The following is a 46,943-nucleotide window of genomic DNA, read 5'->3' as shown; positions in this document are numbered from 1 at the left end:
GTTTTTTCTTTAAATGAATTTTTCACAAGTCTTATTTTTAACTACTCTGACGATAACAACTGTCTCTAAGCAGGCATTGTTCAAGGAGAAAGGTTTAGCTAGTCCTCATGCTTTGGCTGGTGAGGTTCTATGTTGCTGATATGATGATAGAGGAGATGCCAGGTGTCAGAGCGTTGCCAGAGGCTCATGTGTTTATACTGACCTAAACGGTAGGTCAATACTTGCGTCTCCTGATTGATGGGTTGGGTTTGAAAGTCCATCAAAGGAGCTGGCTGGCTTGTTTTTGATGTGCTGATTTGCTCCTTAGTGACGATCTCATCATCTGCCTCAATCATGACAAAAGCATCTGATAGGTATTGTTTGAAGTGAGGTTTTTGACTGAGAATAGCCATTTCATTTTGGTAGAGGGTTGTGATTAGATTTTCACAATCACCTTTGGAAATAGCAGCAGGCTCGACATGAATATCAATATCGTAAATGGCAAAACGCTTACTCAAGAGCTGTTCAACCTGCTCTGTAATCGCATGGCTATCGTATACTGAGAGGTTAGGATTCATCTCAAGGATAATATCAAGGTAAATATTACTGCCATAAGTACGTCCTCTTTGAGATTTGACGGCAATAATCTGAGGGATTTCTAAGATAGCGGCTTCGTATGCTTTGAGCTGGGCTTGGTCGAAACCATCAGAAAGACTAAAGGTTGTCTCCATAAAAATATCATAGGCTGTTTTCAAGATAAAAAGAGCAATGACAAGAGCAACCAGATGATCAATCATAGGAAAATTAAGGGAGCTAGTCACAATGGCAATCGAAGCTCCCAAGGAGGTTAGGGCATCTGAAAGATTGTCCTTGGCTGCGGCGACCAGAGCGCTAGATTTGACCTTTTTTGAGAGGGATTTATTGTAGGCATAAACCCCAAGCATGACTAAAGCGGAAATCACCCCAACCACAGCTCCTGTAGGATCAATACTGGTTTCTTTTCCAGAGAATATTTTTTGAATGGTCTGAATCATGACTTGAAAACCGACCAAGAACATGATAAAAGATGTTATCAAGCTAGAGAGGTCTTCAATTTTCCAGTGTCCAAAGCGATGGTCTTCATCAGCAGGTTGACTAGCCAAATGAAGCCCAACTAGCAAGGCGATGTTACCTACAATATCAGATAAATTATTAAAACCATCAGCAATCAAGGCAGAAGAATTTAACCAATAACCATAAGTTAGCTTGCCGACGGTGAGGATGATGTAGGCTACAATGCTTAAGAGAGGCCCACGCTTTGCTAAGCGTAAGGTTTCAGATGGGTGTGACATGCCAGCTCCTTATATCGTTTTAGTGTAACGGCTTTATTATACCATAAGATAAGAGGTCTTCTATGACTTAGCGATTGAATTAATCGGATGCAAAAAGCTAGGTTGAGTCCTAAAACCAAAATTTCTAACTGATTTTATGACTTAAAAGTGGTAAAATAATAACGAATGTTACAAAAAGAAAGAGGCCCTTATGAATCCTTTACTAAAAGGTATGAATGACCGTCAGGCTCAGGCCGTACAGACAACCGAAGGACCGCTGTTAATCATGGCAGGGGCGGGTTCGGGAAAAACCCGTGTCTTGACTCATCGTATCGCCTACTTGATCGATGAAAAAGGCATTAACCCTTGGAATATTTTAGCCATCACCTTCACCAATAAGGCAGCACGTGAGATGCGCGAGCGTGCCATAGCCCTAAATCCTGCGACCAAAGATACCCTTATTGCGACTTTCCATGCCATGTGTGTGCGGATTTTACGCAGAGAAGCCGATCATATTGGCTACAATCGTAACTTTACCATTGTTGATCCAGGTGAACAAGGGACACTCATGAAGCGTATCTTGAAACAGATTAATCTTGATCCCAAGAAATGGCATTACCGGGCTATTTTGGGGACTATTTCTAATGCTAAGAATGATTTATTAGATGAGAAAGCCTATGAGCGTCGAGCCAATGATACTTATACTCAGATAGTAGCTCAATGCTACACCGCTTATCAAAAAGAGTTGCGGCGTTCTGAGGCTATGGACTTTGATGATTTGATCATGATGACCTTGCGATTATTGGATACCAAGCCAGATGTATTGGCATATTATCAACAGCGTTATCAGTATATCCATGTTGATGAGTATCAAGATACCAACCATGCTCAGTATCAGTTAGTGAGACTTTTGGCATCACGGTTTCAAAACATCTGTGTCGTTGGTGATGCTGATCAGTCCATCTACGGTTGGCGTGGCGCAGATATGCAAAATATCTTGGATTTTGAAAAGGATTATCCGCAGGCCAAGGTCGTTTTATTAGAAGAAAATTACCGCTCTACAAAAAAAATTCTTCAAGCTGCTAACGAGGTCATCACGAACAACCGTAATCGACGTCCTAAAAAACTATGGACCCAAAATGACGACGGAGAGTCACTGGTTTATTACCGTGCTAGTAATGAACAAGAAGAAGCGGTCTTTGTTGCCACGACAATCGCTAACATGGCAGGTGAGATGAACAAGCCTTTCAAGGATTTCGCCGTTCTTTACCGAACCAATGCTCAATCGCGTACCATTGAGGAGGCCTTGCTCAAATCAAACATCCCTTACACTATGGTTGGAGGAACGAAGTTCTACAGCCGTAAAGAAATTCGTGATATTATTGCCTATTTAAATGTTATTGCTAACACAGCCGACAACCTGTCGTATCAGCGGATTATCAATGAGCCTAAACGTGGTGTTGGTCCAGGAACGCTTGACAAACTAAGGATTTTTGCAGAGACACAAGAATTGAGTCTCCTTGATGCTTCAGAACAAATCATGCTCTCAGGCATTAAAGGCAAGGCAGCTAAAGCCATATGGGACTTGGCGAACTTGCTACTAACTCTTCGTGCAGACTTGGACCATTATAGTCTAACAGCATTAGTTGACGCTATTTTGGAAAAATCCGGCTACCTAGAGGCACTCAAAATACAGAATACGCTAGAAAGCCAGTCACGGATTGAAAATATTGAAGAGTTTTTGTCGGTGACTAAAAACTTTGATGATAAGAATGCCAATGCTTTGGATGATGAATCAGGTCTTGATAAACTCAGCCGCTTTTTAAATGACTTAGCCTTGATTGCCGATACAGATGATGGCTCAGTAGAAACTGCTGAAGTGACCTTGATGACTCTACACGCAGCTAAAGGGCTAGAATTTCCAATTGTTTTTTTAATCGGTATGGAAGAGGGAGTCTTTCCCTTGGCACGAGCAGCAGAAAATCCAGAAGAATTGGAAGAAGAAAGGCGCTTAGCATACGTTGGTATCACACGTGCAGAAGAAATGCTATTTCTAACCAATGCTAATAGTCGCACCCTTTTCGGAAAAACATCCTATAATCGTCCAACGCGCTTTTTAAACGAAATATCAGATGAACTGTTACAGCATCAAGGTTTAGCAAGACCAGTCAATGCCTCCTTTGGTCTTAGTTATAGTAAAACCCAACCCACTCAATTTGGACAAGGGATGAGTCTCTCTCAAGCCCTGAAAGCTCGAAAAATCCAAGCCCAGTCACGCTCTAGCAATTCGACTAAAAGCAACTCCCTACCGTTTAGCAAAACAGGAGAGACACCAGCCAATAAGATTTCTTGGCAAATCGGAGATCAACTTCAGCACAAAAAGTGGGGTAAAGGAACTGTTTTGGACGTTTCTGGAGTAGGTAATGCCCAAGAACTAAAAATCATTTTTTCAGATCGTAGCCTTAAAAAACTCCTGGCAGAAGCAGCCCCCATCACCAAAATAGAAACATCAGATGATGAGGTATAAGAATTTGCAAAAATTTCTCAAAAAACAAGCATAAACGTTGCAATTTTTGGAAAATAAGGTATAATAACATTATAAGTCAAATTTTATGTGGTCACTTTGTTAGCTATTTTTAACGAATGATAGTTTAGGTTTGATTTAGAATAGTTTCTTGAGGATAAGACCTTAAAGAAATGAATACTATTATTATCGTCAATACTTACTTTACAAGATAAGTATGATGGTTATATTATAAAAACACTTAAGATTTTAGAAGATTGAGTGTTAGGAAAAGGAAGGTTTCACATGTCGTTTATTTGGTCACTGATTGTTGGATCACTCATTGGTCTTGCCGCTGGAGCAATCACTAAAAAAGGTGGTTCTATGGGGTGGGCTGCTAATATCATTGCAGGTATTGTAGGTTCTTGGGTTGGTCACGCCTTGTTTGGTGCTTGGGGTCCAGCACTTGCAGGTATGGCTCTTATTCCATCTATCTTAGGTGCAGTTATCGTTGTGGTGATTGTATCATTTGTACTCACAAAAACAAAATAATTTTTTTAAGAAGGAGACATTATGGCAAAAGGATTAAAAATAACCTATAGCCTTATCGGAGTGATTCTCCTCACAATCTTTGGAAATGTTATCATCAGAAACCAACGTATTGTGAACTTGAATGCCCTATCTTGGCTACCTGTAAAAGAAGCACATAAGCATGGCTTGCTTGATAGCTTGTTTAAGGGATTTATTAGAGAATCGTTAGCCCAATATTTTCTATGGACATCAATCGTTTTCTTTGTTATCGTTTTAGTCGGTATTTTAGTTATTATCTTTTCCCCTAGACGTTATAGTGAAATTGAATTGGCTGAAAATCAAGGAACTCTAAAATTAAGCAAGTCAGCAATTGAAGGTTATGTAAAGAGTCTAGTTGAGTCTGAAGGTGTTATGAAAAATGCTTCAGTTAAGGCAAACCTTTACAAGGATAAATTTAAAGTTGACGTTAAAGGTCAAGTTGTTCCAAGATCAAACGTCATCGCTAATACAGTTCAATTGAAAAACAGCATCGAAACAGGTCTTAAAGCTTTCTTTGGTGTCGAACATGACGTTGATTTTACAATTAAAGTAAAAGATGTCGTAGAAGGTCGAGAAACACTAAAAGGACGTGTAGAGTAGGAGTAGGTATGGAATTATTTGAAAAGTATAGATACCCCATCATTGGTGGAGGGTTAGCTTTCTTCTTAGCACTTCTACTAGTGACATTTGGTCTTTTGAAAACAATCTTAATTTTTGTATTAGTAGCAGCAGGCATGTATGCAGGTTTTTACCTGAAAGCTACTGGTATTATAGATGGTTTTTTTGACAATTTTAAATAGTAATATTAAAATTAATATTAAAAAATATATTTTAGCTATAAAGCTATAAGAAAGAGGAAAAATTATGGTACAAAATTTCAAATCAAGAAACTCAGTTGATGTTAAAGATATGCGTGGCGAACTTACTTACGAAGATAAAGTTATCGAAAAAATCGTAGGTCTTGCAGTTGCTAATGTTCATGGTTTACTTGAAGTAAGCGGTGGTTTCTTCTCTAACATCAAAGACAAATTGATCAACACTGATAACGTTACTGACGGTGTTAGCGTTGAAGTGGGTACAAAACAAGTAGCAGTTGATTTAGATGCTGTTGTTGAATACCAACAACACGTTCCAACTATCTTCAAAAACATTAAAGAAGTTGTTAAAGTTGAAATCTCTAAAATGACTGACCTTGACGTTGTTGAAGTTAACGTTAATGTTGTAGACATTAAAACACGTGCACAACACCAAGCTGATTCAGTTAGTCTTCAAGATCGTATCGCAAGTGGTGCACAAGCAACGACAGAATTCGTTTCAAACCAATACGAAAATGCTAAAGATGCAGTAAGTGATGGTGTTGACCGCGTTCAAGATAACGCTAAACCTCGCGTAAAATAATCTCTATTAACTTTTAAACTAAGAGACTTAAATAAGTCCAAAAAACAACTAAGAAGTTAGAAATAAGGTATTATTATGTCTGAAATTAAAAGCACAGTTACTTATGATGACACGGTTATCCAAAAAATAATTGGTCATGCGATTGAAAACATTGACGGTTTGTTGTCAGTAGATGGTGGTTTTTTCTCTAATATCAAAGAAAAAATCGTTAATTCTGATGATGTCACAACTGGTGTCAATGTTGAAGTTGGCACTGAAGAAGTCGCTACAGATCTTGATATTGTTGTTGAATACGGCAAGGATATTCCTAGCATTGCAGATAGCATTAAATCAATCATCGTAAAAGATGTTGAAGCAAGCACACATCTTAAAGTTGTTGAAATCAATGTTAATGTTGTTGATGTGATGACTCGTGAAGAGTTTGAAAAAGCTTCAGTAACGCTTCAAGATCGCATAGAATCTGGTTACGAAAGTGTCAAAGAATCAGCTAAAGAAGCTGGACAGTATATCTCTGAAAAAACATCAGTAGCCGTTGAAGCAACGTCAGAGAAAGCATCTGAATTTGCTAAAGCAACATCAGAAAAAGCGTCAGAAGTAGCAGAAAAGACGTCAGAGAAAGCATCTGAGTTTGCTGAAGCAACATCAGAAAAAGCGTCAGAGGTAGCAGAGAAAGCGTCAGAAAAAGCATCTGATTTAAAGGAAGCGGCTTCTGAGAAAGCTTCGGAAGTAGCAGAAAAGACTTCAGAAAAAGTTGAAGATTTGAAAGAATCAGCATCAGAAAAAGGCTCTGAAGTTAGCAGTTCTAGTCACAATGATAGTCTTGTTTACAAAGCATCATCAGAGAGCGATGTCGTTGTTGCGGACTAATCAAAATGATTACATAACTGATTTTCTATAAAAAGAAAATCGGTGGAGGAAGGTTGGGTTTAATTCCTAACCTTTTTTGCTTAATCGCTCTTATTTTAATATTTGAGATGGTTAGCAAGCATTAATGATGAATGGAGGGATCTTATGCGTAGTGCCAAATCAGAAGTAAGGAGTTCAAGATACCAACAAGTAGCAATGGCTGTTGCCAAGCGAATTGTTGATGGTAATTATGCTGTTGGTGAAAAACTCAAGTCACGTTCGACTTTGGCAAGTACCTTTAATGTCTCGCCAGAAACAGCAAGAAAAGGGTTGAATATTTTAGCCGATCTGAATATTGTTACTTTAAAGCATGGTAGTGGTGCTGTAGTGGTATCAAAGGAAAAGGCTGAAGAATTTTTAAAAACTTATGAAACGACTCATTCTTTAAATCTGATTAAACAAACAATTAGAGATACTATTAAAAAGCAGAAAGCTGAACTAGATTTTTTAGCTGATTTGGTGGCTGATTTTGCTGTTCAAAGTCAGCTAGTCAGTAGAAAGTATCCATTCACACCTTATGAATTTAAGTTAACGAAGTCATCAAATCACTTGGGTCAATCCATTCGTGATTTGAATATTTGGCATCAAACAGGGGCTACGATTATAGGTATTGAGCATGACGGTGTTTTACTCTTATCACCGAGTCCTTATGCTACTTTTGAAGAGGGAGACCATATTTTCTTTGTTGGAGATGACTTATCCTATTTTCGCATGAAGAATCTTTTCAATGTGGATCTTCCTAAAGAGTAAGAAGATGGTTAATGCTAATGAAAGTTATAAATTTAACTAGGCTTCGTTACGGCAGTCCCTGTCGTTTTGATAATCAAGAGGTATCACTTATTCAAATACAGTGTCAGATAATCAATGAAGCAAGCTAATTATGAGCTTAGCTTCTTTTTTAAGGATTTCAAAAAAGTCAGAAACCTCTTTTATCTTGATAAAAATTATTTTTTGTATTATAATACTAACCACTGATAGATGGAGGTGTTCTGATGAATGAAGCGGCTGTTTCTAGTTTTTCTACTTTAAAAGAGATGTCGACTATTTTTAAAGGGAGAGCGATTCCTTCTCAAGTTCAAGGTGATAGTATCGGTATTATCAACATTATCAATATCAATAAAGGCATTATCGACTACGAACGCTTAAAAACCTATGATGACAAGGATAGAATAGTAGCAAAATACTATCTAAAAGAAGGCGATGTCTTGATTGCTTCTAAAGGCACACAGTTGAAGATTGCTGTTTTTGAAGAGCAAGATAGACCCGTTGTCGCTTCCTCAAATTTTACGATTGTTAGACCATCCTCAAAGGTGATGGGGCATTACATCAAGTTATTTCTTGAAACCCAGCAAGGTCAGGACTTATTGAAGGCTACAGACCGTGGTAAGGCTGTTATGAATTTATCAACCAGAGAGATAGGTCACATCCCGATACCTCATTTACCTCTGGTTAAGCAAGAATATGCCATTGGTAGATACTTGAGAGGACAAGCGGATTATCAACGAAAAATGGAACGCGCTCATTCGGAATGGCAACGTATCCAAGATGAGGTTAAACGCAGTTTATTCTGATAGGCCATGTCAAAGATCATAGTTTTACTTAGAAGGAAATGAATATGAATGATATCAAATGCCCTCATTGTCAAACCAGTTTTAAGATCAATGAGACTGAGTACAATCAACTGTTAGATCAGATTAGGACAAAAGCGTTTGAACAGGACTTGCTTGAGAGAGTGGCTTCTGAAAAGCGACTGATTAAAGAGCAGGCTAAAAATGAGTTGCAATCCGCTTTAGAAGAAAAAGAAAAAGAAGTGCTAAAGTTAAAGTATGACTTAGATGCTTCTGAGCAAAAACAAGCGCTGTCACATCAAGAATTGCTATCGCAAAAAAATAATGAAATCCATGACTTAAGGCAACAGATTGACAAAATAGCCGCTGATAATGCCTTGTCCTTGGCTCAGGCTCTTTCTGAAAAAGATCATGAAAACCAAGCCTTGCAAGCCCAGATAAATCTCATTGCTCTTGAAAAAGATAAGGAGAGACAAGAAGCTCTGCATCACCTGCAACAAGAAAGAGATAAGATCGCCAATCAGTTGGCACTCCAAGAGCAACAAAGAGAGTTAGATAAACAGTCTTTAGTACAACAATATCAGCTGGAATTAGCTCAAAAGGATGAATTATTAGCCTATTATAAGGATTTCAAGGCCAAGCAGTCGACAAAGATGATTGGGGAGAGTTTGGAGCAACATTGTGACTACGAGTTTAATCGTTTACGGATGACCGCTTTTCCTAATGCACAATTTGGCAAGGATAATGATGCTAAAACAGGATCAAAGGGAGACTATATTTATCGGGAATACGATGAAAATGGTATTGAAATAATCTCGATTATGTTTGAAATGAAAAATGAGGCTGATGAAACGGCTACGAAAAAGAAAAATGATCATTTCTTCAAAGAATTGGATAAGGATAGGCGTGAGAAGAATTGTGAATACGCTGTTTTAGTTTCTTTACTAGAAATGGATAATGAACTCTACAATAATGGCATTGTGGATGTTTCTTATCACTATCCTAAAATGTACGTGATTCGCCCGCAGTTTTTCATTCCGATCATTACCTTACTAAGAAATGCCTCCTTAAATGTCTTGCAGTATAAGCAGGAATTGGCTTTAATGAAAGAACAACACGCTGATATTACTCATTTTGAAGAGGATTTGAATCTCTTTAAAACGGCATTTGCCAAGAATTATCAATCTGCTAGTAAGAATTTTCAAAAAGCTGTTGATGAGATTGACAAGGCGATTAAACGGATGGAAGCTGTTAAGGCTGCCTTGACCACAAGTGAGCATCAACTGAGATTGGCCAATCATAAATTAGAGGATGTTACGGTGAAGAAATTAACACGAAAAAACCCAACCATGAAAAGCAAATTTGATGCTTTAAAGAGGGGCTCTAAATAGACTGTTACAAGCATTTAGCTTGCCTTAGATTATACTGATAAGAATCTCGTACAGTTGGTTTTAAAAAAGAGGTCAGATTATTTCAGCTGACCTCCTTTTTGTTCTTGCTTTGTGGTATAATAAGGTTATGATTAACGGGATTATCAATTTACAAAAAGAGGCTGGTATGACTAGCCATGATGCTGTTTTTAAACTACGAAAGATACTTCACGAAAAAAAAATCGGTCATGGAGGAACGCTTGATCCAGATGTGACAGGAGTTTTGCCGATCGCTGTAGGAAAAGCAACGAGAGTGATTGAGTTCATGACGGAAGCTGGCAAGGTTTATGACGGTCAGGTGACGCTAGGTTATGCGACAACTACTGAGGATGCTAGTGGGGAAATCATTGATAAAACCCCTGTAAGACCTGGATTAACGGCAGAAGATATTGATGTTGCAATGGCAAGTTTTGTAGGAGAAATCACTCAAATCCCACCGATGTTTTCTGCGGTCAAGGTCAAGGGTAAAAAATTGTACGAGTATGCTAGAGCAGGTGAGTTTGTTGAACGCCCCAAAAGACAAGTGGTCATTAAATCATTTGTGAGAACCTCCTGCCTTGAGCGTGACGGAGAGCTGGTACGCTTTTCGTTTAGGGTGATTTGTAGCAAAGGCACTTATGTCAGAACTCTAGCGGTAGATCTTGGTCAGAGACTTGGTCTTGCCAGTCACATGTCCCAACTACAGCGTACGGCCTCCGCTGGTTTGGAGCTTTCTAAAGCCCTGACCCTTAAAGAGATTGAAGAAATGGTAAGAAGAGATGATTGGTCTTTTCTCTTGCCGATTGAAGTGGGCTTAGCTGACCTTCCTAGGGTTTCCTTGAGCGAGGAGGAAGTGGCTCATATTCGTCATGGTCGTTTTATTTCTTTACCTAATCAAGAGACCGTTCTAGCAGCCTTTTATCAGGATAAAGCGGCGGCTATTTTAGAAAAACGTGATGGTTTGTATAAACCCAGAAAAGTGTTATTATCATGAACATAAAACCGATTATATCTTACCAAGAAATCAGTGAACCTCAACAAACCGTTCTTGTTTTGGGGTATTTTGATGCCTTACATCTTGGTCATAAAGCCTTATTTGACAAGGCAAAAGAAATCGCAGCTGCAAAGGGGCTTTCGATTGTGTTGTTGACCTTTTTTGAGTCACCGAAACTGACCTTTAGTCGCTTTACCCCCGATTTACTATGGCATATTACTTACCCTGAAAAGCGCTATCAAAAATTGGCGGAATATGGTGTCGATACCCTCTATTTGACTGATTTTACGAGCGATTTTGCGACGATTTCATCAGACCAGTTTATAGCGACCTATATTAAGCAACTGAATCCTGATACCATTGTGGTTGGTTTTGACTATCATTTTGGACATAATCGAACGAACTCAGATTATTTGTCTCGTAACGTTGCAGCAGATGTTATTGTCATCCCTGAAGTCACTGATGGCTATCAAAAAATTAGCTCCACTTTAATACGTGATTTGATTCAAGAAGGCCGTATCAGTAAGGTCAATCAATTATTGGGCTATCATTACTCTACTAGAGGAATTGTTGTCCATGGTGATGCTAGAGGTCGTACTATCGGCTTTCCAACAGCAAATCTGGCACCAACGGATCGAACACTTCTGCCAGCAGATGGTGTTTATGTGACGGATGTCCTTGTCAAAGGTAGCCGCTATCGCGCCATGACTAGTATTGGAAAGAATATCACATTTGGTGGAGATGAGTTACGCCTTGAAAGTAATTTATTTGATTTCTCCGGTGACATTTACGGTGAGACGATTGAAATTTTTTGGTTAGCTAAAATTCGTCGCATGAAAAAGTTTAATGGCATTGATGATTTGGTGAAACAGTTAAAAAGTGATCAAGAAATTGCGCTAAATTGGCAGAAACCATAGCCAAGTGTTCTAAATTTTTGTATAATATTAATCAATGAGATTGATTTGAGGCCAAATATGATTACTTTATTTTTATCACCGAGTTGCACCAGTTGTCGTAAGGCACGCGCTTGGTTAGAAAGACATGACGTTGACTATGTCGAGCATAATATCGTTACCAATCCCCTGACTCAAGATGAGTTGATGTCTATCTTGTCATTTACTGAAAATGGAACAGAGGACATCATTTCAACCCGCTCCAAGGTATTTCAAAGGCTAGAGGTAGACGTTGATGAGCTGTCCATATCTCAACTCATTGAGCTGATTGCTTCAAATCCAAGTTTACTACGCCGTCCGATTATTATTGATTCCAAACGCATGCAGATTGGCTTTAACGAAGATGAAATCAGAGCTTTTTTACCGAGAGATTATCGCAAACAAGAGCTTCGTCAGGCGACTATCCGTGCTGAAATTGAGGGAAAACATGTCTAAGACAAACTATTCATATCCTCTTGATATGTCCTGGAGTACCGAGGAGATGACTTTGGTGCTTCGTTTTTTTAATCATGTTGAAAAAGCTTATGAGAGTAAGGTTGATGTGCTTCATTTAAACCAAGCCTATAAGGCTTTTAAAGAGGTTGTTCCATCAAAAGGTGAGGAGAAAAGACTAGATAAAGCCTTTGAAGAGGCAAGTGGTTATTCGACTTATCGTGTTGTTCAAGCGGCTAAAGCACAAACTGAAGGGTGGTTAAGGATTGAATCGTAAATTTTTATTTGCCAAAACAGTGATTCAAAAAGCTGGGATTTTTATCAAAGAACAGATGCAGCACGATTTTCTGATTGAAGAAAAAGCAGATGAGACTGATTTGGTCACTAGCCTGGATAAGCAGTGTCAAGCCATGATGATTGAGGCTATTAGGGACGCCTATCCCGATGATCATTTTTTAGCAGAAGAAGATGATATTAGACATCTCATTTCTAAAGGCAATGTCTGGGTGCTTGATCCGATTGATGGCACTGTTAATTTTATTGCCCAAGGAGATCATTTTGCCATTATGATGGCCTATTATGAGGAGGGTGTCGGACAATTTGGCTTGATTCTAGATGTTATGCGGGGCATTCTTTACGCTGGTGGTGGTCAGTTCGATGTTTATGCGAATGATACTAGGCTAGAACCTTATCAACAGCGTGACTTTAAGCGTTGTCTAGTCGGTGTGAATGCCCAGATGTACCTTGAAAACACTGCTGGGATACGTGATTTCACAGCTTTGGCCCTCGGTGTTCGTATTTATGGAGGGGCAGGTATCAGCATGACACAGGTCATGTCGGGAAAACTACTGGCTTATTTTTCCAATATCGCTCCATGGGATTATGCCGCAGCAGCTATTATGGGAGAGAAACTGGGTTATTCCTTACTAACTGTTAACGGTGAAAAGCCTGACTTTAAGACACGCCAACAGGTGATGTTTGTCCCTACAAAAGCATTAGGAGTGATTCAGTCCCTGGTTCACTAATCATTTTTAAAAGTTGGGTAATCCCTCTAGCTTTTAAACAGTCCTTTCTTTGCTTTTTGGGATTCTTTCTCGCTCCTTTTTGATAGGTCAATGGTTAGGAATTTGGTATAATAAAAACATGTCATTACCACAAGCATTTATTGAAAAATATAAAAAGCTTCTGAAAGAGGACTATCATGATTTTTTAGCCTCTTTTGATCAGCCACCTGTGGCAGGCTTTCGGTCTAATCCATTAAAAGAAGGGCAAATGTCATTTGAGCATCCCATTGCTGATACAAACTGGGGTTATTATGGCAAGGTTTCTGGCAAGTCGATAGAGCATGTCACCGGTCTTGTTTACTCGCAAGAACCAGCAGCACAAATGGTTGGTCAGGTGGCTCATCCCAAACCAGGGATGAAGGTGCTTGATTTGGCAGCCGCTCCTGGTGGGAAAACGACCCATCTTCTTAGCTATTTAAATAACACTGGCTTACTTGTTAGTAACGAGATCAATGCTAAGAGAAGTCATGTTTTAGCTGAAAATGTTGAACGTTTTGGCGCTAGAAATGTGATTGTGACCAATGAATCAACAGAGCGTTTAGCTAAGGTTTTCCCCTCTTTTTTTGACCTGATTGTTTTTGATGGTCCTTGTTCAGGAGAGGGAATGTTTCGAAAAGATCCCAAAGCCATTCCCTATTGGCATGAGGATTACCCTAAAGAATTAGCAAGCCTACAAAAAACCATCTTGTCAGATGCCTTAGCCATGCTAGCTCCAGGAGGTCAGCTTGTTTACTCTACTTGTACCTGGTCGCCGGAGGAAAATGAGGAGGTAGCTACTTGGCTTTTAGAACATAAAGAACTGGCTTTAGTCCCAATTCAAGCTAGCCATGGCATGACTAATAGCCATTTATTGCCTGGGACAGTTCGAATGTATCCTCATTTGTTTAAGGGGGAAGGGCAATTTATCGCTAAGTTTAAGGATTTAAGAGAGCCTGTCAAGACTTCTAAAATCAGCCTAAAAAAAGTTCCTAAAAAGACCTCCTTAACCAAGGAGCAAGATAATCTATGGCAGGCTTTTTGCCAGAAGCATCTAGCAGTTACTCTACAGGGTCAATATCAGACATTTGGAGACCATCTCTACCTCTTACCAGAAGGTCTCCCTAATTTGTCTGGTCTAAGAATTACACGAAATGGTCTTCATCTAGGAACCTTTAAGAAAAAGCGTTTTGAACCTTCTTTTGCCCTAGGAATGGCCTTAAAACCATCTGAGGTAATACAGTATATCGAAATGGATATAGAACAGTTTGAGAGATACGTTGCAGGTCATCAGATCCCTTTAAAGACGACTTACCCCAATGGGTGGTATCAAGTCGTCATAAAGGGAAATGGCTTAGGTTTTGCGAAAGTGGTAGGAGACCAGTTGAAAAACGCTTATCCCAAAGGCTTGAGATTTTACTCTTAATTGTTATAGGAGATCATTTCGTTCAAAAAAGAAGTCAGCTGATAGACTTCTTGGTATCAAAAGTTTGTGATGACAGAGTGGTCATCGAAAAAAATTGTCGCCACCATTCTAATTTGATTTCGTTTTTCGGAGGAAAAAAATGACAAAGAAAAAGTGCCTCGCCGTCATGGGCATGCTTGTAACAGTTTTACTATTGCTATCTGGTTGTGCCAAATGGATTGATAAAGGGGAAACATCAACGGCTGTTGGTTCAACGGCTTTGCAACCCTTAGTAGAAGCTGCTGCAGATGAATTTAGTAAACAACATATCGGTAAAACCATCAATGTTCAAGGTGGTGGTTCTGGTACAGGACTTTCACAAGTGCAGTCTGGTGCTGTTCAAATCGGAAATAGTGACCTATTTGCTGAGGAAAAAGATGGTATTGATGCTTCTGTATTAGTTGACCATCGTGTTGCTGTTGCTGGACTAGCTGTCATCGTGAATAAGGAAGTCTCTGTGAATAATCTCACAACAGAGCAATTGCGGGATATCTTTTCTGGTAAAGTTAGCAACTGGAAAGAAGTCGGCGGCAATGATTTAGCCATCTCTATCATCAACCGCGCCTCTAGTTCAGGCTCACGCGCGACTTTTGATAATATCATCATGGGAGATACCAATGCTAAGAAAAGTCAAGAACAAGACTCAAACGGTATGGTTAAGTCCATTGTTTCTCAAACGTCGGGTGCGATTTCCTATTTAGCATTTGCCTATTTAGATGATAGTATCAAAACGATGAAACTCAATGGCTTTGAGCCGTCTCCTAAGCATGTGGCAACCAATGACTGGCCAATTTGGTCATATGAACATATGTACACCAAAGGTGAGCCAAAAGCTTTAACCAAAGAATTTTTGGACTTTATGACGTCTGAAGAAGTTCAGTCCAATATTGTCACTGCCATGGGCTATATCCCAATAAGCGAGATGACCGTTGAAAAAACGGCTGATGGCAAAGTATCAGCAAAATAAAGGAGTCAAAATGAAGAATCAGGAATTGGCGAAGACCTTAGTCGCACCTTCAAAAAATTCTCGCCTTGAGAAGTTTGGGAAGTCGATCACATTCATGTGTCTTGCCTTAATTGTCTTTATTGTAGCGATGATTTTAATCTTTGTTGCTCAAAAAGGTCTCTCAACCTTTTTTATTGATAAGATTAATGTGTTTAGATTTTTATTTGGCACAGACTGGCAGCCCAGTGTCAAAGGACCAGATGGTCAGCCACTCATGGGCGCTCTTCCGATGATTTTAGGCTCTTTCATTGTAACGATTTTATCAGCCTTGATTGCCACACCATTTGCTATTGGAGCAGCAGTCTTTATGACGGAAGTCTCGCCAAAATATGGTAGAAAAATTCTGCAACCTGCTGTTGAACTGTTGGTTGGTATTCCATCTGTTGTTTATGGGTTTATTGGTTTACAAATCGTCGTCCCATTTGTACGTTCCATTTTTGGAGGTACAGGTTTTGGTATTTTATCAGGAGTGTTTGTGCTCTTTGTCATGATTCTCCCGACGGTTACCTTTATGACAACAGATAGTCTTCGTGCGGTGCCTCGTCACTATCGTGAAGCCAGTATGGCAATGGGAGCAACGCGTTGGCAAACCATCTGGCGTGTGGTTTTAAATGCCGCTCGTCCAGGAATTTTTACAGCCGTTATTTTCGGAATGGCACGTGCTTTTGGTGAAGCCTTAGCGATTCAGATGGTTGTCGGTAACTCAGCTGTTATTCCAAGCTCCTTAACCACCCCTGCAGCCACCCTAACTTCGATCCTAACCATGGGAATTGGTAATACAGTTATGGGAACGGTTCAAAATAACGTGCTGTGGTCACTGGCCTTGGTATTGCTGATGATGAGTCTGGCTTTCAATACCCTCGTTAAATTCATTACAAGAGAGAGAAAGAGAAACTATGAACGCTAAAAAAATGGATAAATTAGCAACTGGTGTTCTCTACACCATTGCAACGATTATTGTCGTCATCTTGGCATCCTTAATCCTCTATATCTTAGTCCGTGGCTTGCCTCACATCAGCTGGTCTTTCTTAACTGGAAAATCCTCCTCTTATGAAGCAGGAGGAGGTATTGGGATTCAACTCTATAACTCATTGTTTTTACTAATAACAACCCTAATCATTTCAGTCCCCTTATCAATGGGTGCTGGCATTTACTTAGCCGAATATGCTAAAAAAGGACGTTTAACAGACTTTATTCGCACCTGTATCGAAATTTTATCGTCCTTACCATCAGTAGTGGTTGGTTTGTTTGGTTATTTAATCTTCGTGGTGCAATTTGAGTATGGCTTTTCAATCATTTCAGGTGCTTTGGCTCTAACGGTCTTTAATTTACCGCAGATGACTCGAACGGTTGAAGATAGTCTTCGAACCGTACATCATACGCAACGCGAGGCTGGCTTGGCTCTTGGTTTGTCACGTTGGGAAACAGTGCTTCACGTGGTCGTGCCAGAAGCTCTTCCTGGGATTGTGACGGGAATTGTCTTAGCTTCGGGTCGTATTTTTGGTGAGGCAGCAGCCTTGATTTACACAGCAGGACAGTCAGCTCCAGCCCTTGATTGGTCTAACTGGAATCCTCTAAGTGTTACCAGTCCAATCTCACCATTTCGTCAATCAGAAACCCTAGCGGTTCATATTTGGAAAGTAAACAGTGAAGGGACTATTCCAGATGCGACACTTGTTTCAGCAGGGTCAGCGGCAGTCTTACTGGTATTTATCTTGATATTTAACCTCTCTGCTCGCTTTGTTGGTAAGAAATTACACGAAAAATTAACATCAGCAACCTAATAAGGAGTTCTTATGCCTGAGTATAATTGGGATGAAAGACATATCATCACATTCCCTGAGGATAGCCTCATTTTATCAACTTCTGACCTACATGTTTATTACGGTCAGAATGAAGCTATCAAGGGAATTGATATGCCCTTTGAAAAAAATAAAATCACGGCCTTGATTGGACCTTCAGGGTGTGGGAAATCAACCTTTTTGAGAAGTTTGAATCGCATGAATGATACCATCGATATCGCCAAAGTCACTGGTAAAATCATGTATCAAGGCATTGACGTCAATGCCCCTGAGATCAATGTCTATGAAATGCGTAAGCATATCGGCATGGTCTTCCAGCGTCCTAACCCCTTTGCCAAATCGATTTATCGCAATATTACCTTTGCCCATGAGCGTGCGGGAATAAAAAACAAGAAGGTTTTAGATGAGATTGTGGAGACCTCTTTGAGGCAAGTTGGTTTGTGGGACAAGCTCAAAGATGATTTACACAAATCAGCTTTTACCCTATCTGGTGGACAACAACAGCGTCTTTGCATTGCTCGTGCCATTTCTGTCAAGCCAGATATCTTATTGATGGATGAACCGGCGTCAAACTTAGATCCTATTGCAACCATGCAACTGGAAGAAACCATGTTTGAGCTCAAGAAAAATTATTCGATCATTATCGTTACCCATAATATGCAACAAGCTGCACGTGCTAGCGATTATACAGCTTTCTTTTATCTTGGTGATTTGATTGAATATGATAAGACCAAAAACATTTTCCAAAATGCCAAACTACAATCTACCAGTGATTATGTTTCTGGTCGTTTCGGATAGGGAGGAAAGCCAATGACAGAACCTATTTTACAAGTGCGTGATGTGTCGGTATATTATGCCAAGAAAAAAGCGCTCAATAGTGTGTCGCTTGATATTTTCCCAAACCAAATTACGACGCTAATCGGTCCATCTGGGTCAGGGAAATCCACCTTACTTAGAGCGATTAACCGTATGGGAGATTTGAACCCAGAGTGGTCTTTGACCGGTTCTATTAGCTATAACGGTCACAACATTTACAGTCCTAGAACAGATACGGTTGATCTTCGTAAGGAAATCGGCATGGTGTTCCAACAACCTAATCCTTTTCCGATGTCTATTTATGAGAATGTTGTCTATGGTCTTCGTATCAAAGGGATCAAAGATAAAGATACTCTTGATGAAGCAGTGGAAAGATCCCTCAGAGGCGCTTTCATTTGGGATGAGGTCAAGGATCGCTTACATGATTCAGCTCTGGGTTTGTCTGGTGGACAGCAGCAGCGTGTTTGTGTGGCACGTGTTTTAGCGACTAGCCCTCGTATCATTCTCTTGGATGAGCCAACGTCTGCTCTAGACCCTATTTCTGCTGGAAAAATTGAAGAGACTTTATACGGACTAAAAAAAGATTATACCATGGTTGTTGTGACGCGTTCCATGCAGCAAGCGTCGCGTATTTCGGATCGGACAGGCTTTTTCCTTGATGGAAACCTGATTGAATTTGAAGATACTAAGACCATGTTTATGAGACCAAAACATAAAGAAACAGAAGAGTATATCACTGGTAAATTTGGTTAAACCAAATCAAAGAAAGAGGTAGCTGATGTTACGAACACAATTTGAAGAAGAATTAGATAAATTACACAATCAATTTTACGCCATGGGAACGGAAGTGCTAGCGCAAATTAATAAGAGCGTTCGTGCCTTTGTCAGTCATGATCGTGACCTCGCTCAAGAGGTTATTGATGAGGATGAAGTGGTTAACAACTACGAAACAAAACTTGAGAAAAAATCGCTTGAGATTATTGCCTTACAGCAACCAGTATCGCAAGATTTAAGAACGGTTATCACGGTCTTGAAAGCCTCAAATGATATTGAGCGTATGGGAGATCATGCATCGTCAATTGCCAAGGCAACCATTCGTATGAAGGGTGAAGAGCGTGTTCCTCAGGTCGAGGCAGAAATCAATAAGATGGGTAAAGCAGTAAAACACATGCTTGAGGATGCCCTAAACGCTTATATCACCGGTGATGAAGCTGCTGCTCGAGAAGTTGCCCTCAAAGATGAAGAAATAGATGCTTACTTTAAAACCATTCAGCATCATGCTGTTGAGAGTATTCGTGAAAATCCAGAGGCTGCTTTTGCAGGAAAAGAGTATTTTCAAGTGTTAATGTATTTAGAGCGCATTGGAGACTATGCTCGTAATATCTGTGAATGGGTAGTCTATCTCAAAACGGGTAAAATCATCGAATTGTAAGCCATTTAGTGATAGACTAATGGTTACTTGATTGGCGACATTTGCTGTGGCATGATAGCAATGATTTTCCACAATGTCTCTCCAGTGAGTATTGAAAACGAACTACAAGAATAAGGAGCTTTATGACAGTCGTAAAACGTTTAATTGAACAGTTTATTCCAGAAAATTACAATCTGTTTCTTGATGTGAATCGTGAGGATAAACGATTTTCAGGAAATGTTGCCATTACAGGGGAAGCCCTTGATCATCAGATTGCTTTTCACCAAAAAGATTTGCGTATTGAATCTGTAAAATTAGATAACGAAAATCTCTCTTTTGAGATGGATGAGCAAAATGAATGTCTTTTCATTGATTCGCCAGATACAGGGATGATGACACTGGTTATTGAATTTTCAGGTGAAATTACAGACAATATGACTGGGATTTACCCGTCTTATTACACCGAAAATGGCATCAAAAAAGAAGTGATTGCGACTCAATTTGAGAGTCACTTTGCACGCGAAGCCTTCCCTTGTATTGATGAGCCTGAAGCTAAGGCAACCTTTGATTTAGCATTAAAATTTGATCAAGCAGAAGGAGAAGTAGCATTTTCTAACATGCCTGAGTCAAATCCAGAACTTCGCCAAGAGACAGGTGTTTGGAGTTTTGAAACCACCCCACGCATGTCCTCTTACTTGTTGGCATTTGCTTTTGGAGATTTGCAAGGAAAAACACAAACCTCTAAAAATGGAACTGAAGTCGGTGTTTTCTCAACTAAAGCTCATCCTCTAAAATCACTTGACTTTGCCTTGAATATCGCGACACGTGTTATTGATTTTTATGAAGATTATTTTGGTGTTGCTTACCCGATTCCTTTGTCTTACCACCTTGCTCTTCCGGATTTTTCAGCTGGAGCAATGGAGAACTGGGGTCTTGTGACCTATCGTGAAGTTTATCTTTTAGTTGATGACAATTCAACCGTATCCAGTCGTCAGCAAGTTGCCTTGGTGATTGCTCATGAAATAGCTCATCAGTGGTTTGGCAATCTTGTTACCATGAAGTGGTGGGATGATTTGTGGCTAAACGAAAGTTTCGCCAACATGATGGAATATGTTGCCATTGATGCTATTGAGCCATCGTGGAAGATCTTTGATGATTTTCAAACAGGTGGTGTTCCTCATGCTCTTGAGCGTGACGCCACAGATGGTGTCCAGTCTGTCCATGTGGAAGTCAAGCATCCAGATGAGATTAACACCTTGTTTGATGCAGCGATTGTTTATGCTAAAGGTAGCCGCCTGATGCACATGTTGCGTCGTTGGCTTGGTAATGAAGCCTTTGCTGCTGGTCTCAAGGCATACTTTAAAAAGCATCAATACCAAAACACAGTTGGACAGGATTTATGGCGTGCCTTGTCAGAGGCTTCTGGCAAAGATGTGGCAAGTTTCATGCACTCCTGGTTGGAACAACCTGGTTACCCAGTTGTGACCCTATCTGTGAAGGATGATGACCTTGTCATTAGGCAAGACCAGTTCTTCATCGGAGAAGGTGAAGATCGTGGACGCTTATGGCAAATTCCTTTAAACACAAACTGGTCAGGCTTACCAGAGACCTTGACGGATAGAGAAGTGATCATTCCAGGTTATCGTCAATTGGCTGCTCAAAATCAAGGAGCATTACGATTAAACACTGAAAACACAGCTCACTATATTTCAAATTATCAAGGTCAGCTGCTTGAAGCTTTGTTAGATGAGCTAGCGACACTTGATGCGACCAGTCAATTACAAATGATTGCTGAGCGCCGCTTGTTGGCAGAGAGTGGTATTATCTCTTACGCTGATTTAGTTCCTTTGATTCAACGATTAAAAACAGCAGATGCTTACATGGTCATTGCTGCTATTAGCTCAGTTTTACAAGGATTTGATAAGTTTATTGACGACAATAGTCCTGAAGAGGCTGCTAAACATGACTTAACCCGTCAGATTTTTACAGATACCTTTGAGCGTCTTGGTTTCTTGCCTAAGGCTGGCGAATCTGATGAGGATGAAATGGTGCGACAAATAGTCTTGGATCATTTGATTGAAGCGAAAGATCAAAAAGTAATGGCAGAAGCCAGTCAACTATTTGAACAGTATCGTGAGGATTTAGCAACCATACCAGCGTCTATCCGAACAGCCTTATTGCTGAATGCCTTTAAAACAGCCGAAACGCCAGAACTCTTGGAAGAATACCGAGATTACTATGTCGCAACGACAGATGGTACCTTCAAACGTCAACTAGGAAAGGCTATGACAGCTACCAAGTCACCAAAAAACCTATCGTCTATTTTGACTTATCTTAAAGACAAAGATATCGTTAAGCCACAAGATTTGGCTGGCTGGTATGGTAATCTTTTGAGGCATGATTTTGCTCAAGAAACGACGTGGAACTGGGCTAAAGAGCATTGGGATTGGATTAAAACAACGCTTGGTGGTGACATGAGTTTTGATGCCTTTGTCACAATCCCATCTAGCTTATTTAGGTCAGAAAAAGCCTTGAAAGCCTATAAAGCTTTCTTTGAACCTCAGTTAGATGACATGGCTATTAGCCGTAATATTGCTATGGGGATCAGAGAAATTTCGGCTCGAGTTGATTTGATTAACCAAGAAAAAGCCGCCGTTTCAAACGCTCTTCTAGCGGATAAATCTGATGACACAAACTAAGTAAAAAAAGCTCAAAAACGAGTTGGCATCATAGCCATTTAGGCTTTTGCAGGCTCGTTTTGTCATTTGGATATCTTGCTTTAGGTTTGGTTAAGGCTGCTTTGTTAGACTAGATGATAGAGCAAGAGTTTATCAAAGGCTTATTCTTTTGATTTTCAAAAGTAATAGTGAGTCTTAGTTTTCAATGGATAACCATTAGGTATAATAAGGAAAAGGAGCAACCATGATAAAATTACTCTTAGTTGAAGATGATTTAAGTTTATCCAATTCTATTTTTGATTTTTTAGATGATTTTGCTGATGTCATGCAGGTCTTTGATGGTGATGAGGGGTTGTACGAGGCGGAATCAGGTGTTTATGACTTGATTTTATTGGATTTGATGCTCCCTGAAAAGAATGGTTTTCAAGTCTTAAAAGAGCTTAGAGAAAAAAAGATCACAACACCGGTTTTAATTATGACAGCCAAGGAAGGAATTGATGATAAGGGACATGGTTTTGAGTTAGGGGCGGATGATTACCTGACCAAACCTTTCTATCTTGAAGAGTTAAAAATGCGTATTCAAGCGCTCTTAAAACGTTCTGGAAAATTAACCAATCACATGATCCACTATGGCGATATGACTGTCGATACAAGCCTTAATCGTGTGACGGTTAATGGCCTTGAAGTGACATTATTAGGTAAAGAATTTGACTTACTCTTGTATTTTTTACAGAATCAAAACGTTATTTTGCCTAAAACACAAATTTTTGATCGGCTTTGGGGATTTGATAGTGATACGACTATCTCAGTTGTTGAAGTCTATGTTTCCAAAATTCGAAAAAAACTCAAAGGCAGTACCTTTGAGAAGCATTTACAAACCTTAAGAAGTGTTGGGTATATTTTAAAAGATGCGTCATTACATTAATCGCAAACGTCATTCGGATAACTTTAGTCCTTTTCGGCATTTCACAGCCGTTTTTACAGCTATTTTTTTGGTCATGACCATCATTATCATCCAAATCATGAAGTTAGGCCTTTATTCATCAACAGATAATCAATTAGAAAGAGCACAAGAGTCAGTCTCTGATTATATTGCTTTAACCATGTCAAGAAATGTTTCTTGGATCTCTGATGATGGTGGCTATACGATTACGATAGATCCTAGTAAATTGAAAGGGACTAATGACTTAGCTGCCTTAGATATGATTGTCTTTGACCATTTAGGCAATGTGCTCAATACGATTGATGTTTATTCCAAGTTTTCAAGTGTTAACCTAAATACCAAAAACCTGAATCGTATTGTGAAAGAGAGCCACCTCAATGCCTATGGTTATCCTGAACATTACCGTAGCTTGACTCTGAAAGTGACTGACCTCTCCTACCCTCAAGTGAGATATGTTAGTTTTTTGGTCAGCACTCGACAATTAGATGAAGTGTCTGAGCGCTATGTTAGGGTTTTGATAACCATTATGATCATTTTTTGGTTGATTTCGATTTTGACCAGTGTCTATCTGGCTAAGTGGAGCCGAAAGCCTATTATTGTCAGTTATGAGAAACAAAAATGTTTCGTTGAAAATGCCAGTCATGAATTGAGAACCCCTCTGGCTGTTTTGCAAAATCGCTTAGAAACACTTTTTAGAAAGCCAAATGATACCATCTTTGATCATAGTGAGAATATCGCAGCTAGCCTTGATGAGGTGAGGAATATGCGATTATTAACAACCAATCTATTGCATTTAGCAAGACGAGATGATGGCATAACTCCTAATATCGAAGATCTAGGGAGCGCTTTTTTTGAAGATGTTTTTAAAAACTACCAGATAATCGCTCAAGAAAATGGCAAGCACTTAGTCGTTTCCAATCAGCTCAAGCGTCCTGTAAAATCAGACAAAACCTTGATAAAGCAGTTGATGACCATCTTGGTTGATAATGCCTTAAAATACACTCAAGAAGAAGGGATGATTAGCCTTTCTGTTGACAATAAGGGTCGTCGTTTATTACTCAAAGTCTCTGACAATGGTCTAGGAATTTCAGATGAGGACAAATCAAAAATCTTTGACCGTTTTTACCGTGTTGATAAGGCAAGGACAAGACAATCTGGTGGTTTTGGCTTAGGGCTTGCTCTCGCCAAGCAAATCGTTGATGCCCTTGGTGGAGAAATATCGGTCAAAGACCACAAACCACAAGGAACGATCTTTGAAGTCTTATTGTAATGTCCATAAAAGCAAGTCAAAAGCTACTAAAAAAGAATGGGATTTTTCCCATTCTTTTTTAGTATAGATTAAGCAAGCTTTGCAGCAAGGCGTGCTTTATCACGACCAGCTTTGTTTGCATGAATCAAACCTTTTGATTTTGCTTTATCAATGCTTGAAGAAGCAGCACGGAAAAGCTCTTGCGTTGGATTAGCTTCAAAAGCCTTGATTGCAGTACGCATAGCTGATTTTTGAGCTGAGTTTTTTTCGTTACGTTTAACGTTAAGTTCAGCGCGTTTGATAGCTGATTTAATATTTGCCAAAGTATTCACCTCCATATTTACTAACTTACTTATTATAGCTGAAATTGATTATTTTGACAAGTCTTTGTCACTTTTTAAGGTAAATTTTATCAATTTTATGATCATAGGATTTGTGAAGAATGAGATCAACACGATTTCGTGAGGGTTGAATATGGTTCTTTAGATTGACCAGGTTGATGGTTTCCCAAGTATGCTTAGCAATCCCCAAAGCCTCTTTTGGTGGTAAATCGGTAAAGCGATGATAGTAGCTGGCCGGGTCTTTTTTAGCTAGCAATAGGAGCTTTGAAAAACGCTCTAAATACCAATGCTCGATGTGCTTTGCTTCTGCGTCAATGTAGATGGAAAAATCAAAGTAATCTGCCATATAAGGGCAGTTATGTTGAGGGTATTGAAAGACATTAATCCCTTCAATGATGAGTATATCTGGTGAGTCTAAAGACACAACCTCATCAGCTACAATATCATAACTCTTATGAGAATAAATGGGAACATTAACTGCTTTGCCATTCTTGATCTTATCCAAAAAATCCAGTAATCTTGGCATGTCATAAGACTCTGGAAAACCTTTACGATTTAAAATACCTTTGTCAATGAGGGTTTGATTTGGGTACAAAAAACCGTCAGTTGTTACCAGGTCAATCTGATCATCAGGCTGGCTACGTCTCAACAATTGTTGTAAAAGCTGACTGGTGGTTGATTTACCAACGGCGACAGACCCAGAAATCCCTATTATAAATGGGCGTTTCTGGTAGTAGGACCTTAGAAAAAAGTTTTTTGAAAGGGCTAGGTCATTAACATTTTTTTGATAAATCTTAATCAGGTTGATCAAGGGTAGGTAAATACCCTTGATCTCTTTGAGATCAAGCTGATTGCTTAAATGACTGAGAGTATCTAGTTCTTCAGAGGTGAGTAAAGGTGTCGTATGACGATGCAGCTGTTGCCAATCTTGACGTGAAATGCTTGTAAAATTGCTTAAATCATAAACCATAAATGAAACTCCTGCTTAGCATTATAACAATTATATTGAGAATTGAAAACCATTTCAAAAAACTAGAAGAAAAAGACCACTTATGGTAAAATAGTAATGTAAGAAGAGATAGAAAAGAGATCCAATGGCCAATATGTATTATGAGGAAAATCCTAGTAGCAGTCACGATATTCAAGAGTTACGAGTGACGCTTTTAGGAGAAACCTTCTATTTTAAGACGGATGCGGGGGTGTTCTCTAAAAAAATGATTGATTTTGGTAGTCAAGTCTTGCTCAACACCTTGGACTTTAAAGCCAAGGAAACCTTACTTGATATGGGTTGTGGCTACGGTCCACTAGGCATTTGCCTGGCAAGGGTTCAGGAGTTGCAAGTGACCATGGTTGATATTAACCATCGTGCCATCGACTTGGCAAAGGAGAATGCCCTAAACAATCAGGTTTCAGCTGACATTTACCAATCCAATCTTTATGAAAAGGTTCAAAAGACCTTTGATCATATCATTTCAAATCCGCCTATTCGTGCCGGAAAAGAGGTTGTTCATACCATATTAGAAGAGGCTTATGAGCATCTCAATACCGGTGGTGACTTAACCATTGTGATTCAAAAAAAGCAAGGAGCACCCAGTGCTAAAGCCAAAATGGCAACCGTCTTTGGCAATGTAGTCATTCTCAAGAAGGACAAGGGCTATTATATTTTAAGGAGCATCAAAACATGAGAGCAGTTGATTTAATTCAAAAAAAACGTGATGGCTTAGAACTCACTACTGACGAGATCCAATGGTTAATAGAGAGCTATGCTTCTGGAAAGGTCCCTGACTATCAGATGGCAGCATGGGCTATGGCTGTTTATTTTCAAGGCATGTCTACTCGTGAAACCAAGGATTTAACTATGGCAATGGTTGCGACAGGGGATCAGATTGACTTATCTGCTATCCAAGGCATTAAGACAGATAAGCACTCAACAGGTGGCGTTGGTGATAAGGTAACCCTTATCCTTGCACCTTTGGTGGCTAGCTTTGGTGTGCCCGTCGCAAAAATGAGTGGACGAGGTCTTGGTCATACTGGAGGAACACTAGATAAACTTGAAGCGATTAAGGGTTATCAGATAGAGCAAGCCCAAGATGCCTTTATCAAGCAGGTGCAAGCTATTGGTTTGTCAGTTATTGGACAATCCAATCAACTAGTCCCAGCAGATAAACTGCTCTATGCTCTTAGAGATGTGACCGCGACAGTTGATATTATTCCCTTGATTGCCAGCTCTGTTATGAGTAAGAAGATTGCAGCAGGGGCTGACGCTATTTTGTTGGATGTTACTGTCGGTCAGGGTGCTTTTATGAAAACCATCGAAGAGGCTGAGGAACTAGCTCAAACAATGGTTGATTTAGGCAAGGCGGTCGGTCGTCAAACGGTTGCCGTTATTACAGATATGAGTCAGCCGGTTGGGCAAGCTATCGGTAATCGCCTAGAAGTTTTAGAAGCAATTGCCATCATGAAGGGTCAAGCACGTGAGGATGTGACTCAGTTTATCTGTGAACTCGCACAAATCATGCTAGGATTAGCTGGTAAAGAAGAGGACTTAAAGACCATTCATGAACACTTGATCAAAGGTAAAGCTCTCGCCAAATTTGAAGCGATGGTTGAAGCTCAAGGTGGAGACTTATCTGATTTACACAGACCATCATCAGCTGAGTTTGTCACTGAAATCACAGCAGAAGAAGCTGGTTTTATCGAGGAACTTCCTGCTCTAGCATTTGGACTTTTTGCCATGAAATTCGGAGCAGGGCGATCAGTAAAAACCGATTCTCTTGACTATGAAAGCGGTATAGTGTTCGTGAAAAAAGTTGGTGATAGAGTTAACAAGGGTGAAATAATTGCAAAAATCTATTCAAACCAAAAATTAAACGATAATTTGCTTACAAATTTTAAAAAAAATGTTAAAATAGGAACAACTAAAAATCAACCTAAAGACATTATCAAAATTATATCTTAGGAGAAGCTTACTCATGACTTTAAATCAATTGATTGATCACACCTTGCTAAAGCCAGATAGTCGCCAAGAACAGGTTGATCAACTCATCGCAGAGGCGAAAGAATTCGCATTTGCTAGTGTTTGTGTTAATCCAACCTGGGTTAAGCATGCTAGCCAACAGTTACAAGGAACTGCTGTTAAAGTATGTACTGTTATTGGATTTCCCTTAGGAGCTAGCACTAGTGAAACTAAGGCTTTTGAAACAGCTAATGCTATTTTAAATGGTGCTGATGAAATTGATATGGTGATCAATGTTGGTGCTGCTAAAGACGGGCGTTTTGATGCGGTTGAGTCTGATATTGCTGCTGTTGTTGAAGCTAGTGGCGATAAATTAGTTAAGGTTATTATCGAGACTTGTCTTTTAACAGATGATGAAAAAATAAAAGCTTGCCAAGCAGCTGTCTCAGCAGGAGCTGATTTTGTCAAAACCTCGACGGGGTTTTCAACAGGAGGAGCAACGGTTGAGGACGTTCGTTTGATGCGTGAAACAGTTGGTCCAGATATAGGCGTTAAAGCCTCCGGTGGGGCACGTTCTCTCAAAGATGTTCAGCAGTTTGTCGCTGCAGGAGCTAGTCGAATTGGAACATCGTCAGGTGTTGCCATTGTTCAGGGAGAGTTAGTTGATGATGGAAACTATTGATCTGGTAGCTCTTGCTAAAGAAGCTAGTCAGCATGCTTACGTTCCTTATTCTAACTTTCCAGTAGGAGCTGCGGTGTTGACGAAAACAGGCCAGGTATTTCAAGGTTGTAATATCGAAAATGTTAGTTTTGGTTTATGTAATTGTGGTGAGCGCACAGCGCTATTTAAGGCTATTTCAGAAGGACATCGTGATTTTGTAGCCATAGCTGTCTATGCAGCAACTAAAAAGCCAATATCACCTTGCGGTGCTTGTCGACAAGTGATGAGCGAATTTTTCGATTCAACTGCAAAGGTCACATTAAGTTCACAAAATGGTGAGACAGTCGAGATGACAGTCGGAGAGTTACTTCCATACTCTTTCACAGATTTAACCTAAATCTGTTTGTTGTCTAACCTTATGGGGTTATTAGCTCGCAACCTAGTTGCAATATTTTTAGGAGGGTTCATAGAATGAACAAAAAAATTGTTGGTATTGGTTTAACATCAGTAGCTGTACTCACACTAGCTGCTTGTGGTAATCGTGGCAATTCAAAGGCTGGCAATGAAGAAGCTGGGCTTAAAGTTGCTATGGTAACTGATACTGGTGGCGTAGATGATAAATCCTTTAACCAGTCAGCTTGGGAAGGATTGCAAGCTTGGGGCAAAGAGAATGGCTTAGAAAAAGGAAAAGGCTTTGACTATTTCCAATCAAGTAGTGAGTCTGACTATGCCAACAACCTAGACACGGCGATTGCAAGTGGCTACAAACTGGTGTTTGGTATTGGATTTGCTTTACATGATGCTGTTGAAAAAGCAGCTCAAGATAACGCTGATACAAACTTTGTTATTATTGATGACGTTATTGAAGGTAAAGACAATGTTGTCAGTGCAACCTTTGCAGATAATGAGGCTGCTTATTTAGCAGGTATTGCTGCAGCCAAAACCACTAAAACTAAAAAAGTTGGCTTTGTAGGTGGTATGGAGTCTGATGTTATCACTCGTTTTGAAAAAGGCTTTGAAGCAGGTGTTAAATCAGTTGATGACTCAATCGAAATTAAAGTTGATTACGCTGGATCTTTTGGTGATGCTGCTAAAGGAAAAACAATAGCAGCTGCACAGTACGCCGCAGGTGCTGATATTGTATATCAAGTTGCTGGAGGAACAGGTGTCGGTGTCTTCAGTGAAGCTAAATCACTTAACGAAGGTAAGAATGAGTCTGAAAAAGTTTGGGTTATTGGTGTAGACCGTGACCAAAAAGACGAAGGTACATACACTTCAAAAGATGGTAAAGACTCAAACTTTGTCTTAGCATCAACGCTTAAAGAAGTTGGTAAAACCCTAAAACTCATCTCAACACAGGCTAAAGACAACAAATTCCCTGGAGGTAATATCACTGTTTATGGTCTTAAAGATGGTGGTGTTGACATTGCTACAACCAATGTTGATGAGGAAACCATCAAAGAAATTGAAACAGCAAAAGAAAAAATCAAATCAGGTGATATTAAAGTCCCTAACAAATAACGCATGAAAAGGTCGACCCTGGTCGGTCGCCTTTTTTTGAACTGAGATACTTATATCTCAGTAAAGTTCATCAGTCAATCACTTGGTGAATTTTAGTGAAATATAACTGCCATCGAAAGGAAAGTCCTTATGACACAAAATGTCATTGAAATGAGAGAGATTACCAAGGTGTTTGGTGATTTTGTCGCAAATGATAAGATTAACTTAAATTTGCAAAAAGGTGAAATTCATGCCCTTTTAGGGGAAAATGGAGCAGGAAAATCAACATTGATGAATATGTTGGCAGGTCTTTTAGAACCCACAAGTGGTGACATTATGGTCAATGGACAGTCAGTGTCTATTGATTCTCCTTCCAAGTCGTCACAACTAGGTATCGGGATGGTTCACCAACATTTTATGCTCGTTGAAGCCTTTACTGTTGCTGAAAATATTATTTTAGGAAATGAGATAACCTCAGGACTAAGGCTTGACACCAAAAAAGCTCATGAAGAAATCATGAGCCTCTCCCAAAAGTATGGTCTAGCTGTTAATCCTCAAGCCAAAGTAGCTGATATTTCTGTTGGTGCTCAGCAGCGTGTTGAAATCCTAAAAACCTTATACCGTGGTGCTGATATTCTAATCTTTGATGAGCCTACAGCGGTATTAACACCGGCCGAAATTGCTGAACTCATGACGATTATGAAAAATCTAGCTAAGGAAGGCAAATCCATCATTTTAATTACCCATAAGTTAGATGAAATTCGTGCAGTGGCTGATCGGGTGACGGTTATTCGACGTGGAAAAAGCATTGAAACCGTTGAGGTTGGCAATGCAACGTCCCAAGAATTAGCTGAAATGATGGTTGGACGCTCAGTTTCCTTCAAAACACAAAAGAAAGCTGCTAAGCCAAGTGATCTTATCCTATCCATTAAACATCTTGTAGTTGATGAAAACCGTGGCATTCCTGCTGTCAAAGACCTCTCCTTGGACGTTCATGCGGGAGAAATTGTTGGTATTGCTGGTATTGATGGTAATGGTCAAAGTGAGTTGATTCAGGCCATTACAGGTCTGCGCAAAGTAAAATCTGGTCAGATCACGATTAAAGGTCAGGATGTAACCAAACTGTCATCACGTCAAATCACAGAGTTAAGTGTTGGTCATGTCCCTGAGGATCGTCATAGAGATGGCTTGGTTTTAGAGATGACAATCGCTGAAAATATGGCTCTACAAACTTACTATAAAGAGCCATTAAGTCAAAAGGGCATGTTGAATTACAGTAACATAAACGATTATGCACGACAACTAATGACGGAATTTGATGTTCGTGGTGCTAATGAGCTAGTGCCGGCCAAAGGATTTTCAGGAGGAAATCAACAAAAAGCCATTATTGCTCGTGAAGTCGATCGTGATCCAGACCTTTTGATTGTTAGTCAACCGACACGTGGTCTTGATGTTGGTGCCATTGAATACATTCATAAACGTTTGATTATGGAACGTGATAATGGCAAAGCGATTTTGGTTGTGAGTTTTGAATTAGATGAGATTCTTAATCTTTCAGATCGTATCGCTGTTATTCATGATGGTAAAATCCAAGGAATTGTCACACCAGATACAACCAATAAGCAAGAATTAGGTATCCTTATGGCTGGTGGCTTGATAGAGAAGGAGGGGAGTCATGCCTAAACAACTAAAAGACATCGCTGTTCCAATAATATCTGTGGTTTTAGGCTTGGTATTAGGGGCTTTGATCATGCTGGCTTTTGGCTATGATCCTATTTGGGGATACGAAGGCCTGTTTCAAGTCGCATTTGGCAGCGTCAAAAACATTGGTGAAATTCTTCGAGCAATGGGGCCTCTAATCCTCCTGGCTCTTGGTTTCACTGTCGCTAGCCGAGCAGGATTTTTCAATATTGGCTTACCTGGTCAAGCCTACGCCGGCTGGATTATGGCAGGTTGGTTTGCCTTGACAAATCCTGATCTACCTCGTCCAGTGATGATCTTGATGACCGTATTGATTGCGGCAGTTTCTGGTGGTATTGTTGGAGCGATACCAGGCTTTCTACGTGCCTTTTTAGGAACGAGTGAGGTCATTGTCACCATCATGATGAATTATATCATCCTTTTTGCTGGAAATGCTGTGATACAACATGCTTTTCCAAAGGCAATCATGCGCACAACAGACTCCTCTATCTACGTCAGTCAAAATGCAACCTACCAGTCTGAATGGCTAGGCACTTTAACCAACAATTCGCGTTTAAATATCGGTATCTTTTTTGCCCTTATAGCAGTCCTTATTATTTGGTTCTTGCTCAAGCAAACCACACTTGGCTTTGAGATTCGCTCGGTCGGTTTAAACCCTTATGCTAGTGAATACGCTGGCATGTCAGCCAAACGAACGATTATATTATCCATGATTATCTCAGGGGCATTAGCTGGTCTTGGAGGAGTGGTTGAAGGACTAGGAACCTTTGAGAATGTTTATGTCCAAAGTTCCTCATTGGCTATTGGTTTTGATGGTATGGCAGTCAGTTTATTAGCCTCAAATCATCCTATTGGTATTATCTTTGCAGCATTTTTATTTGCTGTTCTTAATGTCGGAGCGCCAGGGATGAACATTGCGGGTATCCCACCAGAATTGGTGAAAATTGTGACGGCTTCTATTATTTTCTTTGTAGGAGCACACTATCTAATCGAACGATTGATAAAGCCTAAAAAACAAGTGAAAGGGGATCGTTAATCATGAGTTTAATGACGATTTTAACCTTATTAGTGAGTTCCATGCTGATTTATGCAAGCCCTCTCATCTTGACCAGTATCGGTGGTACCTTCTCTGAACGTTCAGGCATTGTCAATGTTGGTTTAGAGGGTATCATGGTTATGGGAGCTTTTGCAGGTATCATCTTCAATTTAAGTTTTTCAGATGTCTTAGGTGACGCAACGCCTTGGATTGCAACCTTGGTTGGTGGTCTGGTTGGGATCGTATTTTCATTGCTCCATGCGATAGCAACTGTAAACCTTCGTGCTGACCATATTGTCAGTGGTACGGTACTTAATTTGATGGCTCCTGCCCTATCAGTCTTTCTGGTCAAAGCTTTTTATGGAAAAGGTCAGACGGATAATATTCAAGAAGCCTTTGGAAAATTTGACTTTCCAGTCTTGTCACAGATTCCCATATTAGGCGATATTTTTTTCAAGGGAACAAGCCTAGTTGCTTATGTTGCCATTGCCATCTCATTTTTATCATGGTATGTTCTCTATAAAACCACATTTGGTCTGCGTCTACGCTCAGTCGGGGAACATCCTCAAGCAGCAGATACTCTGGGAATCAATGTTTATCGTATGAGATATTATGGTGTTATGATTTCTGGTTTTCTAGGTGGTATGGGAGGGGCAGTCTATGCTCAGTCTATTTCCGTTAACTTTGCAGCCTCTACTATCTTAGGCCCTGGCTTTATCGCCTTGGCAGCGATGATTTTTGGGAAATGGAACCCTATGGGAGCTATGTTGTCAAGCCTCTTCTTTGGCATATCTCAAAGTCTAGCAGTTATTGGTAATCAATTACCATTGTTATCAAAGATTCCAACTGTTTATCTCCAAATGGCACCTTATGTATTGACCATCATTGTCTTAGCGGTTTTCTTTGGACAAGCAGTGGGACCAAAAGCAGCTGGAAAAAATTACATTAAATCCAAATAAACATTCAAAAGAAGCAAAGTCAGCCTTGCTTCTTTTTATGATTGGTAGTTTTTGATGACCTTATAGTTTTTAACTATAGATTGACCTAAAAAATAAGCATTTTTCATAAATCCTTTTTCGTGTTAAACTAAGGGTATCTTAAATTTAAAGGAGATAAGAAAATGAGATTAAAAAAATGGTTAGGTATTGGAACAATCGCGGTAGCGTCAACTATTTTATTGATAGCCTGTCATTCAAAAGCAGATGACGACACTATTGTTGTCAAAGTTGGTACAATGGCCAAAAGTGATTCTGAAGAAGCTCGTTGGGATAAGGTTGAAGAATTACTCAAAGATAAGAAAATTACGCTCAAATACACCGAATTTACAGATTATTCACAGCCCAATAAAGCTCTTGAGAATGAAGAAATTGATGTCAACGCCTTTCAGCATTATAACTTCTTAAATGAGTGGAATAAGAAAAATAAGACCTCATTAGTAGGTATTGCTGAAACCTATATCACCGCTTTTCGTCTTTACTCCGGTACTGAAGGTGGTAAAAATAAATACACTGATGTCAAGGATATTCCTAACAATGCGACCATCGTCATTCCAAATGATACGGTCAATGAGAGCCGAGCTCTTTATCTGTTACAGTCAGCTGGTTTGATTACACTAGGCGTTTCAGGTGATACTTTTGCTACACTAGATGATATTACTAAAAATGAAAAGAATTTAGATATTGTAGAAGTGGATGCAGCACAAACAGCACGTCAACTACAATCTGCAGATGCCGCAGTGATCAATAATGATTTTGTGGTAGAGGCAGGTATTGATCCAAGTAAAGCCATTTTTATCGAGCCTAAGGGTGATAATGCGAAACAATGGTACAACCTCATTGTGGCTAAAAAAGATTGGAAAAAGGCCAAAAATGCTGATGCTATTCAAAAAGTGATTGATGCTTATCGAACGGATGACGTCAAAAAAGTCATTAAAGACAGTTCACAAGGCTTGGATGAGCCAGTATGGTAAATTAATGCTATTATAAAAAATAAGCTAGGAAATCTAGCTTATTTTTGATGTCTTTCTCTATCTAAAAGTATTGAAATACAATATTATAGTATTTTACGTAATTATATTTTCGTAATAAATGCGTCGGAAAATCTTTAATCATATTAAAATCATGTCTTCTTTATAGCTTATCCAAGGCATTTTTTTGCTCATCATTTACGATATGTGTGTAGAGATCTGTTACCTGGGTTGAGGCATGTCCCAGCTGGTGACTGACTAAAACTTGTGATTTGGTTGCATCATAGAGTCTAGTAGCTAGTGTGTGACGCAGTTTATGAGGAGTCACCCGGATTTTAAAGGCTTGTGAGTATTTGGCAACCATTTTTTCAACACTTGAGGCATCAATGCGATTGGTCTTTCCTCGGTATTCTGTTAAAAAGAGGGCAGTGTCTTGTTTTTCAGCCTTGTAGCGATGGTTACGGATGGCTAAATAGGCGTCAATATAAGGTTTAGCAAAAGCAGCAATATTGACAGCGTCACGTTTACCACCTTTTCGGATGACCTCAATGATCATCATGTTGTTGTTGAAGTCTTTTAAATCAAGATTAACAGCCTCCGAAAGACGCACACCAGATGCCAGTAGTAGGGCAATAATGGCTAAATCACGTTCTTTATTTTTTTGGAAAGAGGCTTTAGCACGATTGGATAGTTTGTTCTGGTATTCACAATCTATATAGTCTAAGAATGCCATGCTCTCATCGCCAAGAAAGAGTTTTTGCTTCATCGTTTCAGCTCTGGAAGCCAAGGTTTCCTTTTTCTTTTTAGTCGCTATTTTTTTCATCACATTGCGATAAAAATAAGGCTCACCTTGTTCATTTTCAACTTCCTCAGTCAGGTATTTAAAAAGACTGGACAAAGCTGACAAGGTTCGATTGATAGTGGTCTGAGAAAGCCCTTGCTTGTTTGAATAGGTATTAAGAGATGGCCGTTCACGTAAGAGTAGAACAAAAGCTTCCATATCTTTTTTTGATAAATGCTCTAAAGTAGCCAAGTCAATATCAACAAGCTGGTCAGCATTAGAAATACCAGAGTCAATGAGCCATTCAAAAAAACGACGGTATTCTTTAAGGTATTCGTACAAGGTTGTAAAACTATAGGGCACAGCGAGCTTGGACTGGTAGTATTCTAAGACAAACCAGGGCATGATAGTTTTCAACTCATCGATTTTCTTGAGCAATAATTCACGTTTCATAAGATCAATTCCTTTATATTCGTTAATAGAAGTATAGCATGGTTTCCTACATTTTTCAAGAAAATTATAGTTTTTCGGAAAGATATAAGTGAAAAACTAGCAAATAACACTTAACTCATCCTTTTACAAAGTCAATGTATAAAACTCCTCAAATCGTTTATCTGAGGAGTTTTATTAGGATTAGTTTATTTGTTTGAGATGGTTGTAGATTTCTAAAAAGGAATCAACGATGAAGATAGATAAAGCTATGGCTCCAGATACTAAAATGGATTCGATTAAGTTTTCTCCGGCTAACTGAGGATTGTCTTGGATATAATAATAAGCGATGCGATAGACTCCTGCTCCAGGTACTAAGGGAAAGAAACTAGGGATATAAAAAACCGTTACTGGAGAGGCTAAACGTCTCGCTGATAGTTGAGATAAAAGAGCAATGACAATTCCTCCTAATAAGGTCGCCACAGCATTATCCATGTGATCTAAGCATAAGAGATAGACAGCGTAACCTGCAGCACCAATAATACCTGTGTAATAGAGTAGATGCTTGGGGGATTCTAGCAATACTCCTGCCGTAATGGTTGCAAGAGAGGCTCCTAACATTTGAAAAAGAAAACTTCCTATCATGATATGATTCCTTTCGCAATAAAAAGCCCTAAAGCGACACCGACACCTAGGCTGACAGCAATGGTCAGGGCTTCTACAATTTTAGCAACTCCTGCTCCGTAGTCCCCTTTAAACGAATCTCGAAAGCCATTTGTGAAGGCTGTTCCTGGAAAGAGAGGCATGAGGACAGAGATGATGGCCAGGTCTAGAGCAAGATCTGACGCTCCAGTAACTTTTGTGACAATAGGCATCACAATCGCCACTACCATAGTCGCAAAGATGCCATAAATAAAATCATTGAGATTGAGCCAGGCACGAATCGGATAGGTTGCTATCAATAATAAGGAGGCAAGTATGGACAACAAAACGGTACTCGTATCGCCACCTAATAAAACCGCAAAAGAAACAACTAATAACAGAGTGGCTAAGTAAGTGCTTTTTGACGAATAGGTTTTTCGATTGACTCTTTTAAGCCTTTGATAAGCCTCTTTTAAGGCTAATTTGCCATCGGTAATATCTCTTGAGATTTGGTTGACATCATGGATTTTAGTCAAATGGGTGGCACGTTGAGAAATACGCTTAACATAGGTAATTGGTTCGGAAAAATGAGGCCCATCAAGCGTGATAAAAAGCCCCGTTGTATTGGCGAAAACATCAACTGTCGGTAGCTGACTAACTGATAAAATCCTCTCGACAGTATTTTCCACCCGATAGGATTCTGCATTAGACTCGAGCATAATGATGCCAGCTAAAGTAGCTACCTTGACGAGCATCTTATAGTGATTTTCTTCCATACCAGTCCTTTCCAATCGCTTATGATCTGTTGTTTCACTCTTTTTTGATCTCATGGGTGACATCACTTAGAAGACCATCCTTGATGCGATAAACCTTGTCACAGTCTCTGATCATGCGTTGATCATGGGTGACCATGATAATAGCTTTTTTCTTTTCCTTGCTTTCTTTGGCTAGCAGTTTGACCACATCATAGGCTCTATCAGTGTCTAAGCTAGCGGTGGGCTCATCAGCCAAAATCAAGGCTGGATCATTGTATAAAGCCCTTGCAATAGCCACTCGTTGGCGTTCTCCACCAGATAGTTCTTCTGGTAATTTATCTGCCAGATGACGGATCCCTAGTTCCTCTAAAAGGTTTGTAGCAACTTCGGTTTGACTAGATCGGTTAATGTTATCTACTAACTGCAGATGTTGCTGAACGGTTAAAAAGGGAATCAAGTTTGAAGCTTGTAGAATGAAACCAATATCTTGGTAACGGCGTTTGGAGCGTTCTTTTTCTGACAAAGTTGAGTAGGAATAATTGTTGATGAGAACCTCTCCCGAGCTAGGGGTCTGTAAACCACCTGCAATCGTTAGAAAAGTTGATTTACCTGAGCCAGATGGTCCGATAATAGCGACAAATTCACCGGCATCAATATGAAAGGTTGTTTCCTTCAAGGCTTCGATGGTTTTACTACCATCCTTGAAAAACTTTGTGACCTGTTTTAAGGTTAATACTGACATGCTTTTCCTTTCTAACTAATCGCAGTGAGTGGGTCTATCTTGACTACTGACCTTACTGAGAAAAGAGTTCCTAATAAGGCAAAAAGAATTAAACTGATACCAATAGCTCCATACAAAAGCCAATTACTTTGAAAAGGAACGGCAGATGGGAGTCCTAGAGAAGTCAGCCAAGTCCCCATTAAGGCTAGACTAGTACCTGCTAGACTCAATAATAAGGTTTGAGCCATGACGGCCTTTCCGATGTAAGCGTTTGAGATCCCTTGAACTTTCATCACGCCTAAAATAGGGGCTTTTTGGATGGTTAAAACATACATAAAAATCCCAATCACAACAGAGGCAATAATGATTAAAAAGCCAATCATAAAACCAAAAGTCAGTAGTTGAGCCTTGTAGCCGGGCAATTTTTGGATAAAATCAGTAACTGGCAGTTGCTTTAGCGCATCTGGCGATGAAGTAACTTCTCCTCGAACAAGGACAGCGTTAAGCCGCGCTTGCTGATCAGGATTAGTGACGAAGAGATGATTAAAGGCTGTTTGACTCAGGTAAATAACGGGTGCAACACTAAACATGGCCTGATTGGTATAACCGACAATGGTCAGGTCTTGGTCAGTGCTGGCTAGGTAGAGCTTATCGCCAAGTTGAAAATGTTTATTTTGAGCCAGTGATTGATCAATAACAACCTCATTAGCATTCTTAAAAAGCCTTCCCTTAACAATGTTGGGAGCTAAAAAACTGTCCGCCTCAATGCCAAATAAGGATACTTTTTCCTTATCGTCGTCTTTAGGATTCTTAATGGTCCAAGCAGAGCTTGCCATCTGGCTTAAAATTGCTTTTTGATCAGCCTGGACTTCTTCTGCTAGGGTTGGTGAAAAAGTAGAAGCTGATAAGAGGTCATTGGCCTCTTTATTGAGTAAAATCGTGTCAGCTTGCCATTTATCAACGGCAGAACGGTTGGCCTGCATCAGACCAAAAGCTAAGCCAGTTAAGAAAAACATGAGGTAAGCAATTAAAAAAAGCAAGCCTAATATCAAGCCATACCTCAATTTGGCTTGTTTGATTTCATTTAAAGCTAAAAACATGATGAACCTTTCTTTATTATAGATAGTCATTAACAACTAATCTTCATTATAAGCATTAAGACAGTGAGCGTCAATGGTAATGTTTCAAAAGAGATGATCGCAAGCTTTTTTCTAAATAATGTCAAAAAAGACCAAAAGAGATTTTGTCTTAGTCTCTTTTGGTGGTATCGGTTGAGTGTTTTTTCACTGGTATTACCAGATGTAATAGTTGCCTTAAAGCACGATTTGATTATAAGATGTGCTAAATGCTTTATGGATAGCATCAGAAGCTTTCGCGTAACTGGTTTCTTCTTGCAAAACAGCTTTTACAATAGTTCGTTCAGTCGCTGCTGCATCTGTACAGGTGACAAGGGTTAGCTCACTTTGACCGGCATGGTCATCAATGACGGCGACTTCAGTAGGAGCCACAATCTGAATGCTCGTAATCTTGTAAGTAAAGACCTTGTCCTTATCCGTCAAATAAATGGCCATCCCGTTTTTAGCGCGCTCCAAGGGTGAAAACAACATGTCAGATGATCCTGTCATCCCAAAAACATGATGACTGGCCAGGGCATAATTATTTTCGCCCCCCATGACTTGATTTTCCTTCATTGTACCAGCACCGTAGGTTAACTCTGTGTTGCCCAAACCTTTAAAAATAGGCAAGTTAATCCCCACATCTGGAATGGCTATACCCCCAATAACAGGTAGTTGCTGAGTATTCATTTGGGCGGCTAGGACAGATTCTGTGCTGATGGACTGCACCTCATCAAAAGCAAAACTGGTCTCAGCCTTTTGATTTTCTTCAATGGTTTTCTTGCTCACACGCTCTACCTGATATTTATTGGTATTATGAGCAATCAAGCTATTACGGATTGCTTTATTAAAAATCAAAGCAACTCCAGTGATAATCAATAACACTATTAAAAAATTTCTGACGAAATCAAGAAAGGTCGATTTCTTTTTTTGACTCATTTTATTCCTCAGTTTCTAAATGATTAGTAATGTCTTGGTCCGTTTCGATAGCAACCAAGGCAAACGTTGCTAGGATTGAATTATCATCAAGTCTCATGAGACGAACACCCATGGTAGCGCGACCTGTTTGAGAGATATTGGCAATATTGGTCCTAATAAGAACGCCTTTATCGGTAATCAACATGACATCTTGCTCACCAGATACGGTCACAAGGCCAGATAGACCTCCATTTTTAGCCGTAATATTAGCTGTCTTAATCCCTTTACCGCCACGTCCCTTAGTTGGGTACTCACTAGCAGGTGTGCGTTTGCCATAACCGTTTTCAGTGACCACGAGAACCTCTTGGGTATCTGTTATCGTGGCAGCACCAACGACGTAGTCTTGATCACGCAGTTTGATACCACGTACACCAGCTGCAGTACGCCCCATGCTTCGAACCACCGATTCATTAAAACGAACAGCGTAGCCTGACCGTGTACCAATAATAATATCATCCTGACCAGTGGTCACCAAAACATTGATCAGTTGGTCTTTGTCTTTAAGGGTCAAGGCTTTAAGGCCATTTTGGCGAATATTATCAAAGTCAGCTGTAGGAACACGCTTGACTAGCCCGGCCTGAGTGGTGAAGAAGAAATAATGCTCTTTGATATCTTCTTTTCGTGCATTGATCATGGTCTGAATCGTCTCACCCTCATCTAATTTTAACAGATTGACAACAGGCAAGCCTTTGGCAGTCCGACCATAATCTGGGATTTCATAGCCTTTGAGTTTATAGACACGTCCTAGGTTGGTGAAAAAGAGGAGTGTATCGTGTGTGCTTGTTGAGACTAGCTGCGAGACGAAGTCATCATCATTGACCCCCGTTCCTTGAATGCCACGACCGCCACGTTTTTGGGCACGAAATTCATCTTGAGCCAGACGCTTAATATAGCCTTTGTTAGACAGTGTAATGAGGACATCCTCTTCTTCAATAAGGTCCTCATCTTCAAGAGATAGGACTTCTCCTACCATCAGCTCGGTACGACGTTTGTCGTTAAACTTGCGCTTGACCTCGTCTAACTCTTCCTTGATGATGGTAATCACACGTTCTGGTTTTGCTAAGATATCAGCCAAGTCAGCAATTAGTTTCAAGAGGTCATCGTATTCTAATTGGATTTTATCACGCTCTAATCCAGTCAAACGACGAAGGCGCATGTCTAAAATCGCTTGGCTTTGACGCTCACTTAGGGCAAAACGAGTCATCAACTCTGCTTGTGCCTCACTGTCGGTTTGACTATTACGGATAATAGCGATAACCTCATCCAGATGATCAAGTGCAATCAATAAACCTTCTAAGATATGAGCACGACTTTCAGCCTTAGCTTTATCAAATTCCGTACGTCTAACCACCACTTCTTTTTGGTGGGCAATGTAATTATCCAGAATTTGACGCAAGGTCAAAATCTTAGGCACACCATTTTCGATAGCTAACATGTTAAAACTAAAGTTTGTTTGTAGGCTAGTCATTTTAAAGAGGTTATTGAGGATCACATTTGCTGAAGCATCTCGCTTGACCTCAATAACAAAACGGACACCTTCTCGGCTGGATTCATCACGAACAGCAGTGATTCCTTCGATGCGCTTTTCCTGAGCAAGTTTGACGATATGTTCATGCACCTTGGTTTTATTCACCATATAGGGAAATTCGGTTACTACAATACGCTCACGCCCAGCCTTTGTCAGCTCAATATGCGTTTTTGAACGCAAAACAATTGAGCCCTTACCTGTTTCATAGGCACGATGGATACCAGATTTACCCATAACCATGGCACCTGTCGGGAAGTCAGGTCCAGGTAGAACCTCCATCAAATCACGTGTCGTAACCTCAGGATTATCCATCACTAGCTTAACAGCATCAATGGTTTCACCGAGATTATGAGGAGGGATATTAGTCGCCATTCCAACCGCAATACCTGTTGCGCCATTGACCAATAAATTGGGGAAACGTGCTGGCAAGACAAGCGGTTCATGCTCACTACCATCGTAGTTATCTTGGAAATCAACGGTGTTTTTGTTGATGTCACGCAACATCTCAAGAGCGATTTTACTCATGCGTGCTTCAGTGTAACGCTGAGCGGCTGCTCCGTCACCATCCATAGAACCAAAGTTTCCATGACCATCGACAAGCATGCAACGATAAGACCACCACTGTGCCATTCGAACCATCGCATCATAAATGGAACTGTCACCATGAGGGTGGTATTTACCCATGACATCACCAGTGATACGAGCTGACTTTTTATGCGGCTTATCTGGAGTGACACCCAATTCATTCATGCCATACAAAATACGACGATGGACAGGCTTTAAGCCATCCCTAACATCTGGAAGTGCACGTGCTACAATAACACTCATGGCATAGTCAATGAAACTGTTCTTCATTTCGCTAGTCAAATTGACACTAACAAGGTTTTTATCTTCCATTTTTTTCTCTTTCTCTAAGCATTTCTACTTACTATTATACCATAATAATGAGGATTTTTGGGGTCTTAGGCTTAACCTAAGTCATATCTGTTTAGCAATTATCTAAGAGATTGGATTTTCCAGGAAATACGTGACATTTATCACTAAAAATGATAGAATACACTTGTATAGGGGAAACGCCCTTTCAAAAAAATAAGGAGATGTTCACATAATGACTACAACTAAACAACACAAAAAAGTTATCCTTATCGGTGATGGTGCCGTAGGATCCTCTTATGCTTTTTCTCTTGTCACTCAAGGTATTGCTCAAGAGCTTGGCATTATTGAAATCCCGCAATTGTTTGAAAAAGCTATTGGTGACGCCGAAGACCTTAGCCATGCACTTGCCTTCACATCCCCTAAAAAAATCTATGCCGCACAATACTCTGATTGTGCCGATGCTGATCTAGTCGTTATTACAGCAGGTGCACCACAAAAACCTGGTGAGACTCGTCTTGACCTTGTTGGTAAGAATCTTGCCATCAACAAATCCATTGTAACTCAAGTTGTTGCCTCAGGTTTTAAAGGTATTTTCCTCGTTGCCGCTAATCCAGTTGATGTGTTGACTTATGCTACATGGAAATTCTCAGGATTCCCTAAAGAACGCGTCATTGGTTCAGGGACTTCACTTGATTCTGCTCGTTTCCGTCAAGCGCTTGCTGATAAACTAGGACTTGATGCTCGCTCAGTCCACGCCTATATCATGGGTGAGCATGGGGACTCTGAATTTGCTGTTTGGTCACATGCCAATGTGGCTGGTGTGAACCTTGAAAACTTCCTGAAAGATAATCGTAACCTTAGTGAAGAGGAATTGGTTAAATTATTTGAAAGCGTTCGTGACGCTGCTTATTCAATCATCAATAAAAAAGGAGCAACCTTCTATGGTATCGCTGTAGCATTGACACGTATTACAAAAGCAATCCTTAACGATGAAAATGCTGTACTGCCACTGTCAGTCTTCCAAGAAGGTCAGTACCCAGGTGTAGAGGGTATTTTCATCGGTCAACCAGCAGTCATTGGCGCAAATGGTATCGTTCGTCCAGTTAATATCCCATTAAATGACGCTGAGCAACAAAAAATGAAAGCATCTGCGGACCAACTAAAAGACATTATTGAGGAAGCTTTCCAAAATCCAGACTTTCAAAACGTCTCATCAAACTAAGCATTAAACGCAAAAAGACTCTTTCTTAGGAGTCTTTTTGTCTTGTTCTCAAGTGAGGTCTTAAATGAATTCAAACTTAAGCTCGCTGGTTGCTCTAACCAGTCCTTTTTCGTGTAGGGTTTCTGCGATTTGAACAGAGTTCCAAGCAGCTCCTTTGAGCAGATTATCCGAAACAACCCACATATGAATGCCATTTTCCTGATCCAAGTCCTTTCGAATACGACCAACAAAGGTATCACGACTGCCTACCGCATTGATCGCTTGAGGGTAAAGTTGTTGGCTGGTATCATCTTCCAAGACAGCTCCTGGAAAGGCCGCAATGGCAGCTTTGACAGCCGTAATTGGAGCAACTTCTTTGGTCTCAATATAGATAGACTCAGAGTGTGCTGATAAAACAGGGATACGAACACAGGTTGCTGAGACAGAGATGTTATCATCTGCCATGATTTTTTTGGTCTCCATGGTCATTTTCATCTCTTCATAAGTATAATCATTGTCAGTGAAAAGGTCAATTTGTGGTAGGGCGTTAAAAGCAACAGGATAATGCTTTTTATCGCCACCAGAAGGAAGGATCTCAGCCGTCACTTCTTTAGGGTTAATGCCATCATTTAAGACTTGACGCAATTGGTTTTTAGTCTCATTTATAGCTGATTGACCTGCTCCTGACACAGCCTGATAAGTGGATACAATAATACGATCTAGGCCCCATTTTTGGCGGATTGGCTCAAGGGCTACCATCATTTGAATGGTGGAGCAGTTAGGGCAAGCAATGATGCCCTTATGGTTTTCCATAGCATAAGCATTGACCTCTGGGACAACCAAAGGAACGTCAGGATGTTGCCTAAAATAAGAAGTGTTATCAACCACTACTGCTCCTGCCTGAACAGCATAGGGAGCAAACTTAGCAGAGGTTGCTCCTCCAGCTGAGAAGAGGGTAATGTCAACCCCTGCAAAAGTATCTTGGCTTGTGACTTCAACGGTCACCTCTTGTCCCTTAAACGACAAGACTTTACCTGCTGAACGATGGGATGACAAGTAGCGAATCTTATCAATCGGTAGGGTCGACTCTTCTAACATCTTAATCATTTGTGTCCCAACAGCGCCTGTAGCACCAACAACTGCAATAGTATATCCCATAATGAACTCCTTTTTCTTTTGGAAAATAAACATCTCTGTTTTCTAAGACTCTATAAAAAGCAACCATCAACTCGTAGTAAGACTTATCCAAAGATAAAACAGATATTCATCAAAACCAGTCAATCGATGTTTAAAGAGCCTAATTGATCTTAGTTTTCATTATACTATGTTTCAGCTAAAATGCAATGTTTGGGAAATTAAAAAATCCTCTGTCCTTGGACAGAGGATAGGGCACGATTATCGTGAGGTAAGAAGGTTCACACAACTTACCAAGGTCGGCTTCCTGCCTGATGACCTCCCAGCGCAATAGTGGTTAAAACCACAATCGACTCATCGCATGACTCTATCATAACATAGATCAGAATCAATGGCAAGAAAATACTACTATCAAGTCAACCAACAGAATTTTCTTATCTGATGCTGATACTACTCTACATTAAAGGAGCCATGGTCTTAGCGATCGTTCCTATTAACTTGGTGATTAAAGGTCTCTTGTGGACATCTTTTAAGGTCACCAGATGACTTTGCAACAATGTGTTTTGGAAATCTTGCTCAATATGAGGAATGCAAGCGACTTGATACATGTAAGCGGCACATTCAAAATGATGATACAAACTACGGTAATCAAGATTGATTGTTCCTACGACAGCTTTTTGATGATCACTAACAAAAACTTTTGCATGGATAAAGCCTGGAGTAAACTCATAGACTTTGACGCCAGCCTTGATTAAGGAAGCATAGTAGGTTTTAGCAAGTGCATTTGGAATTTTTTTATCCGGGATACTTGGCATGATGAGTTTGACATCAACCCCGCGCTGAGCTGCAAATTTAAGAGCATGGGCTAATTCACCATCCAAAATCAAATAAGGAGTCATGATATGGACATAATCTCTTGCCTGATTTAAGATATCGATATAGACATTCTCACCAATTTTATCATCATCTAGTGGGGAATCTCCATAAGGAATAATAAAGCCATTATGAGGGCGTGCTTCATGCAAGGGCAAATATGGCTCAACAGAAACCTCTTCTTGATTGGCGTGCCATAGTTGCAAGAACAAGATGGTAAAGGTATCAACAGCTCTACCTTTGAGCATAATAGCAGTATCCTTCCAATAACCAAATCGTTCAATATGATTGATGTATTCATCTGCTAAATTGATGCCACCTGTGAAAGCCACCTTACCATCGATGACCAATATTTTACGATGATCACGATAGTTATAATAAGTTGAGATAAAAGGAGATAAAGGAGCAAATGCCTTGGCTTTGATACCAATTTTTTCCAGACGATCAGTATAATCAAAACTTAGGGTTGAAAATTCAATCATGCCATCATACATGACACGTACTTCAACTCCTTCTGCTACTTTTTGCTCCAAAATAGCCAGTATCTCACCCCACATCAAGCCTTCAGAGATGATAAAGTACTCTAAGAAAATATAATGTTTGGCCTTACGGAGTTCTTCTTTAAGGGCTTTGAATTTCTCCTCGCCAGAGCTAAAATAAGTCACATCTGTTTGACGATAGACAGGAAAATGCCCACTCGAATGTTCTAAATAGGAGACCAGATTATAATTACTAGAGTGACGTTTTTTTAGTTCTAACACGGCTTCTGAATCCTGTATCAGGTAAGGCTGTGTGGCATCAATGGTTCGTTGAATACCTGCTTTCATGGATTTAAAACCAAAATCTTGTTTGGTATAAATCAAAAACAAGGTTCCTATCAAGGGAAAAGGAACGAGTATCAACAACCAAGTGATTACGGCTGTCGAATCCATGTCACTATTGATCAGATATAAAACGGTCAAAATGGAAAGGATAATCTCAAAAACCTCAAAATGGACTTTGTAGGTTTGAAACCAGTGATATGAGGCAACCAAAAAAAGAAGCTGAAAAATCAACAAAAGCGCAATTACTGTTGTTCGACTAAAAATCCCCCTAAAAACACCACGTTTCCCACGATCTAATAACCGAATGACTCTCTTTTTTTTAGAAATGGTTCTATCCTCTCAATCTAATGATGACTATAACTATTATAACAAAAAATCAGTCAAAACAGATGGTAAAATAATCATTTTTGAGAAAAAATCTAAGAACCTGTATTCACAAAAAAATGTTAAACTAAAGATATGACACGAAAAGCATATGATACTGATTTAACCT

The 46,943-nt window shown here is 39.8% G+C and carries 45 protein-coding genes and 1 pseudogene; 34 read left to right on the top strand and 12 right to left on the bottom strand.

Annotated elements, in window-relative coordinates; translation table 11 throughout:
* Positions 1 to 98: 98 nt before the first annotated feature.
* Positions 99 to 1,310 carry a cation diffusion facilitator family transporter gene (locus ACMZ6Z_RS04800; RefSeq protein WP_416131466.1) on the bottom strand — a complete coding sequence of 404 codons (1,212 nt, stop codon included), beginning with the start codon at positions 1,308 to 1,310 and terminating at the stop codon, positions 99 to 101.
* Positions 1,311 to 1,500: 190 nt separating this feature from the next.
* Here ACMZ6Z_RS04800 and pcrA point away from each other — a divergent pair, with 190 nt between their 5' ends.
* The 24 genes and pseudogenes from pcrA to ACMZ6Z_RS04680 all read left to right on the top strand — a co-directional run bounded on the left by pcrA (position 1,501) and on the right by ACMZ6Z_RS04680 (position 24,453).
* The gene (pcrA, locus tag ACMZ6Z_RS04795) at positions 1,501 to 3,816 is read left to right on the top strand and encodes a DNA helicase PcrA (RefSeq protein WP_416131465.1); all 2,316 of its coding nucleotides are present in this window, start codon (positions 1,501 to 1,503) and stop codon (positions 3,814 to 3,816) included.
* 282 nt (positions 3,817 to 4,098) lie between these two features.
* The gene (locus ACMZ6Z_RS04790) at positions 4,099 to 4,344 is read left to right on the top strand and encodes a GlsB/YeaQ/YmgE family stress response membrane protein (protein ID WP_416131464.1); all 246 of its coding nucleotides are present in this window, start codon (positions 4,099 to 4,101) and stop codon (positions 4,342 to 4,344) included.
* A gap of 21 nt (positions 4,345 to 4,365) precedes the next feature.
* Positions 4,366 to 4,962, top strand: coding sequence for an alkaline shock response membrane anchor protein AmaP (amaP, locus tag ACMZ6Z_RS04785; protein ID WP_416131463.1), 597 nt, complete (start codon positions 4,366 to 4,368; stop codon positions 4,960 to 4,962).
* Positions 4,963 to 4,970: 8 nt separating this feature from the next.
* On the top strand, positions 4,971 to 5,162 hold the full coding sequence (locus tag ACMZ6Z_RS04780; RefSeq protein ID WP_416131462.1) for a DUF2273 domain-containing protein: 192 nt from the start codon (positions 4,971 to 4,973) through the stop codon (positions 5,160 to 5,162).
* A gap of 64 nt (positions 5,163 to 5,226) precedes the next feature.
* Positions 5,227 to 5,760, top strand: coding sequence for an Asp23/Gls24 family envelope stress response protein (locus ACMZ6Z_RS04775; RefSeq protein WP_416131461.1), 534 nt, complete (start codon positions 5,227 to 5,229; stop codon positions 5,758 to 5,760).
* Between the two features lie 75 nt (positions 5,761 to 5,835).
* Positions 5,836 to 6,438: pseudogene (locus ACMZ6Z_RS04770) on the top strand (Asp23/Gls24 family envelope stress response protein); the annotation flags it as partial.
* A 333-nt stretch (positions 6,439 to 6,771) separates the two neighbouring features.
* On the top strand, positions 6,772 to 7,416 hold the full coding sequence (locus ACMZ6Z_RS04765; RefSeq protein WP_416131460.1) for a GntR family transcriptional regulator: 645 nt from the start codon (positions 6,772 to 6,774) through the stop codon (positions 7,414 to 7,416).
* A gap of 242 nt (positions 7,417 to 7,658) precedes the next feature.
* Positions 7,659 to 8,237: a restriction endonuclease subunit S gene (locus ACMZ6Z_RS04760; RefSeq protein ID WP_416131459.1), complete on the top strand. Its 579-nt coding sequence runs from the start codon at positions 7,659 to 7,661 to the stop codon at positions 8,235 to 8,237.
* A 44-nt stretch (positions 8,238 to 8,281) separates the two neighbouring features.
* A complete protein-coding gene (locus ACMZ6Z_RS04755) occupies positions 8,282 to 9,625 on the top strand; it encodes a DUF2130 domain-containing protein (protein ID WP_416131458.1) in 1,344 nt (447 codons plus the stop codon).
* Positions 9,626 to 9,752: 127 nt separating this feature from the next.
* Positions 9,753 to 10,637 (top strand): tRNA pseudouridine(55) synthase TruB, encoded by an 885-nt coding sequence (gene truB / locus ACMZ6Z_RS04750; RefSeq protein ID WP_416131457.1) that lies wholly within the window; start codon positions 9,753 to 9,755, stop codon positions 10,635 to 10,637.
* Positions 10,634 to 11,554: a bifunctional riboflavin kinase/FAD synthetase gene (locus tag ACMZ6Z_RS04745; protein ID WP_416131456.1), complete on the top strand. Its 921-nt coding sequence runs from the start codon at positions 10,634 to 10,636 to the stop codon at positions 11,552 to 11,554. Before truB ends, ACMZ6Z_RS04745 begins: the two co-directional genes overlap by 4 nt.
* Before the next feature lie 57 nt (positions 11,555 to 11,611).
* A complete protein-coding gene (spxA, locus tag ACMZ6Z_RS04740) occupies positions 11,612 to 12,025 on the top strand; it encodes a transcriptional regulator SpxA (protein WP_416131455.1) in 414 nt (137 codons plus the stop codon).
* Positions 12,018 to 12,299 (top strand): UPF0223 family protein, encoded by a 282-nt coding sequence (locus ACMZ6Z_RS04735; protein ID WP_416131454.1) that lies wholly within the window; start codon positions 12,018 to 12,020, stop codon positions 12,297 to 12,299. Before spxA ends, ACMZ6Z_RS04735 begins: the two co-directional genes overlap by 8 nt.
* A complete protein-coding gene (locus ACMZ6Z_RS04730; protein WP_416131453.1) occupies positions 12,289 to 13,047 on the top strand; it encodes an inositol monophosphatase family protein in 759 nt (252 codons plus the stop codon). Before ACMZ6Z_RS04735 ends, ACMZ6Z_RS04730 begins: the two co-directional genes overlap by 11 nt.
* Positions 13,048 to 13,165: 118 nt before the next feature.
* Positions 13,166 to 14,488, top strand: a complete 1,323-nt coding sequence (locus ACMZ6Z_RS04725; RefSeq protein ID WP_416131452.1) for an RsmF rRNA methyltransferase first C-terminal domain-containing protein — start codon at positions 13,166 to 13,168, stop codon at positions 14,486 to 14,488.
* 139 nt (positions 14,489 to 14,627) lie between these two features.
* Complete coding sequence (locus ACMZ6Z_RS04720) at positions 14,628 to 15,494, top strand: phosphate ABC transporter substrate-binding protein PstS family protein (protein WP_416131451.1); 867 nt, start codon at positions 14,628 to 14,630, stop codon at positions 15,492 to 15,494.
* Positions 15,495 to 15,504: 10 nt separating this feature from the next.
* Positions 15,505 to 16,440, top strand: a complete 936-nt coding sequence (pstC, locus tag ACMZ6Z_RS04715; protein WP_416131450.1) for a phosphate ABC transporter permease subunit PstC — start codon at positions 15,505 to 15,507, stop codon at positions 16,438 to 16,440.
* Positions 16,430 to 17,317: a phosphate ABC transporter permease PstA gene (pstA, locus tag ACMZ6Z_RS04710; protein ID WP_416131449.1), complete on the top strand. Its 888-nt coding sequence runs from the start codon at positions 16,430 to 16,432 to the stop codon at positions 17,315 to 17,317. The genes pstC and pstA overlap by 11 nt, the downstream gene beginning before the upstream one ends.
* 12 nt (positions 17,318 to 17,329) lie before the next feature.
* The gene (gene pstB / locus ACMZ6Z_RS04705) at positions 17,330 to 18,133 is read left to right on the top strand and encodes a phosphate ABC transporter ATP-binding protein PstB (protein WP_416131448.1); all 804 of its coding nucleotides are present in this window, start codon (positions 17,330 to 17,332) and stop codon (positions 18,131 to 18,133) included.
* A 12-nt stretch (positions 18,134 to 18,145) separates the two neighbouring features.
* Positions 18,146 to 18,904, top strand: a complete 759-nt coding sequence (pstB, locus tag ACMZ6Z_RS04700) for a phosphate ABC transporter ATP-binding protein PstB (protein WP_416131447.1) — start codon at positions 18,146 to 18,148, stop codon at positions 18,902 to 18,904.
* A 25-nt stretch (positions 18,905 to 18,929) separates the two neighbouring features.
* Positions 18,930 to 19,583, top strand: a complete 654-nt coding sequence (gene phoU / locus ACMZ6Z_RS04695) for a phosphate signaling complex protein PhoU (protein WP_416131446.1) — start codon at positions 18,930 to 18,932, stop codon at positions 19,581 to 19,583.
* A gap of 122 nt (positions 19,584 to 19,705) precedes the next feature.
* On the top strand, positions 19,706 to 22,261 hold the full coding sequence (locus ACMZ6Z_RS04690) for a M1 family metallopeptidase (RefSeq protein WP_416131445.1): 2,556 nt from the start codon (positions 19,706 to 19,708) through the stop codon (positions 22,259 to 22,261).
* Between the two features lie 223 nt (positions 22,262 to 22,484).
* Positions 22,485 to 23,165: a response regulator transcription factor gene (locus ACMZ6Z_RS04685; protein WP_416131444.1), complete on the top strand. Its 681-nt coding sequence runs from the start codon at positions 22,485 to 22,487 to the stop codon at positions 23,163 to 23,165.
* Entirely contained in the window at positions 23,149 to 24,453 is a 1,305-nt protein-coding gene (locus tag ACMZ6Z_RS04680) for a sensor histidine kinase (protein ID WP_416131443.1), read from the top strand. Before ACMZ6Z_RS04685 ends, ACMZ6Z_RS04680 begins: the two co-directional genes overlap by 17 nt.
* A gap of 68 nt (positions 24,454 to 24,521) precedes the next feature.
* Here the strand turns inward: ACMZ6Z_RS04680 and rpsT are convergent, their stop codons facing one another.
* Positions 24,522 to 24,770: a 30S ribosomal protein S20 gene (rpsT, locus tag ACMZ6Z_RS04675; RefSeq protein WP_416131442.1), complete on the bottom strand. Its 249-nt coding sequence runs from the start codon at positions 24,768 to 24,770 to the stop codon at positions 24,522 to 24,524.
* Positions 24,771 to 24,822: 52 nt separating this feature from the next.
* Positions 24,823 to 25,743 carry a type I pantothenate kinase gene (coaA, locus tag ACMZ6Z_RS04670; protein WP_416131441.1) on the bottom strand — a complete coding sequence of 307 codons (921 nt, stop codon included), beginning with the start codon at positions 25,741 to 25,743 and terminating at the stop codon, positions 24,823 to 24,825.
* 124 nt (positions 25,744 to 25,867) lie between these two features.
* On the opposite strand from coaA, the gene ACMZ6Z_RS04665 reads away from it, so the two are divergent.
* The 9 genes from ACMZ6Z_RS04665 (at position 25,868) to ACMZ6Z_RS04625 (ending at position 34,596) form a co-directional block, all read left to right on the top strand.
* Positions 25,868 to 26,458 (top strand): class I SAM-dependent methyltransferase, encoded by a 591-nt coding sequence (locus tag ACMZ6Z_RS04665; protein ID WP_416131440.1) that lies wholly within the window; start codon positions 25,868 to 25,870, stop codon positions 26,456 to 26,458.
* Positions 26,455 to 27,732, top strand: a complete 1,278-nt coding sequence (locus tag ACMZ6Z_RS04660; protein ID WP_416131439.1) for a pyrimidine-nucleoside phosphorylase — start codon at positions 26,455 to 26,457, stop codon at positions 27,730 to 27,732. Before ACMZ6Z_RS04665 ends, ACMZ6Z_RS04660 begins: the two co-directional genes overlap by 4 nt.
* A 13-nt stretch (positions 27,733 to 27,745) precedes the next feature.
* Positions 27,746 to 28,411, top strand: a complete 666-nt coding sequence (deoC, locus tag ACMZ6Z_RS04655) for a deoxyribose-phosphate aldolase (RefSeq protein ID WP_416131438.1) — start codon at positions 27,746 to 27,748, stop codon at positions 28,409 to 28,411.
* A complete protein-coding gene (locus tag ACMZ6Z_RS04650) occupies positions 28,398 to 28,787 on the top strand; it encodes a cytidine deaminase (RefSeq protein ID WP_416131469.1) in 390 nt (129 codons plus the stop codon). The genes deoC and ACMZ6Z_RS04650 overlap by 14 nt, the downstream gene beginning before the upstream one ends.
* 74 nt (positions 28,788 to 28,861) lie before the next feature.
* Complete coding sequence (locus ACMZ6Z_RS04645; RefSeq protein ID WP_416131437.1) at positions 28,862 to 29,911, top strand: BMP family lipoprotein; 1,050 nt, start codon at positions 28,862 to 28,864, stop codon at positions 29,909 to 29,911.
* 129 nt (positions 29,912 to 30,040) lie between these two features.
* Positions 30,041 to 31,573 (top strand): ABC transporter ATP-binding protein, encoded by a 1,533-nt coding sequence (locus ACMZ6Z_RS04640; protein ID WP_416131436.1) that lies wholly within the window; start codon positions 30,041 to 30,043, stop codon positions 31,571 to 31,573.
* Complete coding sequence (locus ACMZ6Z_RS04635; RefSeq protein ID WP_416131435.1) at positions 31,566 to 32,627, top strand: ABC transporter permease; 1,062 nt, start codon at positions 31,566 to 31,568, stop codon at positions 32,625 to 32,627. Before ACMZ6Z_RS04640 ends, ACMZ6Z_RS04635 begins: the two co-directional genes overlap by 8 nt.
* A gap of 2 nt (positions 32,628 to 32,629) precedes the next feature.
* A complete protein-coding gene (locus ACMZ6Z_RS04630) occupies positions 32,630 to 33,586 on the top strand; it encodes an ABC transporter permease (protein WP_416131434.1) in 957 nt (318 codons plus the stop codon).
* Between the two features lie 161 nt (positions 33,587 to 33,747).
* Entirely contained in the window at positions 33,748 to 34,596 is an 849-nt protein-coding gene (locus tag ACMZ6Z_RS04625; RefSeq protein WP_416131433.1) for a MetQ/NlpA family ABC transporter substrate-binding protein, read from the top strand.
* A gap of 160 nt (positions 34,597 to 34,756) precedes the next feature.
* Here the strand turns inward: ACMZ6Z_RS04625 and xerS are convergent, their stop codons facing one another.
* The 7 genes from xerS to gyrA form a co-directional block, all read right to left on the bottom strand.
* Entirely contained in the window at positions 34,757 to 35,827 is a 1,071-nt protein-coding gene (xerS, locus tag ACMZ6Z_RS04620; RefSeq protein ID WP_416131432.1) for a tyrosine recombinase XerS, read from the bottom strand.
* A gap of 180 nt (positions 35,828 to 36,007) precedes the next feature.
* Positions 36,008 to 36,448, bottom strand: coding sequence for a threonine/serine exporter family protein (locus ACMZ6Z_RS04615; protein WP_416131431.1), 441 nt, complete (start codon positions 36,446 to 36,448; stop codon positions 36,008 to 36,010).
* On the bottom strand, positions 36,445 to 37,221 hold the full coding sequence (locus ACMZ6Z_RS04610) for a threonine/serine exporter family protein (protein WP_416131468.1): 777 nt from the start codon (positions 37,219 to 37,221) through the stop codon (positions 36,445 to 36,447). The genes ACMZ6Z_RS04615 and ACMZ6Z_RS04610 overlap by 4 nt, the downstream gene beginning before the upstream one ends.
* A gap of 34 nt (positions 37,222 to 37,255) precedes the next feature.
* On the bottom strand, positions 37,256 to 37,942 hold the full coding sequence (locus ACMZ6Z_RS04605; RefSeq protein ID WP_416131430.1) for an ABC transporter ATP-binding protein: 687 nt from the start codon (positions 37,940 to 37,942) through the stop codon (positions 37,256 to 37,258).
* Between the two features lie 11 nt (positions 37,943 to 37,953).
* On the bottom strand, positions 37,954 to 39,021 hold the full coding sequence (locus tag ACMZ6Z_RS04600) for an ABC transporter permease (RefSeq protein WP_416131429.1): 1,068 nt from the start codon (positions 39,019 to 39,021) through the stop codon (positions 37,954 to 37,956).
* A gap of 213 nt (positions 39,022 to 39,234) precedes the next feature.
* The gene (locus ACMZ6Z_RS04595; RefSeq protein WP_416131428.1) at positions 39,235 to 39,975 is read right to left on the bottom strand and encodes a class A sortase; all 741 of its coding nucleotides are present in this window, start codon (positions 39,973 to 39,975) and stop codon (positions 39,235 to 39,237) included.
* A 1-nt stretch (position 39,976) separates the two neighbouring features.
* Positions 39,977 to 42,439: a DNA gyrase subunit A gene (gene gyrA / locus ACMZ6Z_RS04590; protein ID WP_416131427.1), complete on the bottom strand. Its 2,463-nt coding sequence runs from the start codon at positions 42,437 to 42,439 to the stop codon at positions 39,977 to 39,979.
* A gap of 211 nt (positions 42,440 to 42,650) precedes the next feature.
* Here gyrA and ACMZ6Z_RS04585 point away from each other — a divergent pair, with 211 nt between their 5' ends.
* Positions 42,651 to 43,640, top strand: coding sequence for an L-lactate dehydrogenase (locus tag ACMZ6Z_RS04585; protein ID WP_416131426.1), 990 nt, complete (start codon positions 42,651 to 42,653; stop codon positions 43,638 to 43,640).
* A 60-nt stretch (positions 43,641 to 43,700) separates the two neighbouring features.
* Here the strand turns inward: ACMZ6Z_RS04585 and ACMZ6Z_RS04580 are convergent, their stop codons facing one another.
* Entirely contained in the window at positions 43,701 to 44,777 is a 1,077-nt protein-coding gene (locus ACMZ6Z_RS04580) for an aspartate-semialdehyde dehydrogenase (RefSeq protein ID WP_416131425.1), read from the bottom strand.
* A 431-nt stretch (positions 44,778 to 45,208) separates the two neighbouring features.
* Complete coding sequence (cls, locus tag ACMZ6Z_RS04575; RefSeq protein WP_416131467.1) at positions 45,209 to 46,777, bottom strand: cardiolipin synthase; 1,569 nt, start codon at positions 46,775 to 46,777, stop codon at positions 45,209 to 45,211.
* Positions 46,778 to 46,943 lie beyond the last annotated feature (166 nt).

This window comes from Streptococcus pluranimalium, assembly GCF_047785705.1.
GTDB classification, from domain to species: Bacteria; Bacillota; Bacilli; order Lactobacillales; family Streptococcaceae; genus Streptococcus; species Streptococcus pluranimalium_A.
Note: the sequence above shows the minus strand (reverse complement) of the source record. Positions and strands in the feature narration are given on the sequence as shown.

What these genes read in the sequence shown, in the direction of transcription:
- ACMZ6Z_RS04800 (WP_416131466.1), bottom strand. Translation starts at nt 1,310, where the DNA reads ATGTCACACCCATCTGAAACCTTACGCTTAGCAAAGCGTGGGCCTCTC.
- pcrA (WP_416131465.1), top strand. Translation starts at nt 1,501, where the DNA reads ATGAATCCTTTACTAAAAGGTATGAATGACCGTCAGGCTCAGGCCGTA.
- ACMZ6Z_RS04790 (WP_416131464.1), top strand. Translation starts at nt 4,099, where the DNA reads ATGTCGTTTATTTGGTCACTGATTGTTGGATCACTCATTGGTCTTGCC.
- amaP (WP_416131463.1), top strand. Translation starts at nt 4,366, where the DNA reads ATGGCAAAAGGATTAAAAATAACCTATAGCCTTATCGGAGTGATTCTC.
- ACMZ6Z_RS04780 (WP_416131462.1), top strand. Translation starts at nt 4,971, where the DNA reads ATGGAATTATTTGAAAAGTATAGATACCCCATCATTGGTGGAGGGTTA.
- ACMZ6Z_RS04775 (WP_416131461.1), top strand. Translation starts at nt 5,227, where the DNA reads ATGGTACAAAATTTCAAATCAAGAAACTCAGTTGATGTTAAAGATATG.
- ACMZ6Z_RS04765 (WP_416131460.1), top strand. Translation starts at nt 6,772, where the DNA reads ATGCGTAGTGCCAAATCAGAAGTAAGGAGTTCAAGATACCAACAAGTA.
- ACMZ6Z_RS04760 (WP_416131459.1), top strand. Translation starts at nt 7,659, where the DNA reads ATGAATGAAGCGGCTGTTTCTAGTTTTTCTACTTTAAAAGAGATGTCG.
- ACMZ6Z_RS04755 (WP_416131458.1), top strand. Translation starts at nt 8,282, where the DNA reads ATGAATGATATCAAATGCCCTCATTGTCAAACCAGTTTTAAGATCAAT.
- truB (WP_416131457.1), top strand. Translation starts at nt 9,753, where the DNA reads ATGATTAACGGGATTATCAATTTACAAAAAGAGGCTGGTATGACTAGC.
- ACMZ6Z_RS04745 (WP_416131456.1), top strand. Translation starts at nt 10,634, where the DNA reads ATGAACATAAAACCGATTATATCTTACCAAGAAATCAGTGAACCTCAA.
- spxA (WP_416131455.1), top strand. Translation starts at nt 11,612, where the DNA reads ATGATTACTTTATTTTTATCACCGAGTTGCACCAGTTGTCGTAAGGCA.
- ACMZ6Z_RS04735 (WP_416131454.1), top strand. Translation starts at nt 12,018, where the DNA reads ATGTCTAAGACAAACTATTCATATCCTCTTGATATGTCCTGGAGTACC.
- ACMZ6Z_RS04725 (WP_416131452.1), top strand. Translation starts at nt 13,166, where the DNA reads ATGTCATTACCACAAGCATTTATTGAAAAATATAAAAAGCTTCTGAAA.
- ACMZ6Z_RS04720 (WP_416131451.1), top strand. Translation starts at nt 14,628, where the DNA reads ATGACAAAGAAAAAGTGCCTCGCCGTCATGGGCATGCTTGTAACAGTT.
- pstC (WP_416131450.1), top strand. Translation starts at nt 15,505, where the DNA reads ATGAAGAATCAGGAATTGGCGAAGACCTTAGTCGCACCTTCAAAAAAT.
- pstA (WP_416131449.1), top strand. Translation starts at nt 16,430, where the DNA reads ATGAACGCTAAAAAAATGGATAAATTAGCAACTGGTGTTCTCTACACC.
- pstB (WP_416131448.1), top strand. Translation starts at nt 17,330, where the DNA reads ATGCCTGAGTATAATTGGGATGAAAGACATATCATCACATTCCCTGAG.
- pstB (WP_416131447.1), top strand. Translation starts at nt 18,146, where the DNA reads ATGACAGAACCTATTTTACAAGTGCGTGATGTGTCGGTATATTATGCC.
- phoU (WP_416131446.1), top strand. Translation starts at nt 18,930, where the DNA reads ATGTTACGAACACAATTTGAAGAAGAATTAGATAAATTACACAATCAA.
- ACMZ6Z_RS04690 (WP_416131445.1), top strand. Translation starts at nt 19,706, where the DNA reads ATGACAGTCGTAAAACGTTTAATTGAACAGTTTATTCCAGAAAATTAC.
- ACMZ6Z_RS04685 (WP_416131444.1), top strand. Translation starts at nt 22,485, where the DNA reads ATGATAAAATTACTCTTAGTTGAAGATGATTTAAGTTTATCCAATTCT.
- ACMZ6Z_RS04680 (WP_416131443.1), top strand. Translation starts at nt 23,149, where the DNA reads ATGCGTCATTACATTAATCGCAAACGTCATTCGGATAACTTTAGTCCT.
- rpsT (WP_416131442.1), bottom strand. Translation starts at nt 24,770, where the DNA reads ATGGAGGTGAATACTTTGGCAAATATTAAATCAGCTATCAAACGCGCT.
- coaA (WP_416131441.1), bottom strand. Translation starts at nt 25,743, where the DNA reads ATGGTTTATGATTTAAGCAATTTTACAAGCATTTCACGTCAAGATTGG.
- ACMZ6Z_RS04665 (WP_416131440.1), top strand. Translation starts at nt 25,868, where the DNA reads ATGGCCAATATGTATTATGAGGAAAATCCTAGTAGCAGTCACGATATT.
- ACMZ6Z_RS04660 (WP_416131439.1), top strand. Translation starts at nt 26,455, where the DNA reads ATGAGAGCAGTTGATTTAATTCAAAAAAAACGTGATGGCTTAGAACTC.
- deoC (WP_416131438.1), top strand. Translation starts at nt 27,746, where the DNA reads ATGACTTTAAATCAATTGATTGATCACACCTTGCTAAAGCCAGATAGT.
- ACMZ6Z_RS04650 (WP_416131469.1), top strand. Translation starts at nt 28,398, where the DNA reads ATGGAAACTATTGATCTGGTAGCTCTTGCTAAAGAAGCTAGTCAGCAT.
- ACMZ6Z_RS04645 (WP_416131437.1), top strand. Translation starts at nt 28,862, where the DNA reads ATGAACAAAAAAATTGTTGGTATTGGTTTAACATCAGTAGCTGTACTC.
- ACMZ6Z_RS04640 (WP_416131436.1), top strand. Translation starts at nt 30,041, where the DNA reads ATGACACAAAATGTCATTGAAATGAGAGAGATTACCAAGGTGTTTGGT.
- ACMZ6Z_RS04635 (WP_416131435.1), top strand. Translation starts at nt 31,566, where the DNA reads ATGCCTAAACAACTAAAAGACATCGCTGTTCCAATAATATCTGTGGTT.
- ACMZ6Z_RS04630 (WP_416131434.1), top strand. Translation starts at nt 32,630, where the DNA reads ATGAGTTTAATGACGATTTTAACCTTATTAGTGAGTTCCATGCTGATT.
- ACMZ6Z_RS04625 (WP_416131433.1), top strand. Translation starts at nt 33,748, where the DNA reads ATGAGATTAAAAAAATGGTTAGGTATTGGAACAATCGCGGTAGCGTCA.
- xerS (WP_416131432.1), bottom strand. Translation starts at nt 35,827, where the DNA reads ATGAAACGTGAATTATTGCTCAAGAAAATCGATGAGTTGAAAACTATC.
- ACMZ6Z_RS04615 (WP_416131431.1), bottom strand. Translation starts at nt 36,448, where the DNA reads ATGATAGGAAGTTTTCTTTTTCAAATGTTAGGAGCCTCTCTTGCAACC.
- ACMZ6Z_RS04610 (WP_416131468.1), bottom strand. Translation starts at nt 37,221, where the DNA reads ATGGAAGAAAATCACTATAAGATGCTCGTCAAGGTAGCTACTTTAGCT.
- ACMZ6Z_RS04605 (WP_416131430.1), bottom strand. Translation starts at nt 37,942, where the DNA reads ATGTCAGTATTAACCTTAAAACAGGTCACAAAGTTTTTCAAGGATGGT.
- ACMZ6Z_RS04600 (WP_416131429.1), bottom strand. Translation starts at nt 39,021, where the DNA reads ATGTTTTTAGCTTTAAATGAAATCAAACAAGCCAAATTGAGGTATGGC.
- ACMZ6Z_RS04595 (WP_416131428.1), bottom strand. Translation starts at nt 39,975, where the DNA reads ATGAGTCAAAAAAAGAAATCGACCTTTCTTGATTTCGTCAGAAATTTT.
- gyrA (WP_416131427.1), bottom strand. Translation starts at nt 42,439, where the DNA reads ATGGAAGATAAAAACCTTGTTAGTGTCAATTTGACTAGCGAAATGAAG.
- ACMZ6Z_RS04585 (WP_416131426.1), top strand. Translation starts at nt 42,651, where the DNA reads ATGACTACAACTAAACAACACAAAAAAGTTATCCTTATCGGTGATGGT.
- ACMZ6Z_RS04580 (WP_416131425.1), bottom strand. Translation starts at nt 44,777, where the DNA reads ATGGGATATACTATTGCAGTTGTTGGTGCTACAGGCGCTGTTGGGACA.